The organism is Erwinia plantamica, assembly GCF_043420595.1.
GTDB lineage: Bacteria > Pseudomonadota > Gammaproteobacteria > Enterobacterales > Enterobacteriaceae > Erwinia > Erwinia aeris.
In genome coordinates this window covers 1-57,671 of record NZ_JBGCUC010000015.1, presented here as the reverse complement: position 1 = coordinate 57,671, position 57,671 = coordinate 1, and the positions used below count along the sequence as shown (strand labels likewise).

The 57,671-nt window shown below is 59.3% G+C and carries 41 protein-coding genes; 7 read left to right on the top strand and 34 right to left on the bottom strand.

Annotated features, from left to right (window positions below):
* Nucleotides 1-60 precede the first annotated feature (60 nt).
* Nucleotides 61-1,347: a dicarboxylate/amino acid:cation symporter gene (locus tag AB3U87_RS15965; protein ID WP_253456466.1), complete on the bottom strand. Its 1,287-nt coding sequence runs from the start codon at nucleotides 1,345-1,347 to the stop codon at nucleotides 61-63.
* 370 nt (nucleotides 1,348-1,717) lie between these two features.
* On the opposite strand from AB3U87_RS15965, the gene AB3U87_RS15960 reads away from it, so the two are divergent.
* Both AB3U87_RS15960 and AB3U87_RS15955 read left to right on the top strand, forming a co-directional pair.
* Nucleotides 1,718-2,065, top strand: coding sequence for a type II toxin-antitoxin system RelE/ParE family toxin (locus tag AB3U87_RS15960; protein WP_301251494.1), 348 nt, complete (start codon nucleotides 1,718-1,720; stop codon nucleotides 2,063-2,065).
* Nucleotides 2,058-2,372: an addiction module antidote protein gene (locus AB3U87_RS15955; RefSeq protein ID WP_253461162.1), complete on the top strand. Its 315-nt coding sequence runs from the start codon at nucleotides 2,058-2,060 to the stop codon at nucleotides 2,370-2,372. The genes AB3U87_RS15960 and AB3U87_RS15955 overlap by 8 nt, the downstream gene beginning before the upstream one ends.
* A gap of 155 nt (nucleotides 2,373-2,527) precedes the next feature.
* Here AB3U87_RS15955 and AB3U87_RS15950 read toward each other — a convergent pair whose 3' ends face one another.
* From AB3U87_RS15950 to bcsR, 8 genes are all read right to left on the bottom strand, one after another.
* Nucleotides 2,528-2,956, bottom strand: a complete 429-nt coding sequence (locus tag AB3U87_RS15950; protein WP_301730610.1) for a type II toxin-antitoxin system VapC family toxin — start codon at nucleotides 2,954-2,956, stop codon at nucleotides 2,528-2,530.
* Nucleotides 2,953-3,207 carry a type II toxin-antitoxin system prevent-host-death family antitoxin gene (locus tag AB3U87_RS15945; protein WP_253456475.1) on the bottom strand — a complete coding sequence of 85 codons (255 nt, stop codon included), beginning with the start codon at nucleotides 3,205-3,207 and terminating at the stop codon, nucleotides 2,953-2,955. The genes AB3U87_RS15950 and AB3U87_RS15945 overlap by 4 nt, the downstream gene beginning before the upstream one ends.
* 141 nt (nucleotides 3,208-3,348) lie before the next feature.
* Nucleotides 3,349-5,334, bottom strand: a complete 1,986-nt coding sequence (hmsP, locus tag AB3U87_RS15940; protein WP_253456478.1) for a biofilm formation regulator HmsP — start codon at nucleotides 5,332-5,334, stop codon at nucleotides 3,349-3,351.
* Between the two features lie 153 nt (nucleotides 5,335-5,487).
* Complete coding sequence (gene bcsC / locus AB3U87_RS15935; RefSeq protein WP_301251497.1) at nucleotides 5,488-8,952, bottom strand: cellulose synthase complex outer membrane protein BcsC; 3,465 nt, start codon at nucleotides 8,950-8,952, stop codon at nucleotides 5,488-5,490.
* Nucleotides 8,952-11,264 carry a cellulose biosynthesis cyclic di-GMP-binding regulatory protein BcsB gene (bcsB, locus tag AB3U87_RS15930; protein ID WP_394149700.1) on the bottom strand — a complete coding sequence of 771 codons (2,313 nt, stop codon included), beginning with the start codon at nucleotides 11,262-11,264 and terminating at the stop codon, nucleotides 8,952-8,954. The genes bcsC and bcsB (AB3U87_RS15930) overlap by 1 nt, the downstream gene beginning before the upstream one ends.
* Nucleotides 11,265-11,285: 21 nt before the next feature.
* Nucleotides 11,286-13,880, bottom strand: coding sequence for a UDP-forming cellulose synthase catalytic subunit (gene bcsA, locus AB3U87_RS15925; protein WP_394149698.1), 2,595 nt, complete (start codon nucleotides 13,878-13,880; stop codon nucleotides 11,286-11,288).
* The gene (gene bcsQ, locus AB3U87_RS15920) at nucleotides 13,877-14,605 is read right to left on the bottom strand and encodes a cellulose biosynthesis protein BcsQ (protein ID WP_253456491.1); all 729 of its coding nucleotides are present in this window, start codon (nucleotides 14,603-14,605) and stop codon (nucleotides 13,877-13,879) included. The genes bcsA (AB3U87_RS15925) and bcsQ (AB3U87_RS15920) overlap by 4 nt, the downstream gene beginning before the upstream one ends.
* Entirely contained in the window at nucleotides 14,605-14,799 is a 195-nt protein-coding gene (gene bcsR, locus AB3U87_RS15915) for a cellulose biosynthesis protein BcsR (RefSeq protein ID WP_369895389.1), read from the bottom strand. The genes bcsQ (AB3U87_RS15920) and bcsR overlap by 1 nt, the downstream gene beginning before the upstream one ends.
* A 176-nt stretch (nucleotides 14,800-14,975) precedes the next feature.
* Here bcsR and bcsE point away from each other — a divergent pair, with 176 nt between their 5' ends.
* Genes bcsE through bcsG form a run of 3 tightly spaced genes read left to right on the top strand, consistent with a single transcriptional unit; the run spans nucleotide 14,976 to nucleotide 18,339 of the window.
* Entirely contained in the window at nucleotides 14,976-16,508 is a 1,533-nt protein-coding gene (bcsE, locus tag AB3U87_RS15910; RefSeq protein WP_369895388.1) for a cellulose biosynthesis protein BcsE, read from the top strand.
* Nucleotides 16,505-16,690, top strand: a complete 186-nt coding sequence (gene bcsF / locus AB3U87_RS15905; protein WP_253456500.1) for a cellulose biosynthesis protein BcsF — start codon at nucleotides 16,505-16,507, stop codon at nucleotides 16,688-16,690. Before bcsE ends, bcsF begins: the two co-directional genes overlap by 4 nt.
* Nucleotides 16,687-18,339 (top strand): cellulose biosynthesis protein BcsG, encoded by a 1,653-nt coding sequence (bcsG, locus tag AB3U87_RS15900; protein ID WP_394149695.1) that lies wholly within the window; start codon nucleotides 16,687-16,689, stop codon nucleotides 18,337-18,339. The genes bcsF and bcsG overlap by 4 nt, the downstream gene beginning before the upstream one ends.
* Before the next feature lie 32 nt (nucleotides 18,340-18,371).
* Here the strand turns inward: bcsG and AB3U87_RS15895 are convergent, their stop codons facing one another.
* From AB3U87_RS15895 to AB3U87_RS15800, 20 genes are all read right to left on the bottom strand, one after another.
* Complete coding sequence (locus AB3U87_RS15895) at nucleotides 18,372-19,874, bottom strand: T6SS phospholipase effector Tle1-like catalytic domain-containing protein (RefSeq protein WP_394149693.1); 1,503 nt, start codon at nucleotides 19,872-19,874, stop codon at nucleotides 18,372-18,374.
* Between the two features lie 242 nt (nucleotides 19,875-20,116).
* A complete protein-coding gene (locus tag AB3U87_RS15890; protein ID WP_301251504.1) occupies nucleotides 20,117-21,115 on the bottom strand; it encodes a family 8 glycosyl hydrolase in 999 nt (332 codons plus the stop codon).
* Nucleotides 21,116-21,126: 11 nt separating this feature from the next.
* Complete coding sequence (gene bcsD / locus AB3U87_RS15885) at nucleotides 21,127-21,591, bottom strand: cellulose biosynthesis protein BcsD (protein WP_253456512.1); 465 nt, start codon at nucleotides 21,589-21,591, stop codon at nucleotides 21,127-21,129.
* Nucleotides 21,591-25,340, bottom strand: coding sequence for a cellulose biosynthesis protein BcsC (locus AB3U87_RS15880; RefSeq protein ID WP_394149747.1), 3,750 nt, complete (start codon nucleotides 25,338-25,340; stop codon nucleotides 21,591-21,593). Before AB3U87_RS15880 ends, bcsD begins: the two co-directional genes overlap by 1 nt.
* 2 nt (nucleotides 25,341-25,342) lie before the next feature.
* Nucleotides 25,343-27,685, bottom strand: a complete 2,343-nt coding sequence (bcsB, locus tag AB3U87_RS15875; RefSeq protein ID WP_394149690.1) for a cellulose biosynthesis cyclic di-GMP-binding regulatory protein BcsB — start codon at nucleotides 27,683-27,685, stop codon at nucleotides 25,343-25,345.
* Nucleotides 27,682-29,778: a UDP-forming cellulose synthase catalytic subunit gene (gene bcsA, locus AB3U87_RS15870; protein WP_394149688.1), complete on the bottom strand. Its 2,097-nt coding sequence runs from the start codon at nucleotides 29,776-29,778 to the stop codon at nucleotides 27,682-27,684. Before bcsA (AB3U87_RS15870) ends, bcsB (AB3U87_RS15875) begins: the two co-directional genes overlap by 4 nt.
* A 76-nt stretch (nucleotides 29,779-29,854) precedes the next feature.
* A complete protein-coding gene (bcsQ, locus tag AB3U87_RS15865; protein WP_253456521.1) occupies nucleotides 29,855-30,652 on the bottom strand; it encodes a cellulose biosynthesis protein BcsQ in 798 nt (265 codons plus the stop codon).
* Nucleotides 30,643-31,473: a cellulose biosynthesis protein BcsO gene (gene bcsO, locus AB3U87_RS15860; RefSeq protein ID WP_394149685.1), complete on the bottom strand. Its 831-nt coding sequence runs from the start codon at nucleotides 31,471-31,473 to the stop codon at nucleotides 30,643-30,645. The genes bcsQ (AB3U87_RS15865) and bcsO overlap by 10 nt, the downstream gene beginning before the upstream one ends.
* A 718-nt stretch (nucleotides 31,474-32,191) precedes the next feature.
* Nucleotides 32,192-32,476 carry a contact-dependent growth inhibition system immunity protein gene (locus AB3U87_RS15855; protein WP_253456527.1) on the bottom strand — a complete coding sequence of 95 codons (285 nt, stop codon included), beginning with the start codon at nucleotides 32,474-32,476 and terminating at the stop codon, nucleotides 32,192-32,194.
* Nucleotides 32,477-32,479: 3 nt separating this feature from the next.
* On the bottom strand, nucleotides 32,480-33,322 hold the full coding sequence (locus tag AB3U87_RS15850; protein WP_253456530.1) for an RNase A-like domain-containing protein: 843 nt from the start codon (nucleotides 33,320-33,322) through the stop codon (nucleotides 32,480-32,482).
* Nucleotides 33,323-33,706: 384 nt separating this feature from the next.
* The gene (locus AB3U87_RS15845; RefSeq protein WP_253456533.1) at nucleotides 33,707-33,967 is read right to left on the bottom strand and encodes a hypothetical protein; all 261 of its coding nucleotides are present in this window, start codon (nucleotides 33,965-33,967) and stop codon (nucleotides 33,707-33,709) included.
* Nucleotides 33,968-34,518: 551 nt separating this feature from the next.
* Nucleotides 34,519-35,544, bottom strand: a complete 1,026-nt coding sequence (gene dppF / locus AB3U87_RS15840; RefSeq protein WP_253456536.1) for a dipeptide ABC transporter ATP-binding subunit DppF — start codon at nucleotides 35,542-35,544, stop codon at nucleotides 34,519-34,521.
* Nucleotides 35,531-36,520, bottom strand: coding sequence for a dipeptide ABC transporter ATP-binding protein (gene dppD, locus AB3U87_RS15835; protein ID WP_125289282.1), 990 nt, complete (start codon nucleotides 36,518-36,520; stop codon nucleotides 35,531-35,533). The genes dppF and dppD overlap by 14 nt, the downstream gene beginning before the upstream one ends.
* 9 nt (nucleotides 36,521-36,529) lie before the next feature.
* Complete coding sequence (gene dppC, locus AB3U87_RS15830; RefSeq protein ID WP_253456542.1) at nucleotides 36,530-37,432, bottom strand: dipeptide ABC transporter permease DppC; 903 nt, start codon at nucleotides 37,430-37,432, stop codon at nucleotides 36,530-36,532.
* Nucleotides 37,433-37,442: 10 nt separating this feature from the next.
* Nucleotides 37,443-38,462: a dipeptide ABC transporter permease DppB gene (gene dppB / locus AB3U87_RS15825; protein ID WP_253456545.1), complete on the bottom strand. Its 1,020-nt coding sequence runs from the start codon at nucleotides 38,460-38,462 to the stop codon at nucleotides 37,443-37,445.
* Between the two features lie 189 nt (nucleotides 38,463-38,651).
* Entirely contained in the window at nucleotides 38,652-40,262 is a 1,611-nt protein-coding gene (dppA, locus tag AB3U87_RS15820; protein WP_301251514.1) for a dipeptide ABC transporter periplasmic-binding protein DppA, read from the bottom strand.
* A gap of 613 nt (nucleotides 40,263-40,875) precedes the next feature.
* Nucleotides 40,876-41,205 carry an SMR family transporter gene (locus tag AB3U87_RS15815; RefSeq protein WP_301251515.1) on the bottom strand — a complete coding sequence of 110 codons (330 nt, stop codon included), beginning with the start codon at nucleotides 41,203-41,205 and terminating at the stop codon, nucleotides 40,876-40,878.
* Between the two features lie 199 nt (nucleotides 41,206-41,404).
* A complete protein-coding gene (gene eptB, locus AB3U87_RS15810) occupies nucleotides 41,405-43,102 on the bottom strand; it encodes a kdo(2)-lipid A phosphoethanolamine 7''-transferase (RefSeq protein WP_301251516.1) in 1,698 nt (565 codons plus the stop codon).
* A gap of 267 nt (nucleotides 43,103-43,369) precedes the next feature.
* On the bottom strand, nucleotides 43,370-43,798 hold the full coding sequence (locus AB3U87_RS15805; RefSeq protein WP_125289275.1) for an organic hydroperoxide resistance protein: 429 nt from the start codon (nucleotides 43,796-43,798) through the stop codon (nucleotides 43,370-43,372).
* Nucleotides 43,799-43,899: 101 nt separating this feature from the next.
* Complete coding sequence (locus AB3U87_RS15800; protein ID WP_125289274.1) at nucleotides 43,900-44,358, bottom strand: MarR family winged helix-turn-helix transcriptional regulator; 459 nt, start codon at nucleotides 44,356-44,358, stop codon at nucleotides 43,900-43,902.
* Nucleotides 44,359-44,424: 66 nt separating this feature from the next.
* On the opposite strand from AB3U87_RS15800, the gene AB3U87_RS15795 reads away from it, so the two are divergent.
* Together AB3U87_RS15795 and AB3U87_RS15790 are read left to right on the top strand one after the other, a co-directional pair.
* The gene (locus AB3U87_RS15795; protein WP_253456552.1) at nucleotides 44,425-45,015 is read left to right on the top strand and encodes an HD domain-containing protein; all 591 of its coding nucleotides are present in this window, start codon (nucleotides 44,425-44,427) and stop codon (nucleotides 45,013-45,015) included.
* A gap of 135 nt (nucleotides 45,016-45,150) precedes the next feature.
* Entirely contained in the window at nucleotides 45,151-45,765 is a 615-nt protein-coding gene (locus tag AB3U87_RS15790) for a hypothetical protein (RefSeq protein ID WP_253456554.1), read from the top strand.
* A gap of 60 nt (nucleotides 45,766-45,825) precedes the next feature.
* Here the strand turns inward: AB3U87_RS15790 and AB3U87_RS15785 are convergent, their stop codons facing one another.
* The 5 genes from AB3U87_RS15785 to AB3U87_RS15765 all read right to left on the bottom strand — a co-directional run.
* On the bottom strand, nucleotides 45,826-46,374 hold the full coding sequence (locus AB3U87_RS15785; RefSeq protein ID WP_394149678.1) for an RcnB family protein: 549 nt from the start codon (nucleotides 46,372-46,374) through the stop codon (nucleotides 45,826-45,828).
* Between the two features lie 135 nt (nucleotides 46,375-46,509).
* Nucleotides 46,510-47,676, bottom strand: coding sequence for a beta-barrel domain-containing protein (locus AB3U87_RS15780; RefSeq protein WP_253456558.1), 1,167 nt, complete (start codon nucleotides 47,674-47,676; stop codon nucleotides 46,510-46,512).
* Nucleotides 47,673-49,847 (bottom strand): type I secretion system permease/ATPase, encoded by a 2,175-nt coding sequence (locus AB3U87_RS15775; RefSeq protein ID WP_394149676.1) that lies wholly within the window; start codon nucleotides 49,845-49,847, stop codon nucleotides 47,673-47,675. Before AB3U87_RS15775 ends, AB3U87_RS15780 begins: the two co-directional genes overlap by 4 nt.
* Nucleotides 49,825-51,267: a TolC family outer membrane protein gene (locus AB3U87_RS15770; protein ID WP_394149674.1), complete on the bottom strand. Its 1,443-nt coding sequence runs from the start codon at nucleotides 51,265-51,267 to the stop codon at nucleotides 49,825-49,827. The genes AB3U87_RS15775 and AB3U87_RS15770 overlap by 23 nt, the downstream gene beginning before the upstream one ends.
* A 59-nt stretch (nucleotides 51,268-51,326) precedes the next feature.
* On the bottom strand, nucleotides 51,327-57,671 hold a 6,345-nt coding region (locus AB3U87_RS15765), incomplete at its 5' end, for a BapA/Bap/LapF family large adhesin (protein ID WP_394149672.1).

Below are 57,671 nucleotides of genomic sequence, written 5' to 3'. Positions count from 1 at the left end.
GCCCGACGTGAGGGCAAGTCACGTCGGGCATTTCGGCGGGATATTTATGTTATTAACTGCTTACAGGCGGGTTTCCGACAGTTTTTTCGACTTTTTCGGTGCGTTAAGCGTCGCTTTCAGCTGTTTTTCATCCAGCTGGTCAACCCACTTCGCGACCACCACCGTTGCCACGCCGTTGCCGATAAGGTTGGTCAGCGCGCGCGCTTCAGACATAAAGCGGTCGATGCCCAGAATCAGCGCCAGGCCCGCGACCGGCAGATGACCGACGGCGGAAAGCGTGGCGGCCAGCACGATAAAGCCGCTGCCCGTCACGCCAGCCGCGCCTTTTGAAGAGAGCAGCAGCACCACCAGCAGCGTGATTTGGTGGACAATATCCATATGCGCGTTGGTCGCCTGAGCGATAAACACGGCGGCCATCGTCAGGTAAATTGAGGTGCCGTCCAGGTTAAAGGAGTAGCCCGTTGGGATCACCAGGCCCACCACCGATTTTTTGCAGCCCAGCTTTTCCATCTTATCCAGCATCCGCGGCAGCGCAGATTCGGAAGAGGAGGTACCCAGCACGATCAGCAGTTCTTCTTTGATATAGGCGATAAACTTAAAGATGTTGAAGCCGGTCACCCGTGCGATCAGGCCCAGCACGATCACCACAAACAGCACGCAGGTAATATAGAAACAGATAATCAGCTGGCCGAGCTGCACCAGCGATCCCACGCCATATTTACCGATAGTAAAGGCCATTGCCCCGAAGGCACCGATCGGCGCAAGGCGCATAATCATATTGATAATGCCGAAAATAACCTTCGAGAAGCTGTCGATAAAGTTAAAGACCAGCGTGCCTTTGTCGCCCATGCGGTGCAGCGCAAAACCAAACAGAATGGCGAACAGCAGCACCTGCAGAATATTGCCGCTGGCGAAAGCGCCGATAACGCTGCCGGGGATAATATCCAGTAAAAAGGCCACGATGCCCTGCTGTTCCGCCTGCTGCGCATAAACGGCGACGGCTTTGGCATCCAGCGTGGCGGGATCGACGTTCATCCCTGCGCCCGGTTGCAGCACGTTCACCACGATCAGGCCGATAATCAGCGCGATGGTGCTGACCACTTCAAAATAAAGCAGCGCGACCGCACCCGTACGGCCGACGGCTTTCATGCTTTCCATCCCGGCGATCCCTGTCACCACGGTACAGAAAATCACCGGCGCGATAATCATCTTGATCAGCTTAACGAAAGCGTCGCCCAGCGGCTTCATCTGCGCGCCCAGCTCCGGATAAAAATGCCCCAGCAGTACGCCGACGGCGATGGCGGTTAGCACTTGAAAATAAAGGCTTTTAAACAGGGAAGTTTTCATAAAATATCCGTTAACGGCCTGGATGGCGGGTGACGTGGCTATGGTTATTTTGACAACAGGCCAAAAATAACACTGCGTTAACTGGATTGATATAATCTGATAAACATTGCGCGAACGGAGGCGTGATTTTAAGAGCTGAATCACTTCAGCAGCGGTGAAATGGGGTTTCGGGCAGGCGGTTTTCTCAAAAAAAACACTGTGCATGTAATAATAATGTATCCATTCAGTCGTTCCTTAACGCTGCTGCAACGAAGATAGTGAACCCTACGGATACGCCATTCAGGGCAAGAAATTTTATTAAACACCTTGCTCACCTGTCTTATATAAAAGACAATTAACACACAAGGGAAAGCGTGGAGGATGCCGGGAGATGGCATACAAGATTAGTCGTTATCAGGACAGGAAAGGCAATGTTCCTTTTGCAACATGGATGACGACGCTACGTAAAAAACAGCGGGAAGCGGCCGCCAGGATCGATAATCAGATCGATCGCGCCGCTGCCGGGAATTTTGGTGACCATAAATTCGTGCGCGATGGGGTTTGGGAAATGCGCATTAACCACGGGCCGGGTTATCGTGTTTATTACGCTATAGAAGGAAAAACCGTCATTCTTCTTTTTTACGGTGGCGATAAAAACAGCCAACCTGCTGATATCGCTAAAGCCATTTCTTATTTACACGATTACAATGCGAGGAAAGATTGTGACAACCATTCATAAAACAGCTAAAAACTTTCCGCCTACGGTCGATCATGATGCCGCAACGATTGCAGAGCTGAAAGCCGATCCGACTTACGCCGAAACCTACCTGCAAATTGCGCTGGAAAATATTTATGAGGATGGCGGTATCGCTGCCTTTTTAACGGCGTTACGCCGCGTGGTAGAAGCTCGCGGAGGGATTAGCGAGATCGCGAAAAGATCAGGGCTTTCTCGCCAGCAGCTTTACAAAACGCTGTCGGCAACCGGAAACCCGACCCTGACCACGCTGACAGCAATCACCCGCGCTGCGGGCGTCAGGCTCAGCTAGTCCCGCAACAGATTGAGCAACCTGCGGCCCTTAAAAATAGAGGCGCTCGAACTCCGCGATCGGTAACGATTTAAACTGACTCAGCCTATGCCGAGATCATTCAGCAGTGAATACCGGCATAAAAGTACGTGAGGGCTTTGTTAAAACCTGAGTGACTATTTTTGCCAGCACCAGGGGTTAAGCAGCATCACGCCCAGCCCGGCAAAGTCTTTAACGTTACGGGTGACGAGCGTCATATTGTGGCAGTAAGCGATAGCGGCAATCATGGCATCATTGGCAGGACGTCGGTCGGGTATATGTAGCCCCGCGCAATAAACGGCGGCTGCCGTGTCAAAAGGCAAAATACGATCTTTAAATTCCGGCATCACCAGGCGTGTAAACCAGCCGCGCAATATCTTTTCCTGGCGAGGATCTTTACGGGCAAGATTAAGAATGCCCTTTTCAATTTCCATCACGGTAATAGCCGAGATAAACATATCTCCTGCATCGACAGTGTCAGTCCAACACGCCACCGCAGGATCTATTTTTGGCGTCCGTGCCTTACGAAGCTCAGAAACCACATTGGTATCAAGCAAATATCTCATGAGAAATCCACGTCCCTGAATACGATATTTTCACGTTCTGGCTCGAAGTCCATCTCCGCCGCCTCAGGCATGGCAAGCGCATCCTGAATATTACGGCTTGAGCCGGTCAATCTTTTATAGTCTTCAAAAGTCAGCAGTACGTGGGCAGGCTTACCGCGATCCGTAATGTAAACCGGCCCGGCTTCTGCGGCCCGTCTGGCGGCCGAAACGGCCTGATTGAACGCCCGGCTGGACATTGTGGTGACAGACATATTGCCTCCCATCGGCGGATGATGTAGAAACGTAACTACATTTTACGCCTGGCGTGCAATATTTCAACCATCGACTTTTGCTTCCGCCAGGCCGGGATCAAAGGCGTGCCGGTTGTTTCTTTCAGTCACAAAAGCCCGCCCTTAAAAATAGAGGCGCTCGAACTCCGCGATGGGCAACGCGCCAGCGTAGAGATAGCCCTGCCCGATATGAATGCCGCGCGCCAGCAGCCAGTCGCGCTGCTCAACGGTTTCCACGCCTTCGGCAATCACTTCCAGCTGCATGATCTCTGCGATAGCCGCCACGATACGCACCATGGCGTTCTCTTCCGGCAGCGGGCTGACGAAGCTGCGATCCATCTTCAGCTTGCTGACCGGCAGCGACTTAAACTGGCTCAGCCAGTTTAAATTGGCGTAGCCCATGCCAAAATCGTCCAGCGCGACAGCGACGCCCGCCTGCTGCAAATCGTTCAGCAGCCGCAGCGCCAACGCTGGTTCACCGACCTGTGCCGTTTCGGTAAGCTCCAGCATCAGGCTGCCTGGCGCAATCTGATACTGTTGGATCAGCGTTTGCAGATGCGCCACCCTGTCCGGTTCGCGCAGCTGCACGGCGGAAATATTCACGCTGAGCGGCAGCGTGATACCGCGTTTTTGCCAGCCAGCCAGCACGCGACAAGCCTCTTCAAATACCCAGCGGCCCAGCGCGTGGATCACGCCGGATTCTTCCGCGCTGACGATCAGGTCTTCCGGCAGGCTCCAGCTGCCGTCCGGCTGACGCATACGCAGCAACACCTCTGCGCCGACCGGCTGGCCGCTGCGCATATCAATCTGCGGCTGCAGGAACAGCGCGAACTGCCCGTCGCTCAGCCCCTGCAAAATATCGTGCTCCTGCGTCAGCCGCTTATGCGCCCGTTCGGTCATGGTGGCATCGAAAAAGAGGATCTGATTTTTCCCTTCAAGGCGCGCCGACATCATGGCCGACGCCGCCCGGCTCAGCAGCTCCGTCGCGCTCAGATGAGCGTCTTCCCGCGTCGCCATACCGATGCTGAGGCTGGGCCGGATCTGCATCTCATGCAGCATAACAGGCTGGGTCAGGCGCAGCAGCAGCAGCCGGGCCATGCGCATGGCGCGGACAGGCGTAGCGCGTTTCATCAGCAGCACAAAATCGCTGTCCGACAGCTGGCCGGTCAGCGTCTGCCCGTCGATGCAGTTGCGAATTTTATCCAGCAGCGTCAGCGTCAGCGCGTCGCGCTGCTCGTCCGCCACCACGCCGTTCGCTTCCTGTAGCGTCTCGATGCGCAGCACCATCAGCGTGAAGCCGTCTTTATCCGCTATTGCGTTGATGTGCTGCTCAAGCAGCGCCAGGAACAGCGTCTGATTGGGCAGATTGGTCAGCGCAACGCGCGTAGTCAAACGACGCATCTCATCGTGCACCGTCTCGATAACTTGCTGATTGTGGTTATAACTGCGGATCAGCATGCCCAGCTCGTCGTCGCGATGGCGGGCGGGCAGCGCCAGCTGATGGCCGATCGCCTCCTGCGGCGGCAGATCGTGCAGCTCGGCGGCGATCCTGCGCAGCGGCCTGACGATCAGTTTATTAATGCACCAGCTGATAGCGACCGACAGGATCAGCGCCAGCAGCAGGTAGGTCGTCACCATGGTGGAGAGCGCGCTGAGGATAAACTGATAAACGCGCCAGGAGTCCGCCTGCAACACCAGCAGCGCCAGCGGCTTGGGGTTGGAAGGCCCCACCGAATAGAGCGGCACCGTGATTTGCACCGGCAGTTCAAAAATAGTGGCGATAAGCTTCGGCACCGGCTTCGTCGGTTCAAAATCGGTGTGCAGCGTCTGTAGCCCGTTGGGCAACACGACTTCGGCGCGCGCCAGAATACCGGCGGGCTTAAGGGAATTAAGAATACGTTCAGCCTGGCCGATATCCGCCTTCAGCACCGACTGCGACAGCGGCTGGCGCACGGTATGCGCGACGTTTTCCATCTGCTGGGCATAGTCAATCCTGCGCTGCTGCACAAAATGGAAAAGTTGAATGACGATAAAAATCAGGATGGTGACCACCGCGACGCCGGATACCGTCGCCATCTGTTTTATCGTTAACGAACGACTAACGCGCAAGCCTGTTCTCCGCAAAGCTGACTGCCGCCAAAGCGGGCGGCAAAAACAGCCCTGAGTATATCCTATGACAGGCGCTTGTTAAGTTATCCCTTGCAGCCAGGGGTCGATTAGGTGTTTTCCGACAGGAAATCGGCGCTCGGACAACACAGATCGCTATTTAAAGTCCGCATAAGGCGTCAGCGGCTGCGACGGCATATCGAGATCGCCTTCCCAACCCGCCATGGAATAGCGCAGATAAATCATGCCGTGGCTGGGCGTATAGTCCTCCGCCTGCTGAATATCCATTCCCAGGCCCAGCGTCCAGTGCGCGCTTAACCGACGCTCTACCGCCGCCTGCAGCGTATAGCCAAAGCCACTGCTACTGCTGCTGGTGCCCTGCGGATTATCGCTGGTCAGCGCGCCGAAACTTAACGGATAGCGCGACTGCGCGTGGGTGCGGGAGTGGGACCAGGAAACCGAACCGCCCACGTCGAACGACCAGTTTTCCGTGCGCTGACGGTAATTGAGCGGCACCGACAGCGAGTTATAGGTTTGCGGGCTGTAGTAGCCGCCCTGGCCGAGCGAATAGTCGCTTAAGTCGCGGGTGTAGTGCCATAACATGCCGTTCAGGCCAATAGTTGCCCGTCGGTTGTCTTCGTTGAGCAGCTTATAGTAGTAGCCGACCATCAGCCGTTCACGGGCGTTGTCCTTGACGTTTTCACCGGTGATCTGATGGGCGCTGATATCGGCCCAGACGCCGTGCGCGCCGCCTTTGTCGTAGCTCAGGCCCACCGCGCCGCCGGTGGCGACCACGCCGCCCCAGGTTTTGCCGCTGGCGGTATTGGGATCGCGCGCGCCCGCGTAGGCCAGCAGCGAGCTGGAAATGGGACGGCGGGAGGCGGTGAGCGACACGCCAAGATCGCTCAGGCTGGTGTTCCAGGTGAAGCCGCCAACCCAGTTGGTTACCTCAAAGCCCAGCGGCGTGGTGCCGATATCCGCCGACCATTTGTCGCTGTTGTAGCCGACGCCAACGCTGGTGCCGTTCTGATGCTGGCGGAAATCCCGGTTGCAGGTTGCGTCAGCATTGGCGCAGGTGCCGAAATTTTCATCAATATTGCCGAGGCTGTTGGGCGAGAAGGTGCCCGCTGAAATATCCACGTTATCCAGCCGCAGCCAGCCTTTGCCCTGGCCGAACGGCGTTTCCGCCTGCGCCATAGTAGTGTGCGCGGTGAAATCGGAAACACCGCCGGTGCCTTTATTTCTGGCGTAATCCTCCGCCAGCGTCAGCGTGGTGTCCTGCTGGCGCGCCAGATCGGCCGCTTCGCTGCGGATGCCGCGCTTCAGCCAGTCATCCTGCTCGTTATTGCGCGTCAGCCGCGTATAGTCTTCGGTGCTTTGCGGCGCCGTCGTAGCGATGCCGCTGGCGACCATCGCCTGACGATAATCATACTGCGCGGCGGCAGGATCGTTCTGCGCCGCTTCCAGCCTTGCCGCATCGCGAAACACCAGCGCGCTGCTTTGCGAAGGCATCTCCTGCGCCGCCTTTGGCTTGAGCAGGCCATACAGCGTGGCGGCGCGGGCGGTATCGCCGACGCTTTGCGCCGCGTTCGCCACCCGCCGTCCGGTATTGACGCTGGCTTCCGCTACGGCCGACGGTAAAGCCTGCAACTGCTGTTTGGCGGCGGGCAGATCCCCTAACGCCACCAGCGCTTCGATTTCGCCCAGCCGCGCGTCGTTATTCTGCGGCTCTTTCTCGCCAACGTCGCGATAGCGCGTCAGCGCCTGCTGCGCATCGCCGCGCGCCAGCGCCCAGTCCGCCTCGGTCAGCGCAATGCGGCTGGAAGGCGGCAGCTGGCCCAGCAGGGCAACGGCCTGGCTTTCCTGGCCGTTGGCGCGCAGCTCTTCGGCGCGGGCAATAACCCTGTCCGTTTCCAGCCGATCGTTCAGCGCCTTAATGTTCGCGTCCCATTTTGCGGCGGGCAAAGCCTGAAGCTGCCGCATCGCCTCCTCTGCGCGATCGCTGCCGGAAAGATAGAGCGCGTAAGCATAGGCCTGCGTCGGCACGCCGGGCTGGCGCTGCGCCATTGCCGCCATCTGCCGATCCGCCGCCTGAGGCTGGCCCGCCTGACGCAGCGCGCCCGCCAGCCGATAGTTCAGCCAGATATCATCCGGTGCGCCCTGCTGCGCCTGGCGATACTGTTCCGCCGCCTCTGCCCAGCGCCCGGCCGCCGCCTGTTTATCGCCTTCCGCACTCAGCGTGCTGCTGCGCAGGCTGGCGAGCGTCGCGCCAAGCGAGCGCTTCTGCGCCGCAGGCAGGCCGTTGATAAAGGCCAGCGCCTTTTCCGGCGACTGCTGTTGATAGAGCGTGACCAGCCGCTGCGTCGCCGTGGCGTTGTCCGGATCAAGCTGGCGCGCGCGGCGGAAAAGCGCCTCGGCGGCGTCGGCATTTTTCTGCGCCACCGCCACATCGCCCAGGCCAATCAGCGCGTAGCCGTCGGTGTTGTCCAGAGCTTGCGCCTGCTGATAGCTCCGCGTCGCGCCGCGAACGTCGCCTGCCGCCAGCGCTTTGTCGCCTGCGGCAATCGCCAGCCAGTAGCGGTTGGATTGCAGCAGGCTTTGCCACTTACCGATGTCCGTGCCCTGCGCATCTGCCGCCACGGCGCGCTGAAAATAGCCGTCCGCTTCTTCACGTTTGTTAGCGCGCGACAGCGCCTGACCCATCGCGCCCAGCAGATCGGGATCGTTGGGGCTGGCCTGTAGCGCCGCCCGCAGCGCCGGGATCGCCGCCGTGCTCTCGCCTTTATCGATCAGCGCCAGTCCGCGCAGCCGCTGTTGATAGGCGGGATCCGCCAGCATTTGCTCCTGCCGCGCCAGCTCAAGCTGACCGTCCGCCTGCGGTTTATCGCTGGTGAAGGTGCGCAGATAGGTTTGCAGCTGCGCCACGGTCTGTGAGGTAACCGGCTGCGACCTGATGTCGTTCAGCCACAGCTCGGCGGCCTGCGTCCTTCCCGCCGGTTCGTTGGCGACCTCCTGTAGCTGCTTAATCGCGGCCGCGCGGTTGTCGCCAAGCTGCATCTGCGCAATCGCCATTTTGACATTGACGTTGCCCGGCGCGTCCCGATCCAGCGCCTCCAGCTGCGTTAAGGCCAGCGGCTGCTGCTCGGGCAGGCGAGCCACCAGCCGCCAGTATTCCAGCGCGAGATCGCTGGAAGGAAACACGCCGTGGAACAGCTTGTCCCAGGCCGCTCGCGCCTCGGGAAGATGGCCGGAAGCCGCCAGCAGTCTGGCCTGCTGTAGCTGCTGCCGTCCTTCTTCGGCAACCAGCAACAGGCTCGCTTCGGCCTGGCGAGTGGCTACCGCGTCGGGGGCGATTGTTTTCAGTCGCGTCAGCCTTTCCCGCGCCCGATCCTGCTGGCCCGAGCGCAAATCCTGACGGATCTGCGCCGCCAGCACCTGCGGATTGTCCGGCGCAATCTTTTCCAGCCGATAAAGCGACTGGCTGACCAGATCGAACTTGTTGGTCGCTTCGCCGACGCGCACCTGCTGTAGCAGCCAGTCAACGGGCGAAACTTGCGCCGTCTCGGCCGCCATGCCGCTCAGCGGCAGCAGCAGCGCGGGTGCCAGCCAGTGCGGGTTCATTACAGATCGTCCTCATCGCCTAAGCGACGGCGGCTGATGCTGCGCATTAAACGCCACAGCAGCAGCGCGAACAGGATCACCACCACGGCGGCAAACGCGGCCAGCATAATCGGATGCGTGGCCAGCGCGTTCCAGACGCGCTCCCACCACGGCAGATGGCCGATATACCAGGTGTCGCCCACGCGCAGGCTGTTCACGCCGGATTCCCGGATCACCGAGGCCGAACCGAAAATCGCCGCGCGTTTACCGCTGTCGATCAGCGCGCCGTTCAGCAGCTGCCAGGCGCGAGGACTGTCCGCCAGCAGCGCCACCACGCTTCGCTGGTCGTGGAAAGGTGATTTAAAGCTGACGATCGCCGCCATCGGCCCGCTGGAGCTGATGGTGGTCTGGCTTTCCGCGTACATGTCGTTAGTCGACAGAGGCCGCGTGGAAAAGTCGTTCTGGCGATTAGGCTTGTTGACCCAGCTTTTCGCCGCATCCACCAGCAGGTTGATTTTGCTGTCGTCCTTCAACGTCTGCGGGATTTCGCCAATCATCAGCAGATCGTCATCCTGCTCTTGCGCCTTGCTCCAGTCATCGGTCATTTTCACTTTCAGCGCCGGATAGCCGGTCTGCGCAGAAATATTGCCCAGCGCGTTCAGCAGCGCGCTGACCTTGTCCGCCTCTGGCCGCGCGTTAACCAGCACCAGCGTTTGTGCCAGGTCGGCATTGCGGCTGAAAGGGAAACCCGCGTTGGCGAAGGCACGCAGCGACGGCATCTGTATATAGTGGCGGTAGCCGGAGAAATCGATAGTGGAGTTATCATCAATCACCACGTGATTGGACACCGGGGTAACGGTGGCGCAGCGGCTCTCTTTCGTGGCGCTGTTATAGGTGCCGCCGTAAAAGAGGCTGGCGTAATCGAAGTCGAAGCGCAGCTGGTTTACCACGCCCAGGCGCAGCGCCGGAATGGTCAACTGGGTGCTGCTGTCGGTCAGACCCTGCACCAGCGGGATGCGCAGCAGCTGTCTGCCGTTGTCGTGCTTGCCCGACAGCGGATAATCCTGCACGAACTGGTTGTTCAGGTTAACCGCCAGCCGGGAGCCGTCTTCCTGCATCGGCGTGGTGTAGCGATAGGTGATATTCATATCGATGCCGCGCGCGCGCACCAGGAAGAGATCCGGCGGCAGTTTCAGCGTCAGCGCAATGGGGTTCGGCTGTAGGCCGTCGCTTTGTAGCTGGTTGGCATACTGTTGCAGCTCGCCAAAGGTGGTCGGCCTGTCGGTGCGCACCCAGTTCGGCGCGTCATACGGCTTGCGGGGCATCAGCTCTTTCACCTCGTCCACCGTTGCGCTTTGCCCGCGCAGCAGCACCTCGCCCTGCGCAATCCCCTGCACCGCCTTCAGCAGATCGTTATCGTCGCGTCCCATCACCAGCAGCATTTTCTCCCAGGGATTTTGCGGCTGATTGACGATGGCGATGGTCGGCTTATCCACCGGCGGCAGCGTTTTTAAAAAGTCCGGCCGCTGGTCGTTGGTGGCAAACACCACCGCGTGCTGCTGCTCCGGCAGCTGGTTATAGAGCACCGGAAACGACTGCCCGCGCCAGTCCGCTTTGGTGCCGAACCAGGAAGCCAGCACGGCGGCGGCTTTTTGCTGCCCCAGGCCCGGCGCGCCGGCAAAGACCATCGGCAGGATCAGCGGACGGTTATCGCGCGAATCAAAAAACGGCTCCGGGAAATGCGAGAGATCGTCCTGCAGCGGCAGCTTTTGCAGCGTCAGCGCCAGCGAGCTTTCCTTGCCGATATCCAGCCAGACGGCGCTGTTAGCGGGGTTTTCGCACATATTGGCGTAGTGGCCGACCAGCTCCAGCCGGACGCGGTTAAAGTCGCTGATAAAACGCGGATCCAGCGGCAGCTGGATCTGGCTGGTTTTGCCTGCCTGATCCTGCGCGATCGGCACCAGTCCGACCATTTCATCGTTCAGATAGACCTTAAGATGCGAAACCACAGGCAGCAGCGCAGGCGAAGGGCGATAGCTGAGCGTCAGCAGCGCTTTGGTCACCAGCTCGTCGCTGCGCACGCCGAATTCAATCTGCCCCTGGGTTCGGGTGCCGGTCAGCGTGAAAACGCCCGGCGGCGGCGCGATCTGGGCAAAAGTGCGCGTCACGTCGCGTACCGGCGCGGCGGGATCGACAGCGACCGGCGCGGCAGGATCGGCCGCGGCAGGCGCGTCCGTAGCGGTCATCGGCAGCGGCGCAGAGTCGGGCGCCGCCCAGGTCAGCGGCATAACGCCCATCAGAACAGCAGTGAACCAGCGTAGTTTTCTCGTCATCGTTTCATCATCAACTTTGCGTCAGTGGATCGTGGGATCGGGTCGCCCTGGGCCCCTCGGGAAAAAGGAAGCCAGCCAGCTGGTCAGACGCGTCAGCCCGGCAAACAGCCCGCGCAGCGGCTGCGGGCCGTACTCCGCCAGGCGCAGATAGCCTTTAAAGCCCAGCACCATAATGTCAGCGAAGCTCTGCATCGGTTTGTCTTCAGGAAAACTGTCCTGCCACAGCGCCCAGGTATCGGCGCGGGCGAAGGTGCACTGGATAAATTCCACGTGCTGTCCGGTAGTCAGCTCATGCAGGCGGATCCCGGCACGGCGGCCAAAGGTACGCTGCACCACACAGGGAAAACTGAATTCCTGCTGGCCTCGCCGCAGCAGCAGCCAGACCTTTTCATGTTCCTTCAGCTGGTTTTCCTCGCGCAGCTCCAGGCCGACGCCGCCGTCGGAGTAGTCGCGCAGCGTGCACGGCAGCATATGGCCATCTTCACGAGCCAGCGCCGCCGGCATGGCGATCTCTACCCTGTGCGCTTCACGCAGCTGGCGCGCCTCGACGGAAACCGCCACCGCGCCGCCCAGGATAATCATGTTGTAAATCACCCAGACCACGCTGACGAGCACCGTCAGGATTTCCGTGGGCGGGCCATAGTTCAGCCGCCAGACGGCAGCTATCAGACCGGCGACGTTAATCAGCACCAGCAGCATATAGGGTCGGGTGATCACCCAGTCGAGATGCTGCTCTTCCACCAGGCCGCCCTTGGCCGTCACGTTGAATTTGCCCTTATGCGGATTGAACAGCGCCACCGTGGTCGGCCGCGCGATATACCAGGCCAGCACCGTTTCGTAGACCTCGCTCCAGAACGAGTGTCGCCAGCGGCCCTGAATACGCGAGTTGGTCAGGCTGGTGTGCAGCATATGCGGCAGCACGAAAATGGCGATAGCCAGCGCGGGGGCAAAAATGATGTAGGCGTGAAAAAGCAGAAAAGCCAGCGGCGCGAGCAGGAAGATCAGCCGGGGAATGCCGGAAAGGAAGTGCAGCATGGCGTTGGCGTAGCAGAGCCGCTGCACCAGCTTCAGCCCTTTGCCCGTCAGCGGATTATCCAGTCGGAAAATCTGCACCATGCCGCGCGCCCAGCGGATGCGCTGCCCGATATGGGCAGACAGGCTTTCTGTCGCCAGCCCGGCCGCCTGCGGAATACGAATATAGGCGGAGGTGTAGCCTTTGCGGTGCAGGCGCAGCGAGGTATGCGCATCCTCGGTCACGGTATCCACCGCGATGCCGCCGATTTCATCCAGCGCGGTACGTCGGATCACCGCGCAGGAACCGCAGAAAAACGCAGCGTCCCACACGTCGTTGCCGTCCTGCACCAGCCCGTAGAACAGCGTGCCTTCGTTCGGCGTCCGGCGGAAGCGGCCCAGATTGCGTTCAAAAGGATCGGGCGAGAAAAAGTGGTGCGGTGTTTGCAGCATCGCCAGTTTGGGGTCTTTCACAAACCAGCCCAGCGTCATTTGCAGGAACGAGCGCGTTGGCACGTGGTCGCAGTCAAAAATCGACACGAACTCGCTGCGGCAATGGGTACGCAGTGCATGGTTGATATTGCCCGCTTTGGCATGTTCATGCGTTGGACGCGCCACGTAGTGCACGCCGATTTTCTCCGCAAAGGCGCGGAACTCCTCGCGATTGCCGTCATCCAGCACGTAAATATTGAGCTTGTCTTTAGGCCAGTCGATCCCCAGCGCGGCGTACAGCGTGGGCTTCACCACGCTCAGCGGCTCGTTATAGGTCGGCACCAGCAGATCTACCGTCGGCCAGCTGCTGATATCTTCCGGCATGGACACCGGCGGACGATTAAGCGGCCACAGGGTCTGAAAATAGCCGAGGATCAGCACCACCCAGGCATAGGTTTCCGCCGCGATCAGCAGCACGCCGAAAGTCAGGCTCAGCGGATCGTCCCAGTTCAGCGTCGAGGTGTAGCGCCACCACAGATAGCGGCAGGAAATCGTCAGCGACAGCACGATCAGCATCATGGTCGACAGGCGGCCAGGGATGCGCCGTACCACCATCGCCACGCCCCACAGCAGCGCGACAAAGATAAACTGCGTAAAGAGATCGAACGGCTGCGAGATGCAAAGCAGCGCCAGCGCCGTAGCGATCGCAATCGCCACGCCGAACAGCGCTTTACGCAGCGTTGGCGGCACGCGACGCAGCTGGCGTTCAACCCGCTTTTCCATGTCGCGCGCGGCCGCTTTTTCCGGCAGCTTGTCCAGCCAGTTATAGAAGCGCTGGCGCGGCGTTCTCAGGGTATAGCGGCCTGCACGCTCGCTGAGCGAGACGCCGTTAAAAGGAACCACCAGCAGCAGCCACAGCGTTTGCAGCAGATAGCGTAAAATATCCGCAGGATGCGGCCTTTCCGGCGAAATATGCGGATAAAGGCGGCGACGCTGCGCCTGAACCCGCTGCCAGGCTGGCGTTTCAAAACGGAGAAAGGCCCAGCCGAGCGTGACCCAGAAGCACTGGAGCGCGGCGGTTGCCGCCGACGCGCCGTGTTGGCGATAGCCCGCGTAGCGTTCGTGCAGCGCCGCCGTTGCGGCGGGCATCAACAGCCAGTGCAGCGGCCTCATGCGCGCGCCTGCAGATTAATCAGCGCCCAGCTGGCGAAGGTCATCATGCCTTCCGCTGCAAGGCTGTGCGGCCGGTATTCGCCCAGCGGCTGCTTGCTCATCAGCGCTTCCGCCACCGCTTCATCACGATGCAGGGTTAAAGGAATAAAGTTGTTCAGGCTGTTGACCCAAAGCTGATGCAGATCCTGCTGCGCCTTGCTGACCGGAGAAAACTGATTGAGCAGAAACAGCGTGTTGGTGGGGAAAGTTTGCTGAAACAAACGAATATGACAGTTAGCGTCCGGCGTCACCACGCTAAGGATATGGTCGGCCAGCGCCACCATGGCTCGCGTCCAGGGCGTATCGCCAGAGGGCACGTCGAGCAGGATCCAGGGGTAGAGCTTTCTTAACGCGTCGATTTGCGTCAGCCAGGCGTGGGCGTATTTTTCCGGATGGCGAATAAAATCCATCCGTTCATCGTCGTTAAGCCGCCCCGCAGGCACAAAATCCAGCCCCGGCGCGTAGCGCAGCGCGCTCTGCTGCCACGGCTGCCCGTCCATGGCCGCCCGCAGCCAGCCGCGCGACTGCCCCACCGGCATATTAAAGTGCATCCGCAGCAGATTATCGGCCGATAAATCGACGGTAATGACCTGTTCGCCCAGCTGATTGAGCGCCCAGGCAAAAGCAGCGGTCAACGAGGTCGCCCCGGCGCCGCCTCTGACGCTCTGTAGCGCAATCACCGCCATTACTGCTCTCCGGACGACGTAGGATCGGCCAGCTCGGCCAGCAGCGGCCAGCGGTCCAGGATCCCGGCCAGCCTTTCCTGGCGATCGATATCGATATAGCGCCAGTTCTGTAGCGAAAAAGCGCGTTCCAGTTGCGCAATATCGTCCTGGGTTCCACGCGCCAGCGGCCGCGTTTTGTCAGACTGTTGACTCATAGAGATAGCCCCAGAAGGCAGCAAAAAATTCCCCCCGAGCAAGAAAATTCTTAGGTCGGGCGCAGGTCGGTTTGCTATAAGTTGTAATGTATATTAGCCAGAATACAATGATGCTACTTCATTTTTTAACTGGACTACACTCTAGCCGTAGAACAAGCCGGGTTGCGAAATATCTTATGACACCTCCATTTACGTTAGGATTTGAACAGGTCAGAGATGAGTTGATGCTGATGCAGCCGTCGGGATGTTACTGGCTGACGGCCAACCGTCAGGAAGACGCCCGTTGTCTGGCCCGTCAGTGTATCGCCGCGCAGCATACCGTTACGCTGATAGCGTCAGGCCTGGCGCCGGATACGCTGCTTTCGCCCGCGCCCGTCGGCGGGCCTGCGGCCATCCCGCTTTTCTCTCTGCCGGAGACCCGTCGGGCGCTGCACGCTTTTACCGACGATCTGGCTCGCGTGTTGTCAGAAAAACCTCGTCTGGTCCTGTTTTTTGCCCCCGCTTCCCTGTGGGAAAAGTTAAGTCAGGACGAGCTGCGGCTGTGGACAAAAAAGATACAACACTTTCTTAATGCTAAACCCATCACGCTGCTAATCATTAGCTTTGGTTCAGTAATCAACGCGCTGCGCACCCGGCTGCAAAGTCTTTATCGTCATGTCGATGGCCTGGCGCAGCTGGACTGGCAGCAGGACTGCTGGGATTACCGCATCAACTGGTGGGCTAACAGCGGCGGAATGCTGGCCGATCGCGCATTACGTCTGGATCTGAATATGGACCACTTCAGGCTGTTGGAGGCAGAGCAAAGCACGCCGCTGACGCTGAACGACGAAGCGCTCTATCTGGCGGAGAAAACAGTACTGGAAGGCGCGCCGCCGCTGTCGAGCCAGTGGACGCTGTTTGACAGCAATGCGGAACTGCACAACCGCGCGCAGCAGGCCAGCGCGGCAACGGTGATTTTCAGCCTACAGCACAACGACCAGATCCCGGCGCTGGCGGAACAGATCCATAGCCTGCGCCGCACGCGTGGCAGCGGGTTGAAAATTGTGGTGCGGGAAATGCGGGCGTCGCTGCGCTACAGCGACGAGCGGCTGCTGCTGGCCTGCGGCGTCAACAGCATCGTGCCGATCAACGCCACCATGTCGCGCTTTCTGACCATGCTGGAAGGCATTCAGGGACAATCCTATAACCGCCACGTGCCGGGCGATCTCAGCGCGCTGATGAAGTCGATGCAGCCTTTGCAGGCGCGTGGCTATCTGCCGCTGGCGGACTTTTGCCAGTCGGTGACGCTGCTGGTGAACAATACGCTGCTGCCGGAAAACGGCAAAGGGCTGCTGGTGGCGCTGCGTCCCGTGCCGGAGCTGAAGCCGGAGCAGGCGCTGACGCTGTGTAAGCCGCGTCGCTACGGCGATCTGGTTACCCTGCTGGACGACCGGCTCTATCTGTTTCTCTCCTCCTGCCGCTTCAGCGATTTGAATACCGCACTGAAATTTATTTTTCATCTGCCGCACGACGAGATTTTTACCAACCGGCTGGTCTGGCATGAAGACTTGCAGATCCTGTCGGAAGTCCGCCAGCTGACCAGCAAGGTGCCGACCGCCTGGCGGGATGCGCCCGCGCCTGTCGCCGCGCCGTCGGCGTCGGCCGTGACCGCTCCGCAGGCGCGCCGTCAGCCGCACAATATCACCCTTGGCCAGGACACCACGACATGACATTAATGGATGGAGTGCAAATCCTGATCCTGGCGGTGCTGCTGCTGCTGTTACTGAAACCCTTTTACGCCCGCTGGCTGCCCAGGCAGTGGCGGGGACTGGTGCTGCGGGTCACGCCGCCTCGCGCGCTGAAGTACGAAGGCCTCTGGCGGCGTAACTCTTCAAAATCGGATAAGACATGAGTCAACCAAAGACCCGAAAGCCAACGCTCCTGCTGCACTGGCGCGGTCTCGGCGGCTGGAATTTCTATTTCCTGATCAAATTCGCGCTGCTGTGGTTTGGTTATCTGAATTTCCACGCCCTGACCAACCTGGTATTTCTGGCATGGCTGCTGCTGCCGCTGCCCAACGAGCGGCTGCACCGCTGGCGCAACTGGATCTCCGTTCCCATCGGCCTGGGCCTGTTCTGGCACGATACCTGGCTGCCCGGCCCGCAAAGTATTCTCAGCGAAGGCAGCCAGCTGGCCGGTTTCTCCGGCGCCTATCTGCTGGATCTGGTTAACCGTTTCGTTAACTGGCAGATGATTGGCGCCGGGTTCGTGATGCTGGTGATCTATCTGTTTGTCTCCCAGTGGGTGCGCGTGTCGGTGCTGGTGTCGCTGATGCTGCTGTGGATCAACGTGGTCAATATGGCCGGGCCTTCCTTCGCGCTGTTGCCGACCAAAGAGGCGACGCCGCCGGTGGCGCTGAATACCGCGGCGCAGCCGAACAAAGCCGCGGCCAACGCCAACGCGATGGATCAGTCGGCGCCGCCGACCAGCGCCAACCTGACCGCCTATCTGAATAAGTTTTACGCCAGCGAAAAACAGCGCGTAACGACTTTTCCCGACACGTTGCCTGCCGATTCAGCGCCGTTCGATATTCTGATCGTCAACATCTGCTCGCTCTCGTGGTCCGATGCGGAAGTGGCTCAGCTACGCGATCATCCGCTGTGGAAGCATTTCGATATCGTGCTGAACAACTATAACTCCGCCACCGGCTACAGCGGCCCGGCGGGGATCCGTCTGCTGCGCGCCAGCTGCGGCCAAACCTCGCACAGCGATCTTTATAAGCCGACCGATCGCCGCTGCTATCTGTTCGATAACCTGGCAAAGCTGGGCTTTAAAGAGCAGCTGATGATGGATCATACCGGCGTGTTCGGTAACTATTTGCAGGAGCTGCGCGACGATGGCGATCTGCAGGCGCCGCTGATGTCGCAGGCCGGTATCAGCGCGTCCTGGACCTCGTTCGACAGCACGCCGGTCTTTAACGACGGCGAACTGATGCAGCGCTGGCTGGATGAACGGCAGAAGAGCGCGGACGCCCGCACCGCCACCTTCTATAACCTGATCCCACTGCACGACGGCACCCGCGAGCTGGGCAGCACCAAAACCGCCGCCTGGCAGCCGCGCGCTAAGCTGCTGTTCGATCAGCTTGATACCTTCCTGACCAATCTGGATAAATCGGGTCGTCGGGTAATGGTGATGATCGTGCCGGAGCACGGCGCGGCGCTGGAGGGCGATAAAATGCAGATGTCCGGCCTGCGCGATATTCCCAGCCCGAACATCACGCACGTGCCCGTCGGCATTAAGTTTGCCGGGATGAAAGCGCCGCACCAGGCGCAGCCGATGACCGTGGAGGCGCCGACCAGCCTGCTGGCGCTCTCCAATCTGGTTTCCCGCGTGGTGGACGGCCAGGTGTTCAACGCCGCCAACGTCAATATGTCGGTGCTGACCGAAAACCTGCCGCAAACGCAGGTGGTGTCGGAAAACGACAACGCGGTGGTGATGATGTATCAGGGCAAGCCGTGGATCCGGCTGAACGGCGGCGACTGGGTGGCCTATCCGCAATAGCGGAAGGGGCATCGGCCGATGCCCCTTTTTGCTCAGGTCATTTTTTTGCCGTTAAGATCGTACACCGTGCGCCGCCAGCGGTTATCGGGACGATTAACGAAAGCCCCCTGCTCAACCGGCCTGACGGCATGAATAATGTTGCCGTCAGCATCGGTTTGCACCTCGTTCCAGTTGGCCGAACAGTGCAGATAGTCTGCCGCCAGTAAAGCGATTTCCTCCTCGCTGAAGCCGACCGCTTCCCGCCCGTGGCGAGCGGCATGGCTCAGCGCCAGCGCTTTGTCACACAGCGGCAGCAGCTTATCCGGTAGCGCCAGCGCCTGGTCGGCTTCATCAATAGCGGTAAATACCACGCCCGCCGCCCGGGCCGCCTCCATCATCACCCTCAGCGCCACTTTCGCCCAGTCGTTGCGCACGGTGCGCCGCAGTACCGCCGCCGCGCCGCTGCGTTTTTGCAGCATTCCGTAGCGATCGGCGGGCATCCTGTCGTCAAACCAGCTGCGTATTTCTACCTCGCCGTTATCAACGTAAGGCGCAATCGCCGGATAGCCGCGCAGGGCCTCCAGCGCTTTGCTGGCGGCGCGGTAGACCCTGGTCTCTTCGTCCGGGGTAGAGAGCGACACGGTTTCAAACTGCGGGCGGGTCAGAAAACAGCTTTCCTGTTCGACAGCGTGATAGCCGCCGCCGATATCCGAATGGGCGCCCGGCAGCGCCACCTCAGGCCAGGCAGGCCGCACGCTGTTCAGCGCGAAGTTAAAGCGGCATTCGTGCTGCGCGGTAAGATGAAAGACTTTCTCCGCCACGCCGGGCCGCAGCGCCAGATTGACGTCGCCGCTGTCCGCGCTGTTAGGGTTCAGACCGTTCGCCAGCGTCGCCACGGCGGCTACCGTATCAAAGAGGCCCAGAAAACGGGTTTTCCCGGCTGGCGAACCGCGATATTCCACGCCCTCCAGCCCTCTTTCGATCGCTTCAATAAGGGCGCTGTCGCCATTAAACACGCGGTTGGCAAAATGGCGCGCGGCGGCGGCGCCCCGGCTGAAGCCGAAAAGATCGAATTGCAGCTCGTTGATAACCAGGTTCGGCTGGCGGATAGCGTAATTGCGCAGCGCCTCAACCAGCGCGGCAACGGCTTTGTTGGTTTTCGCCACGATGCCCCGGCTGCCCGTGCCGAACGCCATATTCAGCGCCCTGTCCGCCGCGCCCGCTTCCGTGCCGATGCCGTCGATATAAAGACGCTGCTGGCTCTGCCCACCCGCAAGGTCGGTAGCGTACAGCGAATGCAGCCGATGGATGTTGGTGTAGTGACCAATATGGCTGCCGAGGGCGCTATCGCGAAAGCCCAGCGTCTGCTTTGCGGCCTGCCGCCAGGCCGCCAGCGCTTCGCTGTCCTCCGGCGCAGGGCCGCCCGTCTCCAGACTGCTGCGGGCGTTCAGCGCGTTATTGCCCGTGCCGTCAAAAAAGATGCCGAGGGTAAGAGTGACGACGGCTTGCTGCTGTGCGCTCTGGTCGTCCGCAGAGGCGCGCAGTAGCAGGCTCATCTGGGTATCCGGTCAGTTTCAGGGGCGGCCAGTAAGCCGCTATAGCCGGATCAATACAAGGGGTTACCGTCGCCAATTTTGCCGGGCACGCGGTAAAAATTAGTAGGGTATTCAAATCGTTAATTATTTCAGGCGGGGAAGGAGGTGGGCGGTATCGCCGAAGAGAACGCGCACGACGGCAGACGGGAAACCTTCCGCAACAGACGGGCCGTTGCGGAAGGTCAATCGTCACGGAAAGGATATTACTGGCTCTTATAAGCCAGCCAGGCCAGCAGCTGCAGGCTGGCAGAGTAATAATCCTGATCCTCCGTCAGCTGGTCGCTGAGGTAGCCGGTCTGATTCAGGGTTAAATCACGCACCGCCAGCAGGCCGCCAGCCATATTGTAAGGCGCCTTATTACCGTTGCTGACGTCGATCCACGCGGGCGTTTTATCACGCGCGAAGCCCGTCCAGAAATGCTGGAAAGGCACCAGCTGCAGGCTCTGCGCATCGTACCAGTAGAGATAAAGCGGCACGCGGATAGCATCGTAAGAGAAGCGCGGCGGCCAGCCAATGCCGGGCGCGACGCTGCCGTCAGCGTTCAGCGCTACCCAGTCGGTTGGCAGCGCGGCGTCGCCGAAACGCATTTTCGGCAGCAGATCCATCCCGCTGTCGATCAGGTTCGTCCACACCTTAAGATGGCTGCGCGCGGCAAAATCCCGCCAGGCCGGGAACAGGAAATAAGAAGGATTCAGCACCACGTAGCTGGTTTTATTAAACCCCCGATCGCCCGGCAGCATCACGGTGTGGCCCGCGTAGGTAATCACTTCTTTGGCGACAATGGCGCGCTGAATAGCATCGGACGCCTGCAGCCAGGCGTTGTTCTGCCATTTCTGGCCCGCTTGCAGCAACGCCCAGGCGATCAGCACATCGCCGTCGGAGGCGCTGTTCTTATCCGCTACGGGATCGGTCGCGTCAGGCACGTATTTCCAGTAGAACAGCCCATTTTGCGGGTTTTTCAGGTGCTTTTGCGTCCAGTTCCACAGGTTAGCGAAGCTTTCGCGATCGTTATTGGCGACCGCCAGCAGCATGCCGTAGCCCTGGCCTTCGGTGTGGCTGATATTTTTGTTGCCGGTATCCTGAATACGGCCTTCACTGGTTAAAAAGCGGCTTTTAAAGGTGCTCCAGCCGTCGGCGGCGCTGGCCTGCATACAGCCCAGCACCATTACAATCATCAATACGCTCGCCCTGAGCAGAGTCATGGATAAATTCCTTACAGCTGATAGCGAAAAGTAGCAGTCGTGCTGCCGGTATCGAGGCAGGTCAGCGAAACGGTCGGGCTGCCGCCCTGCTCGCCCAGCCAGCGGGCGTAGAGGCCGCTCAGCACCGCGCCCAGCGCCTGCCGCCACTGTCGGTCATCCATCTGACCGCCTGCCGACGGCAGGGCCATATGGTGGATCAGCATCGCGGTTTCATGCGGCTGCACGTCGACAAAACCCCAGTTAAAACGCGCCAGCGCCAGATTGATCTGCTGTTCCAGCTCGCCAACGGTGCGCGCCGCGCCCAGCGGATAACGACCGGCCAGGCTGTCGCCCATCTGCCGTAAAAACGCGTGGCTTTCCTGCTCGCCCGCGTTGTTCAGCATGCCGTTAATCATCAGGCTCAGCAGATCGAACCAGCCGGGCTGATACTGCTGCTGGCGGTAGTAGTTCAGGGTACGTTCCTGAAATTCACTCATTATTTGTCTCCGAGCCTGTAGCGGAAGTAAAGTTGAGCCGTGCTCTCGTTGTAGTCACCAAAGGTGTCGTAACCCAGCTGACCGCCAACGGTGACGTCCTTGCTGACCTTATAATCCGCGCCCGCATGAAGATTATAGCCAATGCCGTTTTTACTGCCGCCCGCGTAGTAAGCCTCGGTGGCGTAACCGGCGTCATAGTAGCTTTGCAGCTCTGCCTGTTTGCCCGGATCGGTCGGGAAGTAGGCGCTGCGATCCTGGGAGTAAGACTGATAGCCCACGGAACCGCCCACTTTCACCTTCAGATCGTCGTAGTTTTTGCTCCAGTCCACCGGGAACGACACGGCCACGAAATCCTGCGGGCTGAAGTAGCCGCCCTGGCCGTAGCTGTAGTAGCTGAGGTTCTTTGAGAAATCCATCCAGCTCATGCTGATGCCGGTTTTCAGCTCGCTGTTACCGTCGTGATAAGGACGTACGTAGGCGCCGGCCGTGCCGTTCAGGCTCTGGTTGCTGGCAACGTTCTCACCGATATAGCTGTAGCCGCCTGCGCCAACATAAAAACCGGCGTCGCCGTTGTCATAGCTCAGCAGCGCGTTGCCGCCGTTTTTGGTGACGGCGCCCCATTTTTTACCGCTCAGCTTGTCTTCGGTGCCGACATAAGAGAGCAGGCTGTCGGTGACGGCGCGCCGTTCGCCGGTCAGGATCAGCGTCAGATAGTCGGTGAGCTTCGGCGACCACTGGATGCCGCCCACCAGCGTGCTGAGATCCTGGCCCAGCGGCGTCGATCCCAGGTCGATCTTAAAGTTGTCATTGGTCAGGCCCAGGTTGACCTCTACACCGGAGGCGGTCTGCGATCCTGGCGAGTTGAGCAGCACGGCCGAAGGCGCGCTGTTATTCGCCTGGGCGATGCGGCCCTGCTCCAGCGCCTGGGTGCCGACGCGAGCGAGCGACGTGCCCGACGCGCTGCCCGCGTTCAGCGTCACCGGCGTCAGCGTAAAGTTGAAGCGCGTATCGCCGTAAGGCACGCTTGACCAGCTCAGCGGTGCTTTGGCCTCGGTCAGCTTGCTCAGGCCCGTTTCGCCGTCGCGTCCTCTGACCTGCACACCGCCCTGCGCCCAGCTGCCGGTACGTTCCTGTAAGCCGTCTATCATGGTATCGATCTGGTGCAGCGTCTGCGCCTGCTGCGAGGCCGCTTCGGTGCCAGCGCCATCGCCCGTCGGCGCCTGCTGCCACGGCATTACGCCGCCGTAAGCGGAAGGCGATTTGCGCGCTATCAGCGTGGTGCGATCCACAAACGGGTTATCCGCCAGCGCCATGCCACCAATCACCGGCGTCGGGCCGCCCTGCAAACCAATCATCCCGCCGCGCGCGCTGCGCAGATAAGCCAGCGCCTGCTGGTGGTCGCCGTCGGCTTCGGCCACGCGCGCCATCAACAGCAGGCGCTCCGGCGTCTGTTCGCCCTGTAATCCCGCCATCAGCGCTTTGGCTTTCGCCAGGTCGTGCGTCGCCAGCGCCACGTCGATAGCGCCCACGCGCGCATCCTGCGTTGGCGTGTCGCGGGTCATCAGGTAGTCATAAACCACGCCCGCTTCTTTGTTCATTTTGCCGGACTGATAAAGGCGGCCCATCGCAAACATCAGATCGCTGTTCTGCGGATCGCGCTGCAGCGCGCCGATCAGCTTGTCGTAGGCCGCCGCGTATTTGCCCTGAGTGCGCAGACGGTCGGCTTCGTTGATCAGATAGCCGTTCTGGATACCGGCCAGCTGGTCTGGCGTACTGTTAGCCTGAAGCGTCGGGCTGCTCAGGAAGCTTTGCGCTTCGCCGCTCAGTCTGGCCTGGTTCAGCACCGCGACCTGAAGCGCGTAATCGCCCGCGTTGCCCTGTACGCCGCGCTGCATATTGCCGCGCACCACGGCGACGGCCGCATTGAGATCGCCCGCGTCGGCCAGCCCTTTCGCCAGGCTGCCCGCATCCGCCGGGTTGGTTGGCGGATTCACCGTCAGCGCCCGCAGCGTGTTGGCCGCGGCGGCCGTCGATCCCTGCGCCAGATACTGCTGCGCGACCGCCATTTGCAGATTGAAGTTCACGCGGCGAGAAAGTTCACGCATGTCGCCGTTCTGCTGATGAACGCGCGCCAGCAGCGACTGCGCCTGCTGCCAGGCACCGCTTTCGCTGGCGAACAGCGCGGCGGCATAGATTTCACTGCTGCCGGCGCTGGCGCGGAAAGCGGGCTGCATCACGCCAGCCGCCTGCGCGGTGTCTCCCTGCTGCTGATAAAGGCGAGCCAGGTCAAGCCGCAGCCAGGCATCGTTCGGAAAACGCTGCATCCCGGCGGACAGCAGCGCAATAGCCCGCTGAGGATGGCCGGACTGCGCCGCCTGTTTGGCTTCGCGGCGCAGCGGATCGCTGGTAACACCGGGACGCGGCGCGACGCTGGCCCGCACGCTTTCCGGCAGCGCGGCGAGCAGCGCGTTGGCCTCGCTGCCCCGGTTCTGCTGGCGCAGCACGTAAAACAGGCCTTCCTTCGCCGGACGGTTATCCGCATCGCTTTGCAGAATGGCGCGATAGGTTTGTTCGGCGGCGTCCAACTGATTGTTGCGGCGCTGCACGTCCGCGCGGAACAGCTTCGCCGCCATGCCTTTTTCGCCTTCCGCCTGGCTCAGCGGCTCGCTCAGGCTCAGCGCCTGCGCGACGTCGCCCGTCTTCAGCGCCTGCTGCGCGGCGGCCAGCTGGCCGTAGAAACGGGCATCGGCAGCCTGCTGCTGGCGCTGCTGGCCGTTATCGCCGCCCTGCTTCGCCGCGCGTTCGAGGTAGTCGGCGGCCGCCGCATAGTTGCCGCTGCGCTGCGCCACATAGCCCAGCCCCGCCAGCGCGTCGGCGTCTTCGGGATTGGCCTGCAAGACATGATCGAAGGCGTTCTGTGCACCGGACACGTCGCCGCTGTTCAGCGCAGTAAAGCCTTCGCCTTTTTCCGCACCGCCCGCGTTTTTACGGAAATAGTCCATTACCGCGCTGTCCTGCGGATGGCGTTGCTGCCACGCCTGGTAGAGCGGCGCATCTTCCGGCTTCGCGGCCAGCCACAGCATCGCCTGGCGCAGCGAGCGATCGGCATCGTCATTGCCCTCTGCCATGCCGCTTAACGTCTCCATGCCTTCGCGTCGGGTGGCGGCGTCGTAGGTCAGCGCCTTGCCCAGCGCCAGCCTGGCACCGGTATCCTGCGGATGGGCAGCGGCGAACTGGCGCAGCGCGTCAACCGCCTGCGGCAGCAGCGTGCGGTCGCCCGCCATCGTCAGATAGTATTCGGCGGCCACGCTGGCCGGCGGCTCGTTGCCGCTGAAGGTGTTGCGCCAGGTTTGCAGCGAGGCGGCGATATTGCCGCTGCGGGCCTGCTGACGCGCCAGCGCCAGCTGCGCCGCAGGGATGGACTGAAGCTGACGGGCGTTATCCAGCTCGCTCAGCCGTGTATCCTCTGGCGACGCTTTGCTGAGCCGCTCGCGGAAGGCGGACGCCGTTGTTTTATCGCCGCTCTGCTGTGCCCACAGCGCCATCAGATACAGAGCCTGGACGTTATTGCCGTCCACCATCAGCACCTTATTCAGCGCGTCACGCGCCAGCTCGTCATGCGCCTTCTGATGCCAGTAGTTAGCCTGGTCGAACAGCGCCTGCAGGGCCGGATTAGCGCCGGTGGAAGCCGCGCCCGCCGCCAGCGTAATGCACGGCAGGCCCAGCGCGATAAGCGTTTTGATCGTCATAGTCATTTTTTCTCGCCCGGCGTCTGCCGCTCGTGCTGCGGATTCAGCCGTTTCCAGGCGTGCCGCTTCAGCAAAATAAAGGTGCTCAATCCCACTATGGTGGAGAGCAGCAGCGCTATCAGCGCCAGCACGACCGCGTGCTGGCTGGCATACCACACCACCATCATGTACCACGGCATTTCCCCGCTCGGGAACTGCGCGCCGACGCGGAAACTGCGGATGCCGTTTTCGCCGGTGATTATCGCGGTATCGCCCCGGATCCCGGCGTTAATGCGCTGCAATTTCAGGTCATTATGCAGGCTCGCCAGCTGCGCATCGTCGGTCGCTACGGTCGCCACCACCACGTGTGAAGGGCTCCACGGCGAGCGATAGCTGATAAAACCGCGCCAGTCTTCGTTAGAAGAGAAATAGCGATCCGCATCCACCGCCTGGCGACTCCAGTCGCCGGCCAGCCAGCCGCGCAGGTTATCCAGCAGCGTCGGCTCTTTCACGCCCAGGGTGTGGCCATTGACTTCAAACGGCGAATGCCGCAGCAGCGCCTGGTTGAAGTCGCTTTGCGCCAGCGTGGAGAACGCCAGCACGTCGCTGTTGCGCAGCCAGTCAGGCTTGCCGGCGGGCACGCCGAACAGCACGCGGTTGCCGCTCAGCGCCACGCCGGTAGCGCTACCGGCACGTCCCGCCATATCCAGCAGCGCGCCGATCTCCGCATCGCTGGGCGAGGCAGGCAGCAGCAGCACGGTTTGCGAATAGTCAGCAAAGCGCGTAAACGGAAAAGCGGCGCCGACAAAATAGGAAAGATTCGGCAGCAGAGTGAAGTGGCGCGTATGGCTCAAATCGATCCAGGCGTCATCCTCGATGCGGCTTTTGATGTTGTTATTGGTCAGTACGCTGCACGGCGCGCTGGCCTTCGGCTTGATGTTGAAATAGAGCTGGAGCTGGTTGTCGCCGTAAATCAGATAAGGGTCGAACTTCAGGGTATATTTCTCCTGACGCGCGTCGCCGCCCAGCCGGTGCCAGATGTTTTCCAGCAGCCCGACTTTATTTACGGTCAGATTGCGCAGGAAGGTGCCGTTCAGACTGACGTTGAGGAAGGAGTTATCTTCATCAATCCAGCTTTCCGACGGGAAACGATAGTTCAGCTGCACCGGCACCGTTTCGCCATCCCACAGAAATAAATCAGGCGCGGCGCGGAAGTTTACCTTCAGGGCATCGTGCCAGATGCCGGTAGTGGTCAGGCTTTGATCCTTGCGCAACAGCTCGCTCAGGCGCACCGGCCGATCGGTGTTGATCCAGCGCGGCGCGTCATAGGCCTTGCTCGCGGGAATAGCCTGGCGACCGACCGCCAGCGAGTCGCTGTCGACGCTCAGCGGCTGGGTAAGTCGCCACGCGGCCTGACGCAGATCGTCATCATTATTGCCGATCACCAGCATCAGCTTGTAAACCGGGTTAATCGGATTATCGACCATCTGCAACGTCGGCCCGTTCACCTGCGGCACGGTTAGGCCTGCGATGGTTTCGCCTGGCTTCGCGAAGACAATGCCGTTTTTCTCCGGCATATCGTTACGCAGTACCGGAAAGTTGGCGCCGCGATAGTCGGTCTGGATCCCCAGCCAGGAGGAGACGGTCGCCGCCGCGCTGACTTTGCCCGGCGTGACGGCCGCGCCAAACACCATCGCTATGCTGGCGGGCGTCATGCGCTGCGCATCAATAAACGGGCGCGGGAAATTGCGCAATTTATTGCCGATATTCAGCTGCTGTCCTTCAAGCGCCAGCGTGGTGGCAGGCAGAATAGTCACCTGATAGCGATCGTTATCGCGCTCGCACAGCAGCCGATCCGCGTCGTTGATCTTAAAGCTCAGGTTGTTGCTGGACACCACCATCGCGGCCGGAATATCCAGCTGATACTCTTCGCTGGCGCTGTCGGAAGCGCTCAGCGGCAGCGTGCCCAGCGGCTGACCGTTCAGCATCAGCTGCATGGAAGCGTTGCGCGCCGCCAGCGCTTTGGAGACCCTGAGCGACAGATTCAGCCGCGCATTAGTGATCACCTCATCAGCGGGCAGCGTAAAGACAATGCCGGACTGCAGCTGGCTGCCGGTCAGCAGAATGCCGTTGGCCTGGCCCATCTGCGCCACGGAGATGGTGCTGGTCAGCGGCTGGTTCAGTAATGCCACCGGCGCGGCGTTATCGGCGATGGGCGGCAGCGGCGGCAGGTCTTCTGCCGCTCCGGTTCCAGCCGGCGGCGGGATCTGCGACAGCGCGCTGCTGTCCTGCGTCACGCTGTCGGCGGCATACGCCTGTCCCAGCGTCATTACGCCAAGACAAAGGATGGCTAAAAGCTTTTTCATGCCGCGCTATCCTCATTGGCCTTGAGTGCCTGACGTTTGGCGCGTCGGTCTTTCCAGGTGAGCCAGAACAGTTCGAAGACGGTGCGGACGATGGTCAACAGCGAGCGCAGCGGCTTGTCCTTCGGCCCTTCCGGCTTGATCCACGCATCGGCGCGGGCGAGCACCACGCGCACCAGTTCACGACGGCGCGACAGCGGGATTTCAGCAAATTGCAGGCGGATCACGCCGTCATCTGCGCCAATCGTGCTGACAGGAAGCGAGATCGCGCCGGAGTGCAGCATCAAATCGATCGCCTCAATAACATCCGTTTCATGACGGCTGTCCGGCGCCGTGACCTGCACGCCGCCCATAGAAAGGTTCACCGTGGTGGAGCGCGACGAAATGCCGCTGGCGTAATGCATGATCACCGGAATATCGACGTCGATACGAATGGTTTTGCGCGTCTGTTTGGTTTCACGCGCCACGGCAATCGCGGCCATCAGAATAATCAGGCTGAACAGCGCCCAGCCAACGTTAAGCGCGATAACGTAAGGATCGACGCCAAAATAGTTATGCGCTGCGGCGCGCACGACGCCGCTGACCACGCCCGCCAGCAGCAGGGCGGCGCAGATTACGTGCGGACGCACGATGTTAAAGTCGAAAAAGCCGGTATTCAGCAGGCCGCCTTTGTCGGTGACGTTGAATTTGCCGTGCTTCGGCGAAATCATGGTCAGCAGCGTGGGGATAACCAGATGGAAAGCCATCACCGTTTCGTAGATCTCGCCCCAGAAGGTGGCGCGGAAACGCCCGTTCATCCTGGAGTTGACGTACAGCGACATCACCAGATGCGGCAGCACGTAGGCGAAAATCAGGCTGGCGGAAGAGTGAATAATATTCAGGTCAAACAGCAGGTAAGCCAGCGGCGCGGTCAGAAAGATCACGCGCGGCAGGCCAAACTGGAAGTGCAGCATGGCGTTCAGGTAGCACAGACGCTGCTGCCACTTCAGACCGCGCCCCAGCAGCGGATTATCGACGCGGAAAATCTGCGTCATGCCGCGCGCCCAGCGGGTACGCTGAATAATATGCAGGCCCAGACGTTCGGTCGCCAGACCGGCGGCCAGCGGCAGCGCCAGGAAAGCGGATTTCCAGCCGCGACGCTGCATTTTCAGGGCGGTATGCGCATCTTCGGTCACGGTTTCGGTGGCGAAGCCGCCGATCTCTTCCAGCGCGCTGCGGCGGATAACCGCACAGGAGCCGCAAAAGAAGGTCGCGTTCCAGTTATCGTTGCCCTGCTGAACCGGGCCATAGAACAGCGCGCCTTCGTTCGGGATTTCACGCGCGGCCTTCAGGTTACGCTCGAAGGGATCCGGCGAATAGAAATAGTGCGGCGTTTGCAGCAGCGCCAGCTGGGGATCTTTCAGGAAAGGCGCGACGGTGGCCTGCAGGAACGTTCGGGTCGCCACGTGGTCGCAGTCAAAAACGGTAATCAGCTCGCCTTTGGTGATGGTCATCGCGTGATTCAGATTGCCCGCCTTGGCGTGGCGGTTGTCATCGCGCGTGATGTAGCCCACGCCGACATCGGCGGCGAAAACCGCGAACTCGCTGCGCTTGCCGTCGTCCAGCAGATAAATTTTGAGCTTGTCGCGAGGGTAATCGATGCACTGCGCGGCCAGCACGGTATCACGCACCACGTCCAGGCTTTCGTTATAGCTCGGCACGTAAATATCGACGGTCGGCCACAGGCTGATATCATCCGGCATCGGCTCAATGGTTCTTTTTAACGGCCATGACGTTTGCAGATAGCCTAAAAGCAAAATTACCCAGACATATACCTCGGCAATAAATAAGCCGACGCCCAATATAGCTTCGATTTCGGAATTAAAAGCCAGGGTCTCCGTCGCGCGCCAGTATATATAGCGCGTTGACATCAAGGCCGAAAGAAACACCATTACCATGGTAATTTTACGGCTTTTGCTGAGGCCCAGCACGAAAAGAAGGGCGATGGCGATCAGGCCGAAAATATATTGTTTCTGGCTGTCCATCGGCGTGATAACAATCACTGCGGCCAGCGGAAATAATATCAGCAGCTGCAGGTAATACAGGACTTTTTTCATAAGTCATCCTGAAAACAAAACGAGAACTTGCGGAGCGCAGCAGCGCCCCGGCATGGAAGCTATCTTTACGGGCGGTTTAGCGCGAGGTCAGCGGCGCCTGCAGCTCGCCGTCGCCGACTTTAATATCCAGCAGCGCGGCAACCCTTTTGCCGACCAGCTCAATATCGAAAGCGGCTGCGGAAACCTGGCTGAAATCGAATATCGACTGCTGTGACGCGTTCGCTTCCGCCACGCTTTCGTCGCGGTTAACCACGCCAAGCAGCCTGTCGCCCAGCCGCTGCTGCATAAAGGCCGTCACGTCGCGGCTGATATTGCGGCGGCTGTCGCTCTGGTTAAGCACGAAAAAATGGCCGGCTTTGTGATTGAGCGCGCCGCCGATCATCTTTTCGTTTTCGATTTGCGGCAGCAGCGACAGCGAAGCGGTATCCGCCAGCATCACCACCAGGTGTAAATCGGCCAGATCGGTCATCGCCTTCAGGGCCGGGCCGGGGCCGGGCGGAAAATCCGCCACGATAATCAGGCCGGGATAGTTGAGCACCGTTTGCAGTCCACGGGCGAGAAAGTGGGCATCGTTGGCCAGATTGCTTTCAAATTCAATGCGCTGCGCTTCCGACACGTCGCCGTACGGCAGCACGAAAATATTGCCGCCGGTGGTCAGGATCGCCTGGCTCCAGTCCGGCGATTCCGCTGACCTGGCCACGAAACCGCGCCCGTCGGAGAGCGGCACGCCAAAGTGCAGGCGCAGGGCGTTCTGCACGTCGAAATCGATCGCCAGCACCTTGCTGCCGCCGCGTGCCAGCGTATAGGCCAGGTTGGCGGCCAGGGTGGTTTTCCCTACGCCGCCCTTTGGAGAACAAACACAAACTAACGGCATAGGGCGATTTTCTCCAGCAGGGGTTGTAGCAGAGTCTCTTTCGGTAAGGCTTTTTCTTCCGCCGCGCGGACGCCGGAAACGCTGAACAGCGGCTTAAAACGCGCTGCCTGACCAGCTTCTGGCGGGACGGACGAGGACGCCGGGCGGGCGATGTCTGACGGCACAGGCTGGGCGCGCACCGCATCCAGCAGCGAAGCGCCTGGCAGACATGGGGCTATCGGCGACGATGCGCGAGCGGTTTCCGGCATCCGCGCGCCGATAGTTTCCGACGGCAAAGCGGATCCCTGCGGACGAACCGCTTCCGCCAGCGAAACCGTATCCTGCACGCGAGCGGTTTCCGGCAGCGAAGCTGTTATTTGCGTGCCGACAGTTTCCGACGGCGAAGCAGATCCCTGCGGATAAGCGATTGCCGACAGCGAAGCCGTTTCCTGCACGCGAGCGGCTTCCGGTAGCGAAGCCAACCCAGGCTGGGCCGCAGGCTTCAGCGAAGCGGAAATGCTCTCCAGCAGCGATCCACTCTGCGCCGCCGGTTTAGCCGCCACAAACGCGGCCACGCGGGAGGAAAGCGGCGCTGAAGCTTGCGCCGGGATTTTCACCGGCGCGGGCTGGCTAAAGAGATCGGCGGCGGCAGGCTGCGGCGCGGCAACATCCGTACGCTGACCGTTCCCCAGCGCTGGCGCTGCGCCCTCGTTCATCAGCTGCCTGATGATGGCCCAGTTGGTCTGGTCGGCATTCCGTGTCTGTTCAGACATATCTTTGAATTCGATATGGTTTGTTAGCGTTTTTTCTTTAAAACGCTGCAGGTCGTCATAGCTTTTCATGGGAACGATCGCGGGATAATAAGAAAACTGGCGGCAATATATCATACAATTTTTAACTACATCAGATTATTCTTACCGCTGATAAAAAAAGCTGTTGGCCTGTAATTATATTAACCGCTTGCGGCGCAATAATAATTACGCAGGCTATCAATCAGGTCAGTTATTATTTGGCTTAATTAAATAATTGTCTTACATTAAGTCAATGGCATGCTGCTTTAATCGCGGACAGAGACGGCATAAAGCGCGCCGCTTTTTACGCGGCGCGTAAGCCAAACATTCGTCAGACGGCGGTTAATTTGACATAAAGCACTTTATTGCCTCTGACGTTTGACGTTATTACGTGCTCACAGGCCTTTATCTGTCAGTGGCGATAAAATACTTACGCTAAGTCAAATCTGCCACCATCGCTCGTTTTTGCTAATCGTTTGCACAGGGCACCAGGCGAACGGCAAGTGGAAAAAACCTGATTGATTCATACGGGGCTACTATGTCAGAAGTTTGCCAGGCCGCAGCAACGGTAGAGTAAGGGACAGACGCAATCCAACGCCGTTGTAAGGAGTCTGCACGCTGCGGCACGATGAGCTGGAGTTAACTCAATCAGCAGAACCGGAAACCGTTTTGCGTAAGATGATGGTGGCTGTGAAGCAAGCCACGCTAATGCGCGGTGTCTGTGAGGAGTCTGGTCATGATAGTGCCCGCCAGACGGCGGGCCGCATCTCTACCCGTCACGTTTTTGCTTCAGGGAGGCTGAAAGCCATCTCAAAAATTCTACGGGCGAAGGGCGCAAAAAAGCCATACTTGTCCCACATATTTCTTCCAGAGCCGGGTTGGCTGATTTATTGTCCGGATAGCGCTCTAAAAAATCGTCAATTTCCTCAGCGAGATTATCATCAGCCCCATCCAGATGATCAACATAGGAGTTCACGATTTCTTGGCTGGTGTCCCCCCAATCCGGATTAAAAAAAATCCGGAAGAAGAGACGAATCGATTCGTATCTTTTCATAAATTAATCCAGGATTGGGTAAGCAGTCAGAATATAGTAAGGGCGATTATTATATTGCTCTTTATAAATGACCAATTCGAATTTATTTGTTTCAGCTAACTTTCCCGTTTGTACTTTAATAACAGTACCAACCGAGCTACTGTGCGCATATCGCAGTTCGAGGTATAAATCCTTTCGGTCAGCAGGAGTACTTCTGGCCCACGCTCTGATCCTTCCCCGGTTAGCTTTAATCGCTTTACTTAATGCCTTTTCAGCCGTTTTCAAATCATAAAACGAACTCACACTGCCAGTAACAGGGGAAAGCGTGCCTGATTGCAGACCGCGCTGAATTTTATCCCTCATATCCGACTCTGTTTTGCCAACATGTTTCTTAATAGTGTGTCCACCTCCTTTTAGTCCCTTTTGCGCTTCGTGTTCCATCAACCGGATCTGCCCCATTTTGACCGAGGCTACGCGCGCAGATCCTGCCACAGCAAACGGTATCACCATATCAACAGCTATACCAATCTGCTTAGCCGTTTCATTTGAAGCTCCGAGTTCACTGGCAATACCCGCCGTAACGCGAGCGGTCATTGATGCGGTCTGTTTGCCGGTATAGATCTGGTAGGCTGATGAACTAATACCATCGAGGCTATGTGCGCCAACAATGATGCAGCCTGCTTTAGTTAAACCGGTTGGCTCTGGCACCAAACATAGGGCTGTCGCGCTCGCCAGTTCAAGAATACTTCCGAGAAAGCCCACTCCGCCCCAGATGCGGTTACTGATTGAGTCACCCGTTGCCGTTTCATCTTCCATTACTGCGGCAAGCTGAACCGGCGTCATCGCAATACTGAAACCGTTTTCCATAACGTTTCCTTGTCCGATAATTTGCAGAGCAAATAGTAAGGCTCTGAGCAACAGTGAGAAAGCTAATCCCGCCACTGATTTTATCTTTTAAGAAAAAAGCCCGCTTTTGCATAACCCTGATATATTATTTCTTCTGGTAAATCCGCTGTTGATAAATTATAAATATCGACATATCACCAGACGTTTTCCAATATTTTAGTCCAATCCTATGCTGATGTAAGAAACGTTCTAATTGTAGCTTATTCACTAACAGAAGCTATTTACCGTAAAGCTATGGCCGCAGCTCAACAGCGGCCTGTAGACACCTTGTCAGATACAATGACATTAAAAATCCACGGGAGAATATTAAATACCCATTAAATCGGACGTAACATCCGTCATTATTTAACAAGCTGGAGGAAATATAGGCATTTTTTGCACCTTTAGCATTGACGAGGTGTATTTCACCGTTAAATTCATGACACCATTTTCGTGGTAAATACCGTAGTAATCTTTGAGCGAGAGACTATTACCATTTTTCGCGTCTTTTCGAGAAAACTGACGTGCCAGAGCCTCGGAAACGGGAGAGATGTTAAGCACTTCGACCGTTTTTTTATCCCGTTCAATACCTTTAACGCCTTCTTTAGTTATAGCAGATAAGAGCATCTCTTCAGCATAATGACCACGTGCGGCACATTCGCTGCCGGGTATACAGGGTAATGATTAGCGGGGCTTTGCTCGTTCCGGCACTGCCGATTTTCCACGTTCCTCGCGGGATTGGCCCCATACCGCGAACCTGCTCCCGATCAGGGTTATTTTTGTTTGTCAGTATGCCGGAATAACCTCTTTCGATTAATTTTCCATCGAGATACAATTCACCGGTAATTTGTTTATAAATTCATTTGGCCATTGTGATTTCCTGATGCTTTTTTCCGGTCTTTCCAACTATCGGCGTGCTTAATTTCTTTGCCTTTATAATTATAACGCAGCCCGACAAGTGCTATATGTCCGTACTTTTCAACTTCAGGATATTTGGTGTCAAAAATATACCTTCTTTCTTTTAATTTATTGAGAAGTAGCCCATAAAAATGAAAGCCAGTGGCAGAAAACGCAGCCGTTTTCTGAGACAACGTCCGGAAGCAGACGGCACCGAAAAGCCGCGCCGCTGTAACATAAAAGGCCGCCAGTTTTACCCTGGCGGCCTTTGGTCGGTAAGCTTAAGGCTGCGCCACCGCCTGCTGGCCGCCCGGCACCGGCTGTCCCTCATCCTGATCGACAGCGAAGCAGGCGATCTGCTGCTCGCCATACTGTTTCAGCTGCGGCTGGATCTGCGGACAGGGCGCAAAGCGACGGCGGCAGCGTGCGTTAAACGCGCAGCCCGGCGGCGGATTCAGCGGGCTTGGCAGCTCGCCGGTCAGCTTGATACGCTCGCGGCGCTCGTCCGGGTTCAGGCGCGGCGTGGCTGAAAGCAGCGCCTGGGTGTACGGATGGCGCGGATTGGCAAAAATCGCCTCTTTGCTGCCCCGCTCCACGCAGCGTCCCAGATACATCACCATCACCTCGTCCGCGATATGTTCGACCACCGACAGATCGTGCGAAATAAAAACGTACGAGAGGCCCAGCTCCTGCTGCAAATCCATCATCAGGTTCAGCACCTGCGCGCGTACCGACACGTCGAGCGCGGAAACCGGCTCGTCGGCGATCAGCACGTCGGGATCGAGCATCAGCCCGCGCGCGATGGCGATACGCTGACGCTGACCGCCGGAAAACATATGCGGATAGCGATCGTAATGCTCCGTTTTCAGCCCCACTTTCGCCATCATCGCCAGCGTTTTTTCGCGGCGCTCTGCCTTGCTCAGGCTGGTGTTAATCAGCAACGGTTCTTCCAGGATCTGACTGACCTTTTTGCGCGGGTTCAGCGAGCCGTAGGGGTTCTGAAACACAATCTGGATCTTTTGCCGGCGCAGCTTTTGCGCCGCCGGGTCATGCTTTAACAGATCCTGGCCCTGATAAAACAGCTGCCCTTCCGTTGGCGTTTCGATCATGGTCAGCAGGCGGCCCAGCGTGGATTTGCCGCAGCCCGACTCGCCCACCACCGCCAGCGTTTTGCCGCGCTCCAGGTTAAACGAGACGCCGTCCAGCGCCTTCACCAGGCGCTCCTGACCAAACAGTCCTTTCTTCACCGGGTAGTGCTTTTTCAGGTCGATCGCCTGCATCAGCAGGGTGGAATCAGATGGCTTCATAGGTTGGTCTCCCGGCATCATCCAGAGGGTAATGACATTTGGACTGGCGTCCCGGAATATCACGGAGTTCAGGTTCTTCAATCCGACAGCGATCGGTGGCGTACGGGCAGCGCGGGTTCAGCAGACAGCCGTTTGGCCGATCGTACTTGCCCGGCACCACGCCCGGCAGCGAGGCCAGCCGCGCCTTGTCGGCCGCAAACTCCGGCAGCGCGCGCAGCAGCGCCTGGGTGTACGGATGGCGCGGCGCCTTAAAGATATCGACCGCCTTACCGGTTTCCACTACCTGGCCCGCATACATCACGATGATGTGCTGGGCCGCTTCGGCTACCAGCGCCAGATCGTGCGTGATCAGGATCAGCGCCATGTTTTCCTGCCGCTGAAGATCCAGCAGCAGCTCGATGATCTGCGCCTGGATAGTCACGTCCAGCGCCGTGGTCGGCTCATCGGCAATCAGCAGCTTTGGCCGACAGGCGATAGCCATGGCGATCATCACGCGCTGGCTCATCCCGCCGGAAAGCTGATGCGGATACACGTCCAGCCGCGAGGCCGGATCGGGAATGCCGACCTGGTTCAGCAGATCGATAGCCCGCTGACGACGCGTGCTTTTGTTGCCGCCCTGATGCACCTTGATCGCTTCCATAATCTGGTAGCCCACGGTGTAGCAGGGGTTCAGGCTGGTCATCGGATCCTGGAAAATCATCGCCACTTCCGATCCCACCAGCTGACGGCGCTCTTTTTCAGAAATGCGCCTCAGATCGCGCTGGTTAAAAAGCAGGTTGTCGGCCATTACTTTGCCGGGGAAATCGATCAGCCCCATAATCGCCAGCGAACTTACCGATTTGCCGGAGCCGGATTCGCCGACGATGCCGACCACCTGGCCCTGCTCAACCTGATAGCTGATGCGGTCTACCGCACGGAACGGCGCTTTTTCGTCGCCGAAATGCACCGACAGTTTGTCTACAGTTAATAACGCCATCGCTGCCTCTTACTGCTTGAGTTTCGGGTCAAGGGCATCGCGTAAGCCATCGCCCATCAGGTTAAACGCCAGCACGGTCAGCAGGATCGCCAACCCCGGGAAGGTCACGACCCACCAGGCGCTCTGCGCATACTGCAACACGTCGGAGAGCATGGTGCCCCACTCCGGCGTCGGCGGTTGCGCCCCCATTCCCAGAAAACCCAGCGCGGCCATATCAAGGATGGCGTTGGAGAAGCCCAGCGAAGCCTGCACGATCAGCGGCGCCAGACAGTTGGGCAGGATATTGACGAACATCTGCCGAATAGCGCCCGCGCCCGCCACGTTGGAAGCGGTGACGTAGTCGCGGCTGACCTCGACCAGCACCGCCGCGCGCGTCAGGCGGATATAGTGCGGCAGCGCCACAAAGGTCAGCGCGATAGAGGCGTTGACGATCGACGGCCCGAAAATCGCCACCAGCACCAGCGCCAGCAGCAGGCTCGGCAGCGCCAGCATGATATCGACCAAACGCATAATGACGGCGTCGGTGGTGCCGCCGACGTAGCCGGCGATCAGCCCGAAAATCACGCCCAGGATCAGCGACAGCACCACCACCAGGCAGCCGACCAGCAGCGACAGGCGCGCGCCGTACATCAGACGCGACAGCACGTCGCGACCGACATCGTCAGTACCAAGGATATAGTGCCAGCTGCCGCCTTCCTGCCAGACCGGCGGATGCAGCAGCGCGTCGCGGAACTGCTCGGCCGGCGCATGCGGCGCGATAAAATTGGCGAAAATAGCGATAAAAAACACGATGACCACGTAAGCCAGACCGACAACGGCGCCTTTGTTACGCTTAAAGTAGTGCCAGAACTCCTGTAAAGGGGTCATCGGCTTGGGTGCGGCGGGCACGCTGCCCGGATCGACTAAAGACATACGAAGCCCCCTATTTCTTGTGGCGAATGCGCGGGTTAACCACGCCGTAAAGCACGTCAACCAGCAGGTTGACCAGAATGATCAGGATGGCCACCATCAGCACGCCGCCCTGCACTACCGGGTAGTCGCGACGCTGGAGGGCATCGATCAGCCAGCGGCCCAGGCCGGGCCAGGAGAAAATCGTTTCGGTCAGGATCGCGCCGGCCAGCATGGTGCCAACCTGGAGACCGATAACCGTGACCACCGGCAGCATCGCGTTACGCAGCGCGTGCACCACGATCACGCGCATCCGCGTCAGCCCTTTAGCGCGGGCGGTGCGGATATAGTCCTCACCCAACACTTCCAGCATGGCCGAGCGCGTCATACGCACAATCACCGCCAGTGGGATAGTACCGAGCACGATAGCGGGCAGGATCATATGCATCACGGCGTCTTTAAAGTCGCCCTCTTCGCCCCAGAACAGGGTATCGATCAGCATAAAACCGGTCAGCGGCTGGCTGTCGTCCAGAAACACCGTGTCGCCGATACGTCCAGCGACGGGCGTCAGGTTGAGCTGCACTGAAACCAGCATGATCAGCATCATGCCCCACCAGAAAATCGGCATGGAGTAGCCGGTCAGCGAGATGCCGACGGCGGTGTGATCGAAAATGGAACCGCGCTTTACCGCAGCCAGCACGCCGACCGGGATACCTACCGCGACGGCAAAAATCATCGCGCAGATGCCCAGCTCCAGCGTCGCCTTAAAGCGCGGCACGAACTCCTGCCAGACAGGAATACGGCTTTTCAGGGAGATGCCCAGATCGCCGTGCAGCACGCCCCAGACGTAGGAGGCATACTGTTGCCACAGCGGCTTATCCAGCCCCATCTGCGCCAGCAGCTGGGCGTGACGTTCGGCGGACATGCCGCGCTCGCCCGCCATAATCAGTACCGGATCGCCTGGGATCATATGGACAAAAGCAAAGGTTAACAGGGTGATACCAATAAACGTCGGGATAACAAGCCCCAGACGTCGGAGTATGAACTGCAGCATAATCCGGATTCTCTTTAAGTTCCCGCAGACCGTAACCTGGGGGATTATAATTGCTCACATCTTACGGTCGGGCAGCCCGTCCGCGACGCCGTTAACGGCGCCTTGACCAGATTGACTTAAGCCTTGCGACGGGCCGTCGAACACGACCCACAGGGATGGGTAAAGCAGCCGGCGAACCGGCCGCTCTCTTTACTCCTGGATATCGACGTTTTCGAAGTGATGCTTACCTAACGGATCGACCACGTAGCCGGAGACTTTTTTGCTGACCGGCTCAAACACGGTGGAGTGAGCGATAATCAGCGCAGGCGCCTGGTCGTGCATCATGACCTGAGCCTGCTTGTAGTACTCGATACGCTTGTTGTGGTCGGCTTCACCGCGCGCAGGCTGGATCAGATCCTCGAATGGCTTGTAGCACCAGCGAGAGTAGTTAGAGCCATCCTTCGCCGCGGTGCAGCTGAACAGCGTGGCGAAGAAGTTATCCGGGTCGCCATTGTCGCCCGTCCAGCCCATCATCACGGTCTGGTGCTCGCCAGCTTTCGCGCGTTTCAGGTATTCGCCCCACTCGTAGGTGACGATTTTGGCCTTCACGCCAATTTTCGCCCAGTCGGCCTGGATCATCTCTGCCATACGGCGAGCGTTCGGGTTATAAGGACGCTGTACCGGCATCGCCCACAGATCGATAACGAAGCCGTCCGCCATGCCCGCTTCCTTCAGCAGCGCTTTGGCTTTGGCCGGATCGTAGGCGTCATCCTGCACCGCGTCGTTGTAGCTCCACATGGTCGGCGGGATCAGGTTTTTCGCCGCCTGGCCCGCGCCCTGGTAAACCGCGTCGATAATCGCTTTCTTGTTCACCGCCATGGTCAGCGCCTGGCGAACCTTGACGTTATCCAGCGGCTTTTTCTCGGTGTTATAGGAGAGATAGCCGACGTTCAGGCCCGGCATCTGCATCAGGTTGATATTCTTGTCTTCCTTCATCCGCGCGAGATCGGCCGGATTCGGATAAGGCATGATCTGGCACTCGCCCTTCTGCAACTTGGCGTAGCGCACCGAGGCATCCGGCGTGATGGAGAAGACCAGGCGATCGATTTTCGGTTTGGTGCCCCAGAACTGGTCAAAGGCTTTATAGAGAATGCGGGAATCTTTCTGATATTGCAGCAGCTGGAACGGGCCGGTGCCGACCGGATTCAGATCGACTTTTTCCGGCGTGCCCGCTTGCAGCATCTTGTCGGCATATTCCGCAGAGAGAATAGACGCGAAATCCATCCCCAGATCGGCCATGAACGGCGCTTCCGCACGGGTCAGCACAAAGCGTACCGTGTGGTCGTCCACCTTCTCAATTTTGCTGATGAGCTTCGGCATGTCCATGCCTTCAAAGTATTCGTAGCTGCCGCCGGAAACGCCATGATACTTGTTGTTTTTATCCAGCTGACGCTCGAAGGAGAACACCACGTCGTCGGCATTAAAGTCACGCGTAGGTTTGAAATCTTTAGTGGTTTGCCACTTCACGCCTTTACGCAGGTGGAAAGTATAGGTTTTGCCGTCTTCGCTCACGTCCCACTTTTCCGCCAGGCCGGGCTGTAGCTCGGTGGTGCCGACTTTGAACTCCACCAGGCGGTTATAGATCGGTACGGAGCTGGCATCGTAAGTGGTGCCGGAAGTGAAAAGCTGTGGGTTAAAGCCTTCAGGCGATCCTTCGGAACAATAAACGAGGGTTTTGGCCTGGACGCTGGCGGCCACGGTCAGGGCGACCAGGCTCAAACCGACCTTCAGCATCCTGTTTTTAGCCAGGGAATTACGCATGCTTCTGCTCCAGTTGTGATGTTGTATTAGGCAGTTCGTCAGGCCTGTATTTTTTTATAGTGGCCCGTACGTATCAGAAGGTTTGGGTAGAAGACGCGGCGAGGCTGATGCCATCAGACAAATCCTTATCCTTTCTCTTCTGAGCGATCAATTTGTCAACAGTTGCAGAAAACGTCAATACGGCCGTTGGCTATTTACACAGAGGATGAGAGGCGACAGACAAATATAAAAAATAACCAAAAGCGACCTTTTCCAGCGCATATAATGCGCCGTTAACTTTTAATGCCGCTTAAAATAGCGCCAGAAAATCAGCAGCCAGTGAAACGCGTTGCAAAAAAACCCTTGAAAATAGTCGCCTGTATCCCATTTTTTTAACAATACGCTTTGCTTATACCTGCCATTCCAGGCAAAAATTCTGCAACGGCAGGATAAAAAACGGCCAATAACGCGTTTTTTTGGTCATGTACAGCGCAGCGCGAATTAACGCGGCGGTAGCGGGCGGGAAAGGCTTTTTTACGGATAGTAAGGGCATAAAGCGAGACGGGTATTTTTACACCACAGCACGATCGGCTGCCGGTGTCGGCGGCGCTTCAGGGCCGCCGATAACGGATAATCAGTGCGAAACGGCGCGGGAAAGCGTGTTGATAATAACCACGCCGACGATGATAAATGCCATGCCGATTAGCGCGGGCAGATCCAGCCGCTGGCCGTGCCACAGCCAGGCGACCAGCGAGATCAACACGATACCCACGCCCGACCAAATGGCATAGGCGATGCCGGTCGGCAGATGCTGCAGCGTCAGGGACAGACAGTAAAAAGCGATGCCGTAGCAAAATACGGTACCCAGAGTTGGCCACAGCCGCGTAAAACCTTCCGACGTTTTCAGCAAGGTGGTACCAATCACTTCCGCCACAATGGCGATAAATAAAATGAGATACATCATTATGACCGTTCTCCTGGGTTATCCGTTCAGTTAGAGGAAGAAGCGCACAGCGCTTCCGCGGCTTATCTTGCAAGAATCTGCCCCGGTTTTTTTGATCCCACGCATGACTCTCTGCGCCAACCTTAATACGGCCTTAACGGCAGGCAATAAAAAACCCCCGGCCGCTACGGCTCCGGGGGCTGGGGTGTGACGCGGCGCGTCAGATTTTGTCGCCAGAAGCTTTACGCTTTGTCGGATCCGCACACCAGTCGTTCGCCTCTTTGATGCCGCCATCCGGAGAGGTGTAGCCCAGGCAGCCCAGCACCGAGTCGAACAGCTCAACGTGACGATGCGTCGCGCCCACGCGCTGCTGCGCCTGCAGGCGTTCAAAGCGGCTCTGGTTAGCCGGGTCTGCCAGATACTTATCGGAAGCCCACACGATCATCGGCACGCGGAACTGCTCCGGCGGCGCCATATGACGCGGCGTGCCGTGCAGGTGCATGTTATCGCTGATCGATTCGCCGTGGTCGGCCGCGTAGAAGACAATCGCTTTCTTATCGCGCAGCTGATCGAACACGCTTTCCAGCACCGTATCCGTATAAAGTACCGAGTTATCAAAGGCGTTGATCAGCATCGCTTTGCTGCATTTATCGTCCACGCCCATACATTCAGGCTGATAACGGGCAAACTCGCGCGGATAGCGCTGCGAGTAAAGGTAGTGCGAGCCTTTGGTATGCAGCACCACCAGATGCTTGCCTTCAGGATGGCGATCGAGCGACTTTTTCAACTCCGGCACCAGCAGCATATCGTCCACCGACTTGCCCTGGTTCTGCTTTTCCGAACCAATCTGCTCGCGGAACGCGAAGTTATCCGCATCGGTATTGTTATAGAACCAGACTTCACTTTGCATAGCGAAAAGCTCCGAGCTAAAGCCCAGCGACTTCATCACCGCAAAAACGTTCTGTTCTTTCAGCGTGCGGCCTGGCCCTTCATCGGTGCCGCCTTCACGCACGAACATACAGCGCAGCGAAAGCTTGGTTGCGGTGTCGCAGGATTCCCCCCGGAACGCCACCAGGTTTTTCTCGTGGGAAAGCTTTGGCGTGGTATCGCGGTTATAGCCCAGCAGGCCCATATGATCCCAGCGGGTGGTTTCGCCAATCACGAATACCACATAGGTGTCGTCCAGCCCGGCCGGTGCGTTATAGGTAAACTGCTTTGCCGGATCGAACAGGTCTTTACCGTCCATCGTCTCGTCGTAGCTGGTGTAGGCAAACAGCCCCAGCGCCGACAGCCAGTTGGAAGGCAGATAAGAGTGCGCCACCACGCCGCCATAGCTCGGCAGATCGACATTGGTCAGCTTCTCGTTGATGTTCTGCTGCTTGTCGAAATAGCGGATAGGCAGCCAGACCAGCGCCACGGCCAGCAGCAGCACGCCCAGCGGCTTCAGGCGCTGTCCCGGCGTTTTCAGCTGCTCAATCAGCGTCAGGCGCAGCGAGTTGCGCCAGATCAGCAGCAGCGGCAGCGCGCTGACCAGCACCATCCACAGCACAAAATGGTAGCCAATCACCTCTTTCGACAAATCGGTATCCGTGGTCATCACCGACGCGACGATGCCGTAGCCGATCACCACGTTAAAGAAACTCATGTAGTAGCTGGCGGCTACCGAAATCAGCACCAGCGCGGTAGCGGTCACGCGCCAGAAAATTTTGCCGCCCAGCGACAGCAGCCGCATCAGGAAAAAGGTCAGCAGAACGATGGCGACGACTTCCGCCACGGCGGAAAGCCATTCCGCCACGCTGAAGTGGGCCAGAAAGGGATCGAAACGACGATAAAAAACGGGAATATTCAGAAAGATACCGATGTAAAACGCTAGCAAAAACGAGAGCTTTTGCTGCGTCAGTGTTTTAATGTAATTCATGCAACCTTTATCCCGGCGTAGCTTTAGAGTAAACGCTAATCAGACCATACCGTTTCGCCAGAGTTCGGTTATAGGGTCGATTATCACCCTGAGAAACTTTTCCCGGACGATTCTGAAGGGAAAAAATTCACCTCCACGCGCAAGCGGCGTAGTTAACCACATTATCGGGGATTTATCAGTTCAATCGCGGGAATAAGCAGAGAAACGCGGCGGGTCGCAGGGTTACAGACAGCCGGAGCGCCATAGCGGCTCCGGCCAGCGCCGTTATCAGTTGATGATATTCAGCGTTACGTCGATATTGTCGCGGGTTGCGTTAGAGTAAGGGCAGACGATATGGGCCGCGTCCACCAGCTTTTTCGCTTCCGCCGCGTCCATTCCTTCCAGATGGATATTCAATTTAGCTTCGATACCAAAACCGGTCGGCAGCGGCCCGATGCCCACTTCCCCTTCGATAAAGGCTTCTTTTGGCATAGTGATTTTGTCGCGGTTGGCGACAAACTTCATCGCGCCCAGGAAGCAGGCCGAGTAGCCAGCGGCAAACAGCTGTTCAGGGTTGGTGGCTTCGCCGCCCGCGCCGCCCATTTCTTTCGGTACGCCCAGCTTTACGTCCAGCACGCCGTCTGAAGAGGTAGCACGACCGTCACGACCACCGGTGGCTTTTGCTTTGGCACGGTAAACGACTTTTTCTAAAGACATCAGGCAACTCCTTTCATTGGGTTTTATATGCGCTATTAAATCGCGAGCGACTTAATGAGGCGTCTGTAATCAGTATAGACTTTCCGGAGCGAGACTACAGTCTAGCCGTTGAGGCTGTCGCGCAGGCTTTCCAGTTCGGCTTTCAGCACGCGCATTTTTTCCGCATCACAGGCGGCGGCGCAGCTGACGGCCTGAGGTAAATCGACCGCTTTATGGCGCAGCTCGCGACCCTGTTCGGTCAGCGTTACCACGACCTGGCGCTCGTCTTTGCGCGAGCGCTGACGATCCAACAGACCCGCCGCCTCCAGCCTTTTCAGCAGCGGCGTCAGCGTGGCGGAGTCCAGAAACAGCCGTTCGCCGATTTCGGAAACCGTCACGTCATCGCGCTCCCACAGCACCAGCATCACCAGATATTGCGGATAGGTGATATCGAGCGGTGCCAGCAGCTGGCGGTAAAGCTTGTGCAGCGCCAGGTTGGTGGAATAGAGCGCGAAGCAAAGCTGTTGATCAAGCAACAGTGGCGAGGCTTCCGCTTTTTTGTCATCTTTATCTGTGGTCATGGCAAAAAATATAAATAGTGCGCTATATAATTGCAAGCGAATCTTAATGTTCAGGGGAGAAAACCGATGTATTCACTGGAAGAAAAGGCCCGACGCTACGCCAGCAAGGCTCATGCTGACACGGGTCAGCGTCGCAAATATACCGATGAGCCTTATATCGTACATCCGGCTGCGGTAGTGGAGCTGGTGCGCAGCGTAACCGATAACGAAATCATGCTGGCCGCCGCATGGCTACACGACACGGTCGAAGATACGTCCAACACGCTGGCGGATATCGAGAGCCATTTTGGCGCGGAGGTCGCCTCGCTGGTGGCGATGCTGACCGACAGCAAGCAGCCCGACGCAAAAAATCGCGCAGCGCGTAAAGTGGCCCATTTTCGCCATACGGCACAGGCCTCGGGCGACGCCCAGACCATCAAGCTGGCCGATATCATTGATAACACCCGCTCGATTATTCATTACGATCCGCATTTTGCCCGCGTTTATCTGACAGAAAAACGCGTGCAGATCGCCTTGCTGAAAGACGGAAATGAAGCGCTGTGGCGGCAGGCTTCCACTATTATCGAAAGCGGCATTGAGCAGCTGACGCAGGCGCCCTATTACGTGCCGCTTGCCTGGTTCACCCGCCAGCAGCAAAGATATCAGCTGCCGAATTAATCCTTAACCGGGATTTTCGGCGCTTTTCTGCATTAATTAACTCAAATCGGCGCCGCTGCCGCAGGCCGGCGGCATTAATTGGTAAGCCTGCGTCAACTCAGTGCCTATAATCGCCTCGAAAAAATAAGGGGCGTTATGCAATCTGATTTACTTTTTATCCGCCGCAAGGCGTTGGCTTTTATTGGCTGCGCGCTGTTTCTGGCCGCCATGATGGGAATGGTTTTTATCGATGTTCGCTGGATGAACGATGGCGTACACGAAACCTCCTTTACTGAAATCGCTCAGGAACTGATGCTGCTGGCTATCGCGCTGCTCTATTTTCATGGCGCATATCGACAGCCTGCCATCAGGCCGACGCTGATATTAATCGGCGGCTTCTTCACCTGTATGCTGATCCGCGAGCTGGATTTCCTGTTCGACGAGCTGTCACACGGCAGCTGGGTGTGGTTCGCGCTGGCCACTGCCGCCGCGTGCGTCGTTATTGCCGTGCTTCAGCCAAAGCGCGCCGTGAAAGGCCTGGCCGATCTGCTGCGTCATCCTGCCTGGGGCATGTTGTGCGCGGGTTTGCTGACCATTCTGGTGTTTGCTCGCCTGTTCGGTATGCGCGACCTGTGGCAGCACCTGATGCTGGATGGCTATAACCATACGGTGAAAAACATGGCGGAGGAAGGCTGCGAACTGCTGGGCTATAGCCTGTGCCTGCTGGCTTCGCTGGGGTATCTGTATGGCGATCGGGCAAAGGCGGAATAAAAAACGCCGCCTTGCCAATACTCGTAAAGCCCGACGTTTAACGCCGGGCTTTTTTATAGCTTATTGCTTGTAAAAAATGTCGCCGGATTCCACTTTCAGGATGCGGCCATCTTCTTTAGAAATCTGCACGTAGTTGCCGCCCATATAGGTCCAGCTGGTGCCCTGCTCAGGCGCAGGCAGGTTGCGGGTTTTCCAGTCCACAATTTCATATTTTTTAGTGCGGTAGCGGTCAGGCACCACGCTGCCGATAGTGAAACGCTGGAAATCGGCAAAAAAGTACTGGATTTCATAAGGATGGGCCGGATCGCGCTGCGGCGCGGCCGTTTCGCCTGAAGGCGTCTGCGCCTGAGAAGGCGTTTGTGCTTCCGGCGCGATCGGCGCGGCGGCCGGGGCATCCGTAGCTGGCGCATCCGTAGCTGGCGCATCCGTAGCTGGCGCATCCGTGGCTGGCGCATCCGTGGCTGGCGTATTCGCAGCTGGGGCATCCGTGGCTGGCGCGGCGGCGGCAGGATCCTGCTGCGTCTGAACATCTTCTGCAAAAGCCGTAGACACTAACGGCGTGGCAGCCAGTAAAAAAGCAGAAAAGAGAATGGACGTCGACTTACTCATGAGTTTCTCCGCTGAAAATGAAATTATCAGGTGGCACCGGTCAGCGAGGAAGCGCCACTTCGTCACGCGCACATTATCGTTTCTTTTCAGGCAAGGGAAGCAGGAAAAAGCGTGGTCTGCCCTTTTCGCCCAGCGTTATCTTTCGCGCAGCGCCTCTTTCGCCCGGTTCAGCGGTTTCAACAGGTAAGCCATAATGGTTTTGCTGCCGGTATGGATTTCCGCCATCGCGATCATCCCCGGATGCACCGGGAATTTTTTCCCTTTTTTATTAAGCAGATAATCTTTTTCGGTACGCACATAGACGCGATAGTAGTAGTTGTCCCGATGCACCTCGTCCTGGAGGGTATCCGGCGATATGGAAGCCACTTTCCCCTCAAGGCCGCCATAGATATTAAAATCATAGGCGGTCAGCTTGACCACGGCGCGCTGGCCCGGCGTGATAAAAGCCACGTCGCGCGGCGAAATCTGCGCTTCAATCAGCAGCTGTTCATCCAGCGGCACCAGCTCCATCAGGTTGCCGCGCTGCGGGATCACGCCGCCCACCGTGTTGACCTCGATCGCTTTGACGATACCCCTGACCGGCGCGACTATCGTCGTGCGCTTCAGCGCATCGGCGCGTCCGATGATGACCGATCGCTGCGAAGCGGCCTCGGCATTGGCTTTCGCCAGGTCCTCCCGCGCGTGCACGATGTACTGATTTTGCGCGTCGTTCAGCTTGCTTTGCAGATCGTTAGCCTGTCTTTTCAGCCGCAGCACTTCCACGTCGCTGGCCGCGCCCTGCGCCACCAGCGAAGCGGTCAGCTTAAGCTCGCGGTTGATCAACGTCAGCGCTTCACGCAGGCCGCTCAGCGTTTTGTCCAGGTTCTCCCTGCGCGAGCGATACAGCGCCGTCTCGGCCGCCACCAGATCGCCGTCCTCCAGCACCTCGGGCGGAAAATTCAGCTCGCTGCCCGCCGTTTCCGCCTGTAAACGGGCCGCCGTCGCCAGCGCCGCCCGCATTCTTGCCGTGCTCTCCTGTAGCCCGGAATCCAGCTGCGTGGGATCCAGCAACGCCAACACCTGGCCCGCCTCCACCACGTCGCCTTCACGCACTTTCAGCGTTTGCAGAATGCCGCCTTCCAGCGACTGCACGATCTGCGCGTGGCTGCTGGGGATGACTTTGCCGACGCCGACCGTGACCTCATCCAGTTCAAACAGGCTGGCCCAGAGAAAAAACAGCAGCAGCATCGTCAGCAGCGACCAGACGATCAGCGCGCTGCCGCGCGCGGCCGTTTTTTTGCGGCCTCTGAAGCGTCCGCTCATGATGACGCCTCCGTTTTGCGGCGCGGCGCGGCCGGTTTAACCAGCAGCTGCTCCTTCGTCCCGTCACGCACGATTTTGCCGTTATCCAACAGTAAAATACGATCCACCAGCTGCATCACTGCCGGTCGGTGCGTGGCGATAATCAGCGTTTTCTCGCCCGACCAGGCCTTAAGCTTTTCGATCAGGCGGCTTTCGGCGGCGTCGTCCAGCCAGGCCGTCGGCTCATCCAGCAGCAGCACGGCGGGCTGGCGCAACAGTGCGCGGGCCAGCAGCAGCAGCTGGCGCTGCCCGCCGGACAAGCCTTTGCCGCCCTCGTGAAGCAGATAGTCCAGGCCTTCCGGCAGCTGGCGGATAAAGGTCATAGCGCCAGTGATAGCCAGCGCTTCCTGCATCTCCTCCTCCGTAGCCAGCGGCATTCCCAGGCGCAAATTCTGACGGATGGTGCCGAAAAACAGCGACGAGGACTGGCTGACCAGGCTGACGTCGCGCCGGACATCCAGCGGATCGAGCGTGTCGAGCCGGTCGCCATCCAGCAGCAGCACGCCCTGCGTAGGCCGCAGCAGCCCCGCCAGCATTTGCAGCAGCGTGGATTTGCCAGATCCGTTGCGGCCCAGCAGCGCGATTTTCTCGCCGGGCTTGATGGTCAGCTTATCGAGCGCCAGCGCCGCCTGGGCGGCTTCAGGGCTGTAGCGATAGACAATACCGTCCAGGCTGTAGTCGCCGTACAGTTTTGCGCGATGCACCTGCGCCCCGCGCTCGGGCTGGTCTACCTCGCTGTTTAGCAGGCTTGCCAGCCCTTCTCGGGCGACTTTCGCCTGCTGCCAGCGGCTAAAAATCATCGCCAGCTGGCCCAGCGGCGCCATCATGCGCGAGGCCAGCATCGAGCAGCCAATCAGCACGCCGGTGGAGATATCGCCGTCCATCGCCAGCAACGCCCCCACCAGCACCACGCTGACATAGGCCAGCGTCTGTACCTCGCTGGTCCAGCTGGCCAGCAGCCCGCTGATAAAACGCTGCCTGACCGTCGCCTTGCCGATCGTTTCGTTCAGGTGGTTCCACTGGTTCTGAAAGTAAGGCTCGCCGCGCAGCAGCTTGATATCGTCCGCGCCCTGCACCGACTCCACCAGCATGGCGTTACGCAGGGCCGACTCGCGCATGGTGGCTCTGGAAAGCTTCGCCAGCGGCCGCTGCGCCAGCAGTCCCGGCAGCACAATCAGCGGGATCGCCACCAGCGGCACCAGCACCAGCCAGCCGCCCAGCAGCCAGAGCACGATCAGAAAGAGGATCAGAAACGGCAGATCGGCCACGGCGGAGATAGTGGTGGAGGCGATCAGCTCGCGCAGCTGCTCCAGCTCGCGGATCTGCGCGATAAAAGATCCGGTTGATTTTGGCCGCGCGTCGCTACGGATGCGCAAGGCGTGGCCGAAGACCTTGTCGGAAATACGCAAATCGGCGCGCTTGCCCGCCCAGTCGGAAATATAAGTGCGGGCCATGCGCAGGATAAAGATAAAAGTCAGCGCAATCATAACGCCGCCAAACAGTACCCACAGCGACGGCACGGACTGCGAAGGAATAATGCGGTCGTACACCTGCATGGTAAACAGCATCGCCGCCAGGCCCAGCACGTTGATCATCAGCGAGGCGAACATGATATTGATCCAGCTCGGCCACTCCCGCAGCAGCGTCTGCCACAGCCAGCTGGCGCGGTAAGGCTGAATATAGTCGTCAACTCTGGCGTCGGGCACGGCGGTTTCAGGGCGAGCAAGCAGGACGCGCTGCGCATAGCGGCCCAGCTCTTCCACGCTGAGCACGCTTTGCAGCTGTTTTTCGCCGGTCAGCATCACGCTCGCCTGGCCTTGGGCGCTCAGCGACGTAACCACGCCGACGCCGCGCGCGCCGAAATCCACCACCAGCGGCAGCCGCCAGGCGTCCAGCCAGTCGGGATGGAAGTCGTCAAACAGCACCAGCAGGCCGAGCTGGCGCGCCATGTTTTCAATCAGCTTGTCCTGCGGCAGCTGTCGCAGCTGCCACTCCGCCTCGCCTTTTACCCGCTCTGGCGAAGCCTCAAGGCGATAATGCCTGGCGATCAGCAGCAGGGCCTCCAGCCACGGCAGGTAGCGGCTTTTTTCAGTATGGCCGGTGGCGTCGTTATCTGAGAAAGGGTTGTTCATAAGGCTCATTTTTCACTGTTTGCCGCTGCGCCTGGACGGCCGGCATATTGATGCTGAAGGCGTCTCTGGCCATACCGGCCAGCGCAAGATAAGTTACTTCGGCGGCCCAAAGGTCGCGGCGGGCGTTGATAAGATCCAGCTCCGCGCGGCTGATTTCCTGTTCGGCGTTGAGCAAATCAAGCACGTTCCTGTTGCCCAGCGCCAGATATTGCTCGCGGTAAAGCGACCGCGTCTCGGTAATGGTGCGCAGCCGCCGGGCGAGGATGCTGATGTTGTTTTGCAGACCAGCCATGCTCTGAAACGCGCTGCGCTGCCGGTCGGTCAGCTCCAGCTTCTGGCTGCTGATGGTTTCTCTGGCCGCAGCCAGCGCGCGGGCGCTGGCATTTTCCTGCGCCGCCAGCGCGCCGCCCTGATAGAGGGTGCTGTTCAGGGAGAGATAGATGTTTTGATACTGGCTACGGCTCTGATAGCGGGCGATATCGCCGATATATTTGTTGCTGCTGGCCTCCAGCGACAGCGTGGGATAACGCTGCGCTTTGCTGCTGCGCAGGTCGGCGCTGGCGATGGCGGCGTCGGCCTGTGCGATAAGGATGGTGGGGTTTCTGTTCAGATCGAGCGTGGCGCCCAGTTTGCGGATCAGCGGTTGTAGATCCAGCGGCGTGGCGAGCGGCCTGTCCGCGATCGGCTGGCCCAGCAGCGCCTGAAGGTGGTACTTCGCCTGGCGAAGTTTGATCTCGCTCTCCTGCTGCTGCGCCTCGGCCGCTTCAACGCGTGCCTGCGCCTGTACGGGATCGACGCGCGTGCTGGCGCCCGCCGTCGCGCGCAGCTGCGTAAGCCGTAAAATATCCTGCAGCGCCCTGACCTGTTTGCGTGCGTTATCAAGCTGCTGCGTATAGCGACAGACCTCGTTCAGCGCCAGCGCCGTTTGCTCAATCACGCTATCGACCTGCGCCAGCAAAGCGGCCTGCTGTCGCAGATAACCGGCCGTTGCCCGATCCACCGCGCCGCCGGTTTTGCCAAAGTCATAAAGCATTTGCGACAGCCCCAGCGTGGCGATTTGCCCGCTGCCTTCGTCCTGCTGTCGGCCCGAGGTAACCCCCGCTTTAATCGCGGGAAGGTAGCCCGCGCTGGCGTTATCGATGCTAAAGCCCGCCGACTCCAGCGAGGCGATGCTGCTGCTGATGGCCGGATGGTGCTGCACCGCCAGCAGGATCGCGGCGTGCCAGTCGACGGGCAGCGTTTTGCCGTCGCCCGTCGGCAGCATATCGGTCTGGTCTGCGGCGGCCTCAGGCAGGGTGTCCGGCGCGCCGGAAAAAAGCCCCCAGAATCCATCAGGCGCTTCTTTCGGCGGCGACGGCTGCGCAAGGCTGACACAAGGCAGCGCCAGCAGGCAGCAAAAGGCGGTAAAACGTCTTTCCATAGCTTCATCCTGAAAATCCCTGGCCAGGCCGGGCGGCAGGCGCGTCGCCCGGCGCTTGCTCAGCCAATAACGATATCGTCTTCGATATAGAGCTGCACCAGCGAGCCGTCGGCGGCCGTGCTGGTGTAGTGCTCGTAGCTGATGCCGTCCGCCAGCAGGGCCGTCGATTGCGTCCAGCTGCCGTTTAGCGTCACCGTATCGCCTTCCGCGCCCCTGACGTAGAGCGTGTTATTGTCGTCGGTGATATTGAACAGGCTTTCCGCGCTGACGGTCAGGCTGTCGTTAACGCTGTCGTCCAGCATATCTACGGCTTCGATATTGCTGACTCGGGCGGAGATAGCGCTCAGATCCAGCGAGCCGCTGCCGTGCCAGGCCAGGGTATCACTGCCGTCCGCGCCGTTTATCGAGGTAAAGTCGGTATCGTAAAGCTGGAATATATCGCTGCCGCCGGAGCCGCTAAAGGTGAGCGCGCCGCCCGCGCTGCCGTCCACCGTCACCCCTAAGCTGACGCTCAGCGACGCGCTGCTGCCGTCCGATAAGGTGTAGGTGAAGGTATCGGTATGGCCGCTTTGCGCGGCCGCCTCATCCGGCACGTAGCGGTAGTGGCCCGCGCCGTCGATAGCCAGCGTACCCCAGTAGCCTTGCAGACTCGCGGCCTCGCCGTCGACCACGGCGGTTTCGCCATTCTGACTGACGGAGACGAGCGTCAGATCCTGCATTTCTTCGGCGCTCAACGAGCCTTCAATCCCGGCGGTTACTTCGTTAAAGGTTATGCCTTCCTGTACGTAAAGCTTAATAGCCGTGCCGTCGAGCATGGCGCTGGTGTAAAGCGTATAAACGATGTTATTCAGCGTTTCCACGCCGCTGACCAGCCACTCGCCCGCCAGAGAAAGCGAATCCTCGCTGCCGCCGCGTACGTAAAGCGCGTTGCCGTCGTCAGTGACGCTGGCGATATCATCAACGTTTAGCGTCAGCACCGCCGCCGCACCGTTATCCTGAAGATCGATCGCCTCGATATTGCTGACCTTACCGGCAAGGTCGCTCAGCCGCAGCTCGCCCTCGCCGCGCCAGACCAGCGTATCGTGACCGGCCTTGCCGTCCAGCACGGTCAGCTGCGTGTCGTAAATCGCAAAGCTGTCGTCGCCGACCGTGCCCGCGAAGGTCAGCGCGCCGCCGCCCAGACCATCCACCGCCACGCCCGGCGTTACCGTCAGCGTTTGCGTGGTGCCGTCGCTCAGCAGATACGTAAAGGCATCTTCGCTACTGGCAAGCGGGATCGTCGAGCCGCTGGCCAGCGTATAGGTGTAGCTGCCGTCGCTGTGAATGGTCAGCGAGCCATATTCGCCAACGATCGTCGTACCCGCCGCCGCTACCAGCGTGTAGCTGGCCGCGCCGGTGACGATGCCTGCCGCAATAGATTTCACTATCAGGCCGTTATCGCTGGTAAAGACGGATCCGGCGCTGCTGGCATCGGCGGTAACCCGATAGTCGGTGGTGCTGACGATATTGACCGCCACCTCGATCGCCAGTTCGTCATAAACCGTGAGCAACAGCAGGCTGGTGTGGCCGCTCTGCGTGGTGTCGATGGTCAGACGATAAGTGCCGACCGGCTGGTCAGAAAGCGTCACGTTCAGCGCGCTGCTGCTGGTCAGCGCCTGTGAGCCGCCGGTGACGGTTTCCCAGGCGAAGGTCTGCCCGTTGTAGCGCTGCAATGACCACGTGGCCGACACGCTGTTATCGGCATCGATCGAGGCGCCGGAGACGCTGAAGCCGATCGCCTGTTGGTCGCTACTGCTGGCGATGACGAAGCTGTCGCTGATAAAACTGTTGCTTTCCTCCTCCACGGTAACCGTCTGCGCCACGCTGTCGCTGAGCAGTGTCACCTGGCCGGTGACGTCGGCGGCATTGTTTTCCGCTGCGGTTTCCGTGGCGCTGAAGGCTATTTCGCTGTCGACCAGCAGGGTAACGCTTTGCCCGTCGGCCGCGGTGCTGACGTAGCGGTCGTAGCTGGCGTTGTTAAGCACCTCGCTGCCGATCCACTGCCAGCTGCCGCCCAGCGTCAGCGTATCGCCAGCCTCGCCTTTCACATAAAGCGTGTTGTCGTCATCGGTAATATCCGCCACGTTTTGCGCGGAAATCAGCAAATTGCCCGCGTCGGCGGCCAGCTCGATCTCTTCAATATTGCTGACTTTGTCCGCGATCTCACTGACCGTCAGCGTGCTGGCGCGCCAGACCAGCGTATCCAGCCCGGCGCCGCCATCGATACTGGCGAAGTCGCTGCCGTCAACGTTAAAAAGATCGTTGCCGTCCGTGCCCGTAATCGCTTCTGCGGCGACCACGTCATATTCACTGCCTGACGAGCTGTCCTGGTAGCTCGCCGCCGAAAGCGCAACCGACTGCTGCACGTTGAGATCGACAGCGACGCCCGCCCCGGTCGTGCCTGTGTAATGCGTGTACAAAACGCTGTTTATCACCGTGGTGCCGCTGTTGATCCAGCTTCCCACCAGCGTAACGGTGTCGCCCGCTACGCCGGTAACGGTGAGCGTATTCACGTCGTTGGTGATATCGACCACGTCCTGAGCAGTGACCACCACGCTGCCGCTGCTTTCTGCCGCGAGCGCCAGGGTTTCGATATTGCTGACTCTGGCGGCGACATCGCTCAGCACCAGTTCGGCCTTGCCGTACCAGGCCAGGGTATCGCTGCCGTCCGCGCCGTCCACCTGTGCAAACTCCGTATCGTAAACCGCGAAAACGTCATTCGCCTCCGTGCCCTGGAATACCAGCGCGCCGCCATTGCTGCCGTCAACCTCCACGCCCAGGTTGACGGTAAGCGTGGCCGTAACCACCTTGCCGTTCACCCCTTGCAGCGCGTAGGTAAAGATATCCTGAGAGCCTGACGGCAGCGTGGTGGCATCCGGCGTATAGAGATAGGTGCCGTCGCTATAGAGCAGCAGCGTGCCATATTCGCCGACCAGGGTGATGCCGCTTTCGGTTACGGCAACGTAGCTGCTGTCGACGTCGGTATCGGCACTGCCGTCGCCCGCTTTGGCGTAAAGCCGGGTATAAATGGAGCTGAGCTTGTCGATGGCGCCGTCGATGCCCTCGTCGGTCAGCAGGTTGCCTGAAGCGGCCTGGCTGGCGGTGATCTCATAGTCCGTGGTGCTGGTTACGGAGACAGCCATATCCAGTATCACGTCGTTGTCCGCACCCGTGGTGACGATGGCGAGGCGCCAGGTACCGGCCTCCTCAACCAGCGTCGATATATCCAGCGTCAGCAGCACCTCGCCGTTGTGATCGCCCGCCGGCACCACAAGATTATCGGTCGTTACCGTTGTCCAGCTGCCGTCGCTGCCCAGCTGCTGAAGTTCATAAGCGATGTTTTTCTCGGTGGCAAAATCGTTGCCGAACAGCCCCTGCCCGGTTTTCAGCGTCAGCGTGCCGGACACCCGATCGTCGGCGGAGACCAGCGTAAAGGCGCTGGTATAGTTCACCGTGCCGCCCGTTGTCAGCACCACATCCTTATCGCTGGCTTCGGTGGTGCGCCAGCTTACGGCTACGCTGGCGTCGGCAGCATTGGCGGAAGCAATATCCGTGACGGCGTCGGCGCTGGGATCGGTAGCATCCCAGCTGAGCGTCAGCGCATCGTTGGTGCTGCCGATCTGGATATAGAGCTGCGCTGAAGAGGTCTTGCCGGTGGCGGAGTCGGTCAGGGTATAGGTAAAGACTTCGACCTTGCCGATACTGTTCATCGAGACGGCAGGGATATATTCATAGCTGCCGTCGCCGCCGATCATCAGCATGCCGTACTGGCCGACCAGCGTGGTTTTGGTGATGGCGCCCAGCGTCACTTTAGTCACGTTGCCATCGCTATTGGTAACGCTGACGGAAGAAACCAGGGTCGAGGCGCCGTGCGGGATCGTGTCTGGGCCGTAGATCCCGTCCGCATCGCTCATTACGTTGCCTGCCGCCGTGGTGTAATCGGTGGTGGTGGCCTCTTCGGCCAGGGTATAAACCGTCTCCCGCGCTTCGAGATCGAAGCTGGCGCCAATGTTAATGCCCGCCGTGGTATAAACCAGCTGATAGGTTCCGGCGGTCAGACCGGACAGCGTCAGCGTGGCAGTATTGGCTCCTGAGCCAAACAGGCCGAACAGATTGCTGCTGCCTCCCTGCGAAACATCTACCCATTCGCCGGTGGCAGAGTGGTACTTTTGCAGGATCAGCGTGGAGTTGCTGGCAACGTTCAGGAAGGCGGACGAGGTAGCCGTTACGTTAAGATCGATAAAGGTGCCGTCCGCCACCACGATCGCATCGCTGACAATGGTGTTATTAATCGCAATCAGGCCGCTGTCGCTGATTAAGGTGCCCAGATCGTCCTCTACGCTGACCGGATAGGTAAAGCCGACCGCGGCCTCCGCGCTGATATTGTCCATTGCCGTCAGGATAACGGCCTGCACATCCAGGTTGAGCGTGGCGGACGGCGCGCTGCTGTTGCCCGCCCCATCCGTCACCGTAAACGTCAGCTCGTGGCTGCCATCGTATAATCCGTCTTCATCGGTAAACTGCCAGCTGCCGTCTTCGGCTACGGTGGCCTCTCCCACTTTTTCACCTTTGTCGTAAAGCGTGACGGTTGCGCCCGGCTCCGCGCTGCCGCTGAAGGTGGCTTTGCTGTCGGTCAGCGTCTCTGTGCGGTCTACGACGATACCGGCTTCATCCGTAATCACGATGGAGGCGGGATCGATGCCTTCCGGCGCGATGGTGTCGACGGTGTAGTCAATCGCCGCTGATGCGCCGCTGGTATTGCCCGCCTCGTCGATTACCTCAAAGGAAATATCGTGATCGCCTTCCGCCAGCGGTTGGTCCGGCGTGAACGACCAGCTGCCGTCTTCGCTTACCGTGGTTTCACCGAGCGCCGTATCGCCGTCGCTGATTATCACGGTCGCGCCCGGTTCGGCGCTGCCGCTGAAGGTTGGCGTGGTGACGCTGGTAGCGCCGGACGGATCGATGGCGATGCCGGCGGGATTGGTAATGATAACGAGCGAGGTATCAATGCTTTCCGGCGCAGTAATATCGACGATGTAGTCAATCGGCGCTGACGCGCCGCTGGTATTGCCCGCCTCGTCCACCGCTTCAAACGAGAAGCTGTGTTCGCCCTCCGCCAGCGGCTGGTCCGGCGTGAGTGACCAGCTGCCATCTTCGTTTACCGTGGTTTTGCCAACGACCTCGCCACCGTCGCTGACCACCACCGTGCAGCCCGGCTCCGCAATGTCGCCGTTGAAGGTCGGCGTGGTGACGCTGGTAGCGCCGGACGGATCGATGGCGATGCCGGCGGGATTGGTAATGATAACGAGCGAGGTATCAATGCTTTCCGGCGCAGTAATATCGACGATGTAGTCAATCGGCGCTGACGCGCCGCTGGTATTGCCCGCCTCGTCCACCGCTTCAAACGAGAAGCTGTGGTCGCCCTCCGCCAGCGGCTCGTCCGGCGTGTACGACCAGCTGCCGTCTTCGTTTACCGTGGTTTCGCCGAGCGCCACATCACCGTCGCTGACCACCACGGTCGCACCCGGCTCCGCGCCGTCGCCGCTGAAGGTCGGCGTGGTGACGCTGGTAGCGCCGGACGGATCGATGGCGATGCCGGCGGGATTGGTGATGATAATGAGCGAGGTATCAATGCTTTCCGGCGCAGTAATATCGACGATGTAGTCAATCGGCGCTGACGCGCCGCTGGTATTGCCCGCCTCGTCCACCGCTTCAAACGAGAAGCTGTGGTCGCCCTCCGCCAGCGGCTCGTCCGGCGTGTACGACCAGCTGCCGTCTTCGTTTACCGTGGTTTCGCCAACGACCTCGCCACCGTCGCTGACCACCACGGTCGCGCCCGGCTCCGCGCCGTCGCCGCTGAAGGTCGGCGTGGTGGCGGATGTGGCGCCAGACGGATCGATGGCGGCGCCGTCGGGATCGGTGATAACAACGGCCGAGGCGTCCGGCACGTCCGGCGCGGTGGTATCAACGGTGTAATCAATGGAGTCTGAAGGGCCGCTGCCGTTGCCCGCCTCGTCGATTATTTCGAAGGAGATATCGTGGTCGCCCTCCGCCAGCGGCTCGTCCGGCGTGTACGACCAGCTGCCGTCTTCCTCCACAACCGTCTCGCCAATGATCTCGTCGCCGTCGCTGACCACCACGGTTGCGCCCGGTTCGGCGCCATCGCCGCTGAAAGTTGGCGTGGTGGTGCTGGTGTCGCTGGCCGGATCGATGGCGTTGCCGGCGGGATCGGTGATAACAACGGCTGAGGCGTCCGGCACGTCCGGCGCGGTGGTATCAACGGTGTAGTCAATGGAGTCTGAAGGGCCGCTGCCGTTGCCCGCCTCGTCGATTATTTCGAAGGAGATATCGTGGTCGCCCTCCGC

Excerpts from the sequence above, each read along its gene's own strand:
- AB3U87_RS15965 (WP_253456466.1), bottom strand. The coding sequence starts at position 1,347 with ATGAAAACTTCCCTGTTTAAAAGCCTTTATTTTCAAGTGCTAACCGCC.
- AB3U87_RS15960 (WP_301251494.1), top strand. The coding sequence starts at position 1,718 with ATGGCATACAAGATTAGTCGTTATCAGGACAGGAAAGGCAATGTTCCT.
- AB3U87_RS15950 (WP_301730610.1), bottom strand. The coding sequence starts at position 2,956 with ATGAGATATTTGCTTGATACCAATGTGGTTTCTGAGCTTCGTAAGGCA.
- AB3U87_RS15945 (WP_253456475.1), bottom strand. The coding sequence starts at position 3,207 with ATGTCTGTCACCACAATGTCCAGCCGGGCGTTCAATCAGGCCGTTTCG.
- bcsC (WP_301251497.1), bottom strand. The coding sequence starts at position 8,952 with ATGAACCCGCACTGGCTGGCACCCGCGCTGCTGCTGCCGCTGAGCGGC.
- bcsB (WP_394149700.1), bottom strand. The coding sequence starts at position 11,264 with ATGACGAGAAAACTACGCTGGTTCACTGCTGTTCTGATGGGCGTTATG.
- bcsA (WP_394149698.1), bottom strand. The coding sequence starts at position 13,880 with ATGAGGCCGCTGCACTGGCTGTTGATGCCCGCCGCAACGGCGGCGCTG.
- bcsQ (WP_253456491.1), bottom strand. The coding sequence starts at position 14,605 with ATGGCGGTGATTGCGCTACAGAGCGTCAGAGGCGGCGCCGGGGCGACC.
- bcsR (WP_369895389.1), bottom strand. The coding sequence starts at position 14,799 with ATGAGTCAACAGTCTGACAAAACGCGGCCGCTGGCGCGTGGAACCCAG.
- bcsE (WP_369895388.1), top strand. The coding sequence starts at position 14,976 with ATGACACCTCCATTTACGTTAGGATTTGAACAGGTCAGAGATGAGTTG.
- bcsF (WP_253456500.1), top strand. The coding sequence starts at position 16,505 with ATGACATTAATGGATGGAGTGCAAATCCTGATCCTGGCGGTGCTGCTG.
- bcsG (WP_394149695.1), top strand. The coding sequence starts at position 16,687 with ATGAGTCAACCAAAGACCCGAAAGCCAACGCTCCTGCTGCACTGGCGC.
- AB3U87_RS15895 (WP_394149693.1), bottom strand. The coding sequence starts at position 19,874 with ATGAGCCTGCTACTGCGCGCCTCTGCGGACGACCAGAGCGCACAGCAG.
- AB3U87_RS15890 (WP_301251504.1), bottom strand. The coding sequence starts at position 21,115 with ATGACTCTGCTCAGGGCGAGCGTATTGATGATTGTAATGGTGCTGGGC.
- bcsD (WP_253456512.1), bottom strand. The coding sequence starts at position 21,591 with ATGAGTGAATTTCAGGAACGTACCCTGAACTACTACCGCCAGCAGCAG.
- AB3U87_RS15880 (WP_394149747.1), bottom strand. The coding sequence starts at position 25,340 with ATGACGATCAAAACGCTTATCGCGCTGGGCCTGCCGTGCATTACGCTG.
- bcsB (WP_394149690.1), bottom strand. The coding sequence starts at position 27,685 with ATGAAAAAGCTTTTAGCCATCCTTTGTCTTGGCGTAATGACGCTGGGA.
- bcsA (WP_394149688.1), bottom strand. The coding sequence starts at position 29,778 with ATGAAAAAAGTCCTGTATTACCTGCAGCTGCTGATATTATTTCCGCTG.
- bcsQ (WP_253456521.1), bottom strand. The coding sequence starts at position 30,652 with ATGCCGTTAGTTTGTGTTTGTTCTCCAAAGGGCGGCGTAGGGAAAACC.
- bcsO (WP_394149685.1), bottom strand. The coding sequence starts at position 31,473 with ATGAAAAGCTATGACGACCTGCAGCGTTTTAAAGAAAAAACGCTAACA.
- AB3U87_RS15855 (WP_253456527.1), bottom strand. The coding sequence starts at position 32,476 with ATGAAAAGATACGAATCGATTCGTCTCTTCTTCCGGATTTTTTTTAAT.
- AB3U87_RS15850 (WP_253456530.1), bottom strand. The coding sequence starts at position 33,322 with ATGGAAAACGGTTTCAGTATTGCGATGACGCCGGTTCAGCTTGCCGCA.
- AB3U87_RS15845 (WP_253456533.1), bottom strand. The coding sequence starts at position 33,967 with ATGCTCTTATCTGCTATAACTAAAGAAGGCGTTAAAGGTATTGAACGG.
- dppF (WP_253456536.1), bottom strand. The coding sequence starts at position 35,544 with ATGAAGCCATCTGATTCCACCCTGCTGATGCAGGCGATCGACCTGAAA.
- dppD (WP_125289282.1), bottom strand. The coding sequence starts at position 36,520 with ATGGCGTTATTAACTGTAGACAAACTGTCGGTGCATTTCGGCGACGAA.
- dppC (WP_253456542.1), bottom strand. The coding sequence starts at position 37,432 with ATGTCTTTAGTCGATCCGGGCAGCGTGCCCGCCGCACCCAAGCCGATG.
- dppB (WP_253456545.1), bottom strand. The coding sequence starts at position 38,462 with ATGCTGCAGTTCATACTCCGACGTCTGGGGCTTGTTATCCCGACGTTT.
- dppA (WP_301251514.1), bottom strand. The coding sequence starts at position 40,262 with ATGCGTAATTCCCTGGCTAAAAACAGGATGCTGAAGGTCGGTTTGAGC.
- AB3U87_RS15815 (WP_301251515.1), bottom strand. The coding sequence starts at position 41,205 with ATGATGTATCTCATTTTATTTATCGCCATTGTGGCGGAAGTGATTGGT.
- eptB (WP_301251516.1), bottom strand. The coding sequence starts at position 43,102 with ATGAATTACATTAAAACACTGACGCAGCAAAAGCTCTCGTTTTTGCTA.
- AB3U87_RS15805 (WP_125289275.1), bottom strand. The coding sequence starts at position 43,798 with ATGTCTTTAGAAAAAGTCGTTTACCGTGCCAAAGCAAAAGCCACCGGT.
- AB3U87_RS15800 (WP_125289274.1), bottom strand. The coding sequence starts at position 44,358 with ATGACCACAGATAAAGATGACAAAAAAGCGGAAGCCTCGCCACTGTTG.
- AB3U87_RS15795 (WP_253456552.1), top strand. The coding sequence starts at position 44,425 with ATGTATTCACTGGAAGAAAAGGCCCGACGCTACGCCAGCAAGGCTCAT.
- AB3U87_RS15790 (WP_253456554.1), top strand. The coding sequence starts at position 45,151 with ATGCAATCTGATTTACTTTTTATCCGCCGCAAGGCGTTGGCTTTTATT.
- AB3U87_RS15785 (WP_394149678.1), bottom strand. The coding sequence starts at position 46,374 with ATGAGTAAGTCGACGTCCATTCTCTTTTCTGCTTTTTTACTGGCTGCC.
- AB3U87_RS15780 (WP_253456558.1), bottom strand. The coding sequence starts at position 47,676 with ATGAGCGGACGCTTCAGAGGCCGCAAAAAAACGGCCGCGCGCGGCAGC.
- AB3U87_RS15775 (WP_394149676.1), bottom strand. The coding sequence starts at position 49,847 with ATGAACAACCCTTTCTCAGATAACGACGCCACCGGCCATACTGAAAAA.
- AB3U87_RS15770 (WP_394149674.1), bottom strand. The coding sequence starts at position 51,267 with ATGGAAAGACGTTTTACCGCCTTTTGCTGCCTGCTGGCGCTGCCTTGT.